Annotated in this window: 53 protein-coding genes and 1 tRNA gene (2 of these 54 only partly in view); 23 read left to right on the top strand and 31 right to left on the bottom strand. The window is 66.1% G+C overall.

The features are described 5' to 3' along the window. From BLT27_RS09215 to BLT27_RS09205, 3 genes are all read right to left on the bottom strand, one after another. Positions 1-3,724, bottom strand: the 5' portion of a protein-coding gene (locus tag BLT27_RS09215) for a vWA domain-containing protein (RefSeq protein ID WP_089733122.1). It extends 110 nt beyond the left edge of the window; only the first 3,724 of its 3,834 coding nucleotides appear in the window; it begins with the start codon at positions 3,722-3,724; the stop codon falls past the left edge of the window. A 296-nt stretch (positions 3,725-4,020) separates the two neighbouring features. Further along, positions 4,021-5,013: a glutathione S-transferase family protein gene (locus BLT27_RS09210; RefSeq protein ID WP_089733120.1), complete on the bottom strand. Its 993-nt coding sequence runs from the start codon at positions 5,011-5,013 to the stop codon at positions 4,021-4,023. Positions 5,014-5,085: 72 nt separating this feature from the next. After that, a complete protein-coding gene (locus BLT27_RS09205; protein WP_089733118.1) occupies positions 5,086-6,330 on the bottom strand; it encodes a hypothetical protein in 1,245 nt (414 codons plus the stop codon). Positions 6,331-6,610: 280 nt separating this feature from the next. On the opposite strand from BLT27_RS09205, the gene BLT27_RS09200 reads away from it, so the two are divergent. Then, positions 6,611-10,006 carry a methyl-accepting chemotaxis protein gene (locus BLT27_RS09200; RefSeq protein ID WP_217639115.1) on the top strand — a complete coding sequence of 1,132 codons (3,396 nt, stop codon included), beginning with the start codon at positions 6,611-6,613 and terminating at the stop codon, positions 10,004-10,006. Positions 10,007-10,182: 176 nt separating this feature from the next. Here BLT27_RS09200 and BLT27_RS09195 read toward each other — a convergent pair whose 3' ends face one another. From BLT27_RS09195 to BLT27_RS09155, 9 genes are all read right to left on the bottom strand, one after another. After that, positions 10,183-10,986 (bottom strand): CheR family methyltransferase, encoded by an 804-nt coding sequence (locus BLT27_RS09195; protein WP_089733116.1) that lies wholly within the window; start codon positions 10,984-10,986, stop codon positions 10,183-10,185. Then, positions 10,983-11,504 carry a chemotaxis protein CheD gene (locus BLT27_RS09190; protein ID WP_089733114.1) on the bottom strand — a complete coding sequence of 174 codons (522 nt, stop codon included), beginning with the start codon at positions 11,502-11,504 and terminating at the stop codon, positions 10,983-10,985. Before BLT27_RS09190 ends, BLT27_RS09195 begins: the two co-directional genes overlap by 4 nt. Then, positions 11,501-12,745 (bottom strand): chemotaxis protein CheC, encoded by a 1,245-nt coding sequence (locus tag BLT27_RS09185; RefSeq protein WP_089733112.1) that lies wholly within the window; start codon positions 12,743-12,745, stop codon positions 11,501-11,503. The genes BLT27_RS09190 and BLT27_RS09185 overlap by 4 nt, the downstream gene beginning before the upstream one ends. Then, positions 12,742-13,347 carry a chemotaxis protein CheC gene (locus BLT27_RS09180; protein WP_089733111.1) on the bottom strand — a complete coding sequence of 202 codons (606 nt, stop codon included), beginning with the start codon at positions 13,345-13,347 and terminating at the stop codon, positions 12,742-12,744. The genes BLT27_RS09185 and BLT27_RS09180 overlap by 4 nt, the downstream gene beginning before the upstream one ends. Before the next feature lie 25 nt (positions 13,348-13,372). After that, complete coding sequence (locus tag BLT27_RS09175) at positions 13,373-16,888, bottom strand: ATP-binding protein (protein ID WP_089733109.1); 3,516 nt, start codon at positions 16,886-16,888, stop codon at positions 13,373-13,375. Further along, entirely contained in the window at positions 16,881-17,954 is a 1,074-nt protein-coding gene (cheB, locus tag BLT27_RS09170) for a chemotaxis-specific protein-glutamate methyltransferase CheB (RefSeq protein WP_089733106.1), read from the bottom strand. The genes BLT27_RS09175 and cheB overlap by 8 nt, the downstream gene beginning before the upstream one ends. Continuing rightward, complete coding sequence (gene cheY / locus BLT27_RS09165) at positions 17,951-18,313, bottom strand: chemotaxis protein CheY (RefSeq protein ID WP_089733104.1); 363 nt, start codon at positions 18,311-18,313, stop codon at positions 17,951-17,953. Before cheY ends, cheB begins: the two co-directional genes overlap by 4 nt. A 125-nt stretch (positions 18,314-18,438) precedes the next feature. Next, on the bottom strand, positions 18,439-19,026 hold the full coding sequence (locus BLT27_RS09160) for a chemotaxis protein CheW (RefSeq protein ID WP_089733102.1): 588 nt from the start codon (positions 19,024-19,026) through the stop codon (positions 18,439-18,441). 4 nt (positions 19,027-19,030) lie between these two features. Then, entirely contained in the window at positions 19,031-19,930 is a 900-nt protein-coding gene (locus tag BLT27_RS09155) for a prenyltransferase (protein WP_089733167.1), read from the bottom strand. Positions 19,931-20,078: 148 nt separating this feature from the next. Here BLT27_RS09155 and BLT27_RS09150 point away from each other — a divergent pair, with 148 nt between their 5' ends. The 4 genes from BLT27_RS09150 to queC all read left to right on the top strand — a co-directional run bounded on the left by BLT27_RS09150 (position 20,079) and on the right by queC (position 22,524). Continuing rightward, entirely contained in the window at positions 20,079-20,438 is a 360-nt protein-coding gene (locus BLT27_RS09150) for an ArsR/SmtB family transcription factor (RefSeq protein ID WP_089733100.1), read from the top strand. Positions 20,439-20,526: 88 nt separating this feature from the next. Continuing rightward, complete coding sequence (locus BLT27_RS09145; RefSeq protein ID WP_089733098.1) at positions 20,527-20,988, top strand: 6-pyruvoyl trahydropterin synthase family protein; 462 nt, start codon at positions 20,527-20,529, stop codon at positions 20,986-20,988. A gap of 1 nt (position 20,989) precedes the next feature. Next, entirely contained in the window at positions 20,990-21,754 is a 765-nt protein-coding gene (locus BLT27_RS09140) for a 7-carboxy-7-deazaguanine synthase QueE (RefSeq protein ID WP_089733096.1), read from the top strand. 17 nt (positions 21,755-21,771) lie between these two features. Beyond that, complete coding sequence (gene queC / locus BLT27_RS09135; RefSeq protein ID WP_089733164.1) at positions 21,772-22,524, top strand: 7-cyano-7-deazaguanine synthase QueC; 753 nt, start codon at positions 21,772-21,774, stop codon at positions 22,522-22,524. A gap of 28 nt (positions 22,525-22,552) precedes the next feature. On the opposite strand, the gene BLT27_RS19730 is transcribed toward queC, so the two are convergent. The 7 genes from BLT27_RS19730 to BLT27_RS09105 all read right to left on the bottom strand — a co-directional run bounded on the left by BLT27_RS19730 (position 22,553) and on the right by BLT27_RS09105 (position 28,338). Beyond that, positions 22,553-22,705 carry a hypothetical protein gene (locus tag BLT27_RS19730; RefSeq protein WP_175526422.1) on the bottom strand — a complete coding sequence of 51 codons (153 nt, stop codon included), beginning with the start codon at positions 22,703-22,705 and terminating at the stop codon, positions 22,553-22,555. 48 nt (positions 22,706-22,753) lie between these two features. Beyond that, the gene (locus tag BLT27_RS09130) at positions 22,754-23,677 is read right to left on the bottom strand and encodes a DMT family transporter (RefSeq protein WP_245707693.1); all 924 of its coding nucleotides are present in this window, start codon (positions 23,675-23,677) and stop codon (positions 22,754-22,756) included. Positions 23,678-23,759: 82 nt separating this feature from the next. Next, on the bottom strand, positions 23,760-24,320 hold the full coding sequence (locus BLT27_RS09125; RefSeq protein WP_089733094.1) for an FAD-dependent oxidoreductase: 561 nt from the start codon (positions 24,318-24,320) through the stop codon (positions 23,760-23,762). A gap of 64 nt (positions 24,321-24,384) precedes the next feature. After that, positions 24,385-24,867, bottom strand: coding sequence for an SRPBCC family protein (locus BLT27_RS09120; protein ID WP_089733092.1), 483 nt, complete (start codon positions 24,865-24,867; stop codon positions 24,385-24,387). Positions 24,868-24,956: 89 nt separating this feature from the next. Continuing rightward, positions 24,957-25,385, bottom strand: coding sequence for an HTH-type transcriptional regulator LrpA1 (gene lrpA1, locus BLT27_RS09115; RefSeq protein ID WP_089733090.1), 429 nt, complete (start codon positions 25,383-25,385; stop codon positions 24,957-24,959). A 103-nt stretch (positions 25,386-25,488) separates the two neighbouring features. After that, positions 25,489-26,424 (bottom strand): thiamine pyrophosphate-dependent enzyme, encoded by a 936-nt coding sequence (locus tag BLT27_RS09110; RefSeq protein ID WP_089733088.1) that lies wholly within the window; start codon positions 26,422-26,424, stop codon positions 25,489-25,491. A 3-nt stretch (positions 26,425-26,427) separates the two neighbouring features. Further along, positions 26,428-28,338: a 2-oxoacid:acceptor oxidoreductase subunit alpha gene (locus BLT27_RS09105; protein ID WP_089733086.1), complete on the bottom strand. Its 1,911-nt coding sequence runs from the start codon at positions 28,336-28,338 to the stop codon at positions 26,428-26,430. Positions 28,339-28,517: 179 nt separating this feature from the next. Between BLT27_RS09105 and BLT27_RS09100 the strand changes: the two genes are divergently transcribed. Continuing rightward, the gene (locus BLT27_RS09100; protein ID WP_089733084.1) at positions 28,518-28,724 is read left to right on the top strand and encodes a DUF8149 family protein; all 207 of its coding nucleotides are present in this window, start codon (positions 28,518-28,520) and stop codon (positions 28,722-28,724) included. 26 nt (positions 28,725-28,750) lie between these two features. Here the strand turns inward: BLT27_RS09100 and aroC are convergent, their stop codons facing one another. From aroC to aroA, 3 genes are all read right to left on the bottom strand, one after another. Next, a complete protein-coding gene (gene aroC, locus BLT27_RS09095; protein WP_089733082.1) occupies positions 28,751-29,896 on the bottom strand; it encodes a chorismate synthase in 1,146 nt (381 codons plus the stop codon). A gap of 183 nt (positions 29,897-30,079) precedes the next feature. Then, positions 30,080-31,318: an alkaline phosphatase family protein gene (locus BLT27_RS09090; protein WP_089733080.1), complete on the bottom strand. Its 1,239-nt coding sequence runs from the start codon at positions 31,316-31,318 to the stop codon at positions 30,080-30,082. Positions 31,319-31,365: 47 nt separating this feature from the next. Continuing rightward, the gene (gene aroA, locus BLT27_RS09085; RefSeq protein ID WP_089733078.1) at positions 31,366-32,652 is read right to left on the bottom strand and encodes a 3-phosphoshikimate 1-carboxyvinyltransferase; all 1,287 of its coding nucleotides are present in this window, start codon (positions 32,650-32,652) and stop codon (positions 31,366-31,368) included. A gap of 95 nt (positions 32,653-32,747) precedes the next feature. On the opposite strand from aroA, the gene BLT27_RS09080 reads away from it, so the two are divergent. The 8 genes from BLT27_RS09080 to BLT27_RS09045 all read left to right on the top strand — a co-directional run bounded on the left by BLT27_RS09080 (position 32,748) and on the right by BLT27_RS09045 (position 39,603). Then, positions 32,748-33,170: a DUF8009 family protein gene (locus BLT27_RS09080; protein ID WP_089733161.1), complete on the top strand. Its 423-nt coding sequence runs from the start codon at positions 32,748-32,750 to the stop codon at positions 33,168-33,170. Between the two features lie 76 nt (positions 33,171-33,246). Then, positions 33,247-34,422 (top strand): M24 family metallopeptidase, encoded by a 1,176-nt coding sequence (locus tag BLT27_RS09075; RefSeq protein ID WP_089733076.1) that lies wholly within the window; start codon positions 33,247-33,249, stop codon positions 34,420-34,422. A 209-nt stretch (positions 34,423-34,631) separates the two neighbouring features. Then, entirely contained in the window at positions 34,632-35,390 is a 759-nt protein-coding gene (locus tag BLT27_RS09070) for a prephenate dehydrogenase/arogenate dehydrogenase family protein (protein WP_089733074.1), read from the top strand. A 2-nt stretch (positions 35,391-35,392) separates the two neighbouring features. After that, a complete protein-coding gene (locus tag BLT27_RS09065) occupies positions 35,393-36,856 on the top strand; it encodes a small ribosomal subunit Rsm22 family protein (protein ID WP_089733072.1) in 1,464 nt (487 codons plus the stop codon). Between the two features lie 98 nt (positions 36,857-36,954). Continuing rightward, positions 36,955-37,218: an Htur_1727 family rSAM-partnered candidate RiPP gene (locus BLT27_RS09060; protein ID WP_089733070.1), complete on the top strand. Its 264-nt coding sequence runs from the start codon at positions 36,955-36,957 to the stop codon at positions 37,216-37,218. A 10-nt stretch (positions 37,219-37,228) separates the two neighbouring features. Next, positions 37,229-38,443: a TIGR04347 family pseudo-SAM/SPASM protein gene (locus BLT27_RS09055; RefSeq protein ID WP_089733068.1), complete on the top strand. Its 1,215-nt coding sequence runs from the start codon at positions 37,229-37,231 to the stop codon at positions 38,441-38,443. An 80-nt stretch (positions 38,444-38,523) separates the two neighbouring features. Beyond that, positions 38,524-39,321 carry a 5'/3'-nucleotidase SurE gene (gene surE / locus BLT27_RS09050; protein ID WP_089733066.1) on the top strand — a complete coding sequence of 266 codons (798 nt, stop codon included), beginning with the start codon at positions 38,524-38,526 and terminating at the stop codon, positions 39,319-39,321. Positions 39,322-39,372: 51 nt separating this feature from the next. Further along, positions 39,373-39,603, top strand: coding sequence for an Rdx family protein (locus tag BLT27_RS09045; protein ID WP_089733064.1), 231 nt, complete (start codon positions 39,373-39,375; stop codon positions 39,601-39,603). On the opposite strand, the gene BLT27_RS19085 is transcribed toward BLT27_RS09045, so the two are convergent. From BLT27_RS19085 to BLT27_RS09030, 3 genes are all read right to left on the bottom strand, one after another. After that, positions 39,604-40,122, bottom strand: a complete 519-nt coding sequence (locus BLT27_RS19085; protein ID WP_139172286.1) for a hypothetical protein — start codon at positions 40,120-40,122, stop codon at positions 39,604-39,606. A 415-nt stretch (positions 40,123-40,537) separates the two neighbouring features. Continuing rightward, positions 40,538-44,044: a PKD domain-containing protein gene (locus BLT27_RS09035; RefSeq protein ID WP_175526421.1), complete on the bottom strand. Its 3,507-nt coding sequence runs from the start codon at positions 44,042-44,044 to the stop codon at positions 40,538-40,540. 110 nt (positions 44,045-44,154) lie between these two features. Next, complete coding sequence (locus BLT27_RS09030) at positions 44,155-44,916, bottom strand: CehA/McbA family metallohydrolase (RefSeq protein ID WP_089733058.1); 762 nt, start codon at positions 44,914-44,916, stop codon at positions 44,155-44,157. 180 nt (positions 44,917-45,096) lie between these two features. Between BLT27_RS09030 and BLT27_RS19725 the strand changes: the two genes are divergently transcribed. Then, entirely contained in the window at positions 45,097-45,252 is a 156-nt protein-coding gene (locus BLT27_RS19725) for a hypothetical protein (RefSeq protein ID WP_175526420.1), read from the top strand. A gap of 38 nt (positions 45,253-45,290) precedes the next feature. On the opposite strand, the gene BLT27_RS09025 is transcribed toward BLT27_RS19725, so the two are convergent. Then, the gene (locus BLT27_RS09025) at positions 45,291-46,352 is read right to left on the bottom strand and encodes a sensor histidine kinase (RefSeq protein ID WP_175526419.1); all 1,062 of its coding nucleotides are present in this window, start codon (positions 46,350-46,352) and stop codon (positions 45,291-45,293) included. Between the two features lie 313 nt (positions 46,353-46,665). Then, positions 46,666-46,737: transfer RNA gene (locus BLT27_RS09020), tRNA-Ala, on the bottom strand. A 258-nt stretch (positions 46,738-46,995) separates the two neighbouring features. Here BLT27_RS09020 and BLT27_RS09015 point away from each other — a divergent pair. The 4 genes from BLT27_RS09015 to BLT27_RS09000 are packed head-to-tail and all read left to right on the top strand — an operon-like array spanning position 46,996 to position 49,511. Beyond that, on the top strand, positions 46,996-47,460 hold the full coding sequence (locus BLT27_RS09015; protein WP_089733054.1) for a 30S ribosomal protein S15: 465 nt from the start codon (positions 46,996-46,998) through the stop codon (positions 47,458-47,460). A gap of 4 nt (positions 47,461-47,464) precedes the next feature. Further along, positions 47,465-48,628 carry a hypothetical protein gene (locus BLT27_RS09010; protein WP_089733052.1) on the top strand — a complete coding sequence of 388 codons (1,164 nt, stop codon included), beginning with the start codon at positions 47,465-47,467 and terminating at the stop codon, positions 48,626-48,628. Further along, positions 48,625-48,861 carry a KEOPS complex subunit Pcc1 gene (locus BLT27_RS09005; protein ID WP_089733050.1) on the top strand — a complete coding sequence of 79 codons (237 nt, stop codon included), beginning with the start codon at positions 48,625-48,627 and terminating at the stop codon, positions 48,859-48,861. Before BLT27_RS09010 ends, BLT27_RS09005 begins: the two co-directional genes overlap by 4 nt. Next, positions 48,858-49,511, top strand: coding sequence for a 30S ribosomal protein S3ae (locus tag BLT27_RS09000; RefSeq protein WP_089733047.1), 654 nt, complete (start codon positions 48,858-48,860; stop codon positions 49,509-49,511). Before BLT27_RS09005 ends, BLT27_RS09000 begins: the two co-directional genes overlap by 4 nt. A gap of 12 nt (positions 49,512-49,523) precedes the next feature. Here BLT27_RS09000 and BLT27_RS08995 read toward each other — a convergent pair whose 3' ends face one another. The 3 genes from BLT27_RS08995 to BLT27_RS08985 all read right to left on the bottom strand — a co-directional run bounded on the left by BLT27_RS08995 (position 49,524) and on the right by BLT27_RS08985 (position 51,475). Next, entirely contained in the window at positions 49,524-49,955 is a 432-nt protein-coding gene (locus tag BLT27_RS08995) for a plastocyanin/azurin family copper-binding protein (RefSeq protein WP_089733045.1), read from the bottom strand. Positions 49,956-50,027: 72 nt separating this feature from the next. Next, positions 50,028-51,062 (bottom strand): methylmalonyl Co-A mutase-associated GTPase MeaB, encoded by a 1,035-nt coding sequence (gene meaB, locus BLT27_RS08990; protein WP_089733043.1) that lies wholly within the window; start codon positions 51,060-51,062, stop codon positions 50,028-50,030. Continuing rightward, the gene (locus BLT27_RS08985) at positions 51,059-51,475 is read right to left on the bottom strand and encodes a cobalamin B12-binding domain-containing protein (protein ID WP_089733041.1); all 417 of its coding nucleotides are present in this window, start codon (positions 51,473-51,475) and stop codon (positions 51,059-51,061) included. Before BLT27_RS08985 ends, meaB begins: the two co-directional genes overlap by 4 nt. Before the next feature lie 159 nt (positions 51,476-51,634). Here BLT27_RS08985 and BLT27_RS08980 point away from each other — a divergent pair, with 159 nt between their 5' ends. The 4 genes from BLT27_RS08980 (at position 51,635) to BLT27_RS08965 (ending at position 55,408) form a co-directional block, all read left to right on the top strand. Beyond that, complete coding sequence (locus BLT27_RS08980; RefSeq protein ID WP_089733040.1) at positions 51,635-52,237, top strand: DUF420 domain-containing protein; 603 nt, start codon at positions 51,635-51,637, stop codon at positions 52,235-52,237. 85 nt (positions 52,238-52,322) lie between these two features. Next, a complete protein-coding gene (locus BLT27_RS08975) occupies positions 52,323-52,868 on the top strand; it encodes a TlpA family protein disulfide reductase (protein WP_089733038.1) in 546 nt (181 codons plus the stop codon). Then, entirely contained in the window at positions 52,862-53,575 is a 714-nt protein-coding gene (locus tag BLT27_RS08970; protein ID WP_089733037.1) for a cytochrome c biogenesis CcdA family protein, read from the top strand. Before BLT27_RS08975 ends, BLT27_RS08970 begins: the two co-directional genes overlap by 7 nt. Before the next feature lie 132 nt (positions 53,576-53,707). Further along, a complete protein-coding gene (locus BLT27_RS08965; protein ID WP_089733034.1) occupies positions 53,708-55,408 on the top strand; it encodes a methylmalonyl-CoA mutase family protein in 1,701 nt (566 codons plus the stop codon). Here BLT27_RS08965 and BLT27_RS08960 read toward each other — a convergent pair whose 3' ends face one another. Then, positions 55,409-56,263: the 3' portion of a UDP-N-acetyl glucosamine 2-epimerase gene (locus BLT27_RS08960; protein ID WP_089733032.1), read on the bottom strand. 537 nt of this gene lie beyond the right edge of the window; the window shows 855 of its 1,392 coding nt (coding positions 538-1,392); its start codon lies beyond the right edge, outside the window — the gene reads right to left on this strand; it ends in the stop codon at positions 55,409-55,411.

Here is a 56,263-nt window from a genome sequence, read left to right as displayed (position 1 = left end):
CCGGGAGCGCGACGATGCTGGCCGACTCGTTGCCGAGCTCGACGTTGCTCTGGTCGATGTCGATGACGTAGCTGTTGTCGTCTGTCGGGTCCGGGATGGAGCTGTCGTCGCCGACGACCTGGCTGCTCCCGTCGTCGCTCCCGTTGACCACCCACGGCCCCTCGTTCCACGCCTCGAAGTGGAGCACGACGTAGTCGGTGTCGCTGTTCGAACTGTTCGTGCGGACGACGATGACCGCGTCGTTCTCGCCGAGACTGAACTCGTCGGCGGTCGAGTCACCGTCCGTGTCCGCGATGAGGCTGCTGTCGTAGTCGTTGATGACCTGCCGGAAGCTCTCGTCCTTGAACCAGCCCGTGTCGAACTCGGAGGCGTCCGGGATGGACTCCCCGTCGACGTAGATCTCGTGGTCCGACTTCGAACTGTTGTTGATCTGGTCGAACGTTCCCGCTTCCCGACTCTCACAGGTCACCTCGTCGTACGTCGTCCCGTCGTGGCTCTGCGTGTCACCGGTCTCGGAGACGTTGTCGCAGGCGTAGGTCGTCGCCTCCGCAGAGAGGAGCGTACCGACGTACTGGTCCACCTGCTCCTCGTCGAAGCCGAGCGTGTCGGCGATGTTGATCGTTCTCGACGGACGCGACGTGGCCGTGGGGTCGTTCGCGTTGCCCGAGAGCGTGACCGTCTCGTCGTCGATGCTGATCTCGACCGTCGTGTCCTTGTACTCGATGACGTTGTACTGCTGCTCGGTGACCTGACCGGCGATTTGGCGGAACGTCTCGTTGAGTTGTTCCGAGTCGCCGACCTGGGAGTAGTTCCCGCCGGTCTCGTCAGCGATATCCTGGAGGAGTGAAGTGTTCGTGTTGCCACCGAGGCCGACAGTCTGAATCTGGATGTTGTCGTTCACATCGTCGGCCGCACCAATGACCCCTCCAGGGGTACCGTCCGGCCTGCCGTCGGTCAGCAAGATCATGACCTTGTTATCGTTGTCCCCGTCTTGGAGTTCAGCTGCACCGCCCCTGATCGCTTCCTCCATCGGCGTTCCGCCCTCGGAATTGAGTGACAGGCTAGAGTTGGCTCCGTCGAAGTCGTTACCGTTCTCGATTTGCCACACGGTCTCCGTGTCGTACCAACCGTTCGTCGTGAACTCGATCGCACCGACCCGGTCGCCATTCGAAGCGTTCAGCATACCGATGAACGTACGCATCGCGTCGGCACGTTCGTCAGTAGGATCGTTTCCGAGTCCGTACATCCGCACGTAGTTCCAGTTGGCAGTATCGATAGTCTGCCCCTCGTAGACCCACTGCGTGGACCCAGTACCGGCATCTCCTTCATCAGCGTACGGGTTGTTGGATACGAGCCATATCTGACCGTCCGGGATGGTCACGTCGCCGCCACTGTCGTCGACGCGTCTGATTTCTGCGACACCGTCGTTGTCACCCGAGTTGTCCTTCTCCAGGTCAGCTCGTTCATCTTCAGTGAGGTACTCCGTCTCCTGGCCCATGGCTCCGGGTTCCAGGTATCTGACCTCCCAGACCGTATCCTCCGGGACCCAGGCCCACCCGTATTCGTGGTCGTCGGGGTCCACGTAGGACGCCTCTTCCGGAGTTTCCCAGGCAGTCCAGCCACCGTCGAGTTCTATGGCTCCATCCGTAATCTCGTTCACCTCGGGGTTCCCCATCGACCCGGAGTCGTCGATGACGAACACGACGTCCAGCGGCTCGCGCTCACCGACTTCGCGCGTCTGGGTCCGGTTGTCGGCGACCATCGAACCGACGACGGTCAGTTTGGCGTGCGACTGGTTCACGATGAGGGCGTTCGCAGTCTCGTCCTCGTTCACGGGCTGGCAGCCGTTGACGCCCATCGCCTCTATGTCGGGGCACTCGTCGTACTTCTCGGGGACGCCGCCACTGCTCCCCTCCTCGCTGTCGGGCGTACCGTCACCGTTGCGGTCGAACTCCGCGGTCTGAACGCTGGTGTCGAAGTGGAGCTCTGCGCGCGTGTTACCCTCGCCGTTGTTTCCGGCCGTGGTGTCGATGCGGTCCACTGCGAGCGCGCCAAACACCTCCGATTCTTTCCCTATTCCGAACACGCCACCGGCGTCACCGGGACCGTAGACGACGCCGGTGAACCGGCTACCGTCGAGGAACTCCCCGCTGCAGCCGGACTTGCAGTAGAACCAGAGGCCGTCGGACCGGTTCGTGTACTGGCTCCCGTTGTGGACACCGACCCGTGAGCTGTCGAGACTGAGTTGGTTGCCGGACTCCCCGCCGACGAACATCCGTGCTTGCCCGTCGCCCTGTACCCGGATTTCGGCCCCGGGTGCGACCTCGACCTTCTCCTCAACCGCGAGCACGACGTCGCCGCTGCTCGTATCGAGAACGAGGGTTGCGTCCTGGGGCACGTTCAGGGAGTCGAGGTAGAAGACGCCCGGCGATTCGAGCGTCGCGGTCTCACCCGTCGAGAGCGTCGTCACGTTGTTCTGGATGACGTCCGTGCGATTGTTGTGGTTCGCGTCGGCAGTCGTGTTCAGCGCCGCCTCGATACGGTCGTCGACGGCTGGCAGCGGCGGGATATGCGTGCCGTTGTCGGTCTCACCGGTGATGGTTCCGCCACCGCTAGCGGATAGGTCCGAACCGGTCGAGTTGTTGAAATACACGTCGCCGTTGACCAGATAGCTCTCTTTGAGCTCGACTCCGGAACCGGAGTAGATGCTTCCGTTGACATCGCTGTTCTTGATGGCCACACGACTGTTCGTGTATATGTTCCCCTCTCCCCAGTTCTCGGGCTGAGATGCATACGTACCCTGGCTGCCGTCGTAGCTATCGAGAAGTCCATTCTGTTTCAGGTTGATCTCCCCCGCAGCCGACCCGGAGTAGAACCCACCGAGAATCGGGGCGTCGTCGATCGTGAACTCGTCGGGCGAGAGGTCCTGACCGAGGGGGACGGTGTATCTGAGGGTCTGGTTCGCGTCGTCGACCTCTTTGTGGGGTTCTCGGAGCGGTATCTCGTCGCCGAACTCGTCGTCGAGGTACCGTTCCCAGGCCTCGTAGTACGTGTTGTTCGAGACTGTAATCGTCATCGACCGAACCCGGTCGATGGTCGAGTTCTCCGAGACGGGGAGACAGAGCTGCTGTTCCATGTTCGGGCCGCCGGGATTATCGACCTGCCTGGCGGTCACTTCTCCCGAGGCCGAGTTGAGGTCACCCTGCACGTTGACGACCGGGAAGTCGACGCTCCGGACGGTCCGGTTGTCGACCTGCTCCGTCTGGTAGGTCAGGCCCGGCGGGGAGACGAGGCTGACACCGTCGCCGTCGTCACGCCACACGCCGCCGGCCTGATACGCGACCGACTGGCCCTCGTCGTTCCGGTAGACGATCGAGCCGAGCTCCATCCGGGCCGTACAGGCCCCCTCCCCGTTCAACTGGAACGTCAGGTTTCCGTTCGATTCGATCCGTACGTCGTCCGAGCTCCGACCGGCCAGGTCGAACGAGGCCACGTCGTCGTCGTCCTGGTACGAGAGCGTCTGGAGTCGAACGCTCGCCTCCTGCAGCGACAGCTCGGCGTTGTCGAGCTCGTTCTGCTGCTGTACCTGTTCGGTCGCAGACATGCTCGCCATCAAGATGAGACCCGCTCCGACCATCACCATCCCGAAGAGAAGGACCAGTCCGACGATCGCGGAGGCTGCACGGCGCTCAGACGGACCGAGAGGGGGGAGTATCGAGGACATGGGTGGCGCTACTGAACTGCATGATAACAGCGGTGCTCGCTGTATAAGTGTATCGGGCGAATCATTTATATTATTGCCCGATTCCGCCCAGTTATTTTCACATTTCTAGCCACGAAAGGCGCAGCAGTGGCGGACCCTCGGGAAATAGCGGCCACAAACTATTAATACCAATTCGGGGTTCGTTCGCAGCGCAGCGTCGATGAACTAACGACTGGAGCACTAATCCAACGCGAAGTCGAACGGAACTACGGCCGGGCCGCCGCCAAAGTGACATATGCTCTATACAAGTTCGGGGGTCAGTCTCGGAGCGCGGCCGGGGCAGTCCCCGGCAGCTCGTCCCTGTCGTGGGGCGCGTCGAACGCCGGACCGGAGCCGACGGGGACGAGCCCCTTCGGGTTGAGGTCGGTGTGGGTCGTGTAGTAGTGCTCCTTGATGTGGTCCATGTTCACTGTCTCTGCGACGCCGGGGAGCTGGAACAGTTCCCGGGTGTGTCCCCAGAGGTGCTCGTAGTCGACGAGGCGGCGGACGTTACATTTGAAGTGGGTGTGATACACCTCGTCGAACCTGACGAGCGTCGTGAACAGACAGACGTCCGCGAGGGTCAACTGGTCGCCCACCAGATACCGCTGGTCGGCGAGCACGTCGTTCCAGTGGTCCAGTGCGTCGAACAGGTCGGCGACAGCGTCCTCGTGCGCAGCCTGGGCGTCGGCGAAGCCAGCCCGGTAGACGCCGTTGTTGATGGGGTCGTATATCTCGTCGATGACACGGTCGACCTCGTCGCGCAGGGCCGTCGGGTAGAGGTCGACGTCGTGTCGGCCACGGTCGGCGAAGGCGTCGGCGAACATCTTGATGATGTCCTCCGACTCGTTGTTCACGATGCTCTCCGTCTCGCGGTCCCAGAGGACCGGGACCGTGACCCGGCCGGTGAACTCGGGGTCGGAAGCGGTGTACACCTGGTGGAGGTACTCAGCTCCGTTGACCGTATCCGCCGTGCAGCCGTCCTTGGTGGGGGTGAACTGCCAGCCGTCTGCCTCGCGGTACGGGTCCACCACGTCCATGCTGACGACGTCCTCAAGTCCGAGCAGGCGGCGCACGACGACCGTCCGGTGCGCCCACGGACATGCTCGCGACTGGTAGAGGTGGTAGCGGCCGGCCTCGGGGCGGAACTCCGCAGCGGGCTCGTCGCGGATCCAGTCGCGGAACGTCGTCTCCTGCCGGTCGAACTCCCCGTCCTCGTTGGTGCTCTCGTAGGTATCTGTCCGCCACTCGCCGTCGACGAGCATGTGCATACACTTCCTTGTACACGGCCGGGGAAAACGGCTCCGTCCCGTGTGTATCCGACCGCTTTCTCTCGATGCGGGTCATCGCGGCTTCCAGTCGCCCTGGAACATCACCCGCAGTCCGGCCTCCCTGGCGAGGGTCTCGATGCGGCCCCGCCGTTCAGCGAGCGCCCCCGCGGTCCAGAGGTACGGCCCCGAGTCGAGCGTCACGTACTCCTCCATCGGCTCACCGCTCGGGTGGCGCGGAACGCGGTTCAGTACCGCCCTCCCACCGTCGTTCGGGACGTACGGGAGCGACAGGCCCGCGTCGAGGTGCTGTTGTTCGAGCAGGTAGTCGGCGGTCGCCTTCATCGTCTCCGCGACCGACGAGCCGCCGACAGCCCCGATGGAGCTTCGACCTTTGAACAGGCGAGCGACGTACTCGCCATCGTCGGTCATCGGCGCGTGGGTCGCGCCATCGACGTCGTGGTCGTCGCCGCCGTGTGTTCCGGGGTCGTCCGCGTGACCGTCGGTCCGTGTGCTCGCCGGCTCCCTGCCCGCCTGGGTCGCCGCCCCGCTGGTCGCCGATTCGATAGACGGTGTCCCCGACGGCGAGTCGTCGGCACCGCCGTCGTCGGCTGCAGACGCCGACTGCTCGCGCCGCCCGCCCGAACCGGATGCGCCCCCCGAGGGTACCACCGACTGGTCCGGTGCAATGGTCTCGACGACGTCGTCGACGAACGACGCCGTGGCCGTCCTGACCGGCGCGTCGGGCACGGCAGCAGCCTCGTCACCGGCGGCCGAACGCAGTTCCGCCACGAGGGCATCCACGAGTTCCGTCCGACGCGCGGCGATGCTCTCCGCCGCGGCCAGCCGTCGTTCGCGGCTCTGCACGTACTCGGCGGCTCGTTCGGGTGTGAACTGCTCGAGGTCGGCGGCGTGGGACGGGAGCTCACCCAGCGAACAGCTGAAGCCGTCCTCGCCGTCCTCCCGACGAGCCACGAAGGCGAACCGCCGACCGTTGGTCAGAATCCCCCACTCGACGTCCGCGGCGTCCATCGCGGACAGCAACGTCTCGACGTCCGCGGCGTCCAGTGCGGACTCACAGGCCAACGTGTCGACGAACACCGCCGGAACCCCGTCGACGAGCAAGGCGTAGTCGACGACTGCGTCGGTGCCGTCGACGGCGAACGCGGCCTCGACGGACGGCGAACGGACGTCCCAGCCGAGGCACTCGAGAAACGGCTCGACGAGCCGCAGCTGGGTGTTCCGCAGGCCCAGCTCCGCGGCGCCCGGGTCCGCGCTCCCGGCCCGCTCGACGTACGACGCCAGCTCGTCGGCCCTCATCGTCCCCGCGTACGACGGTCATCGGCATGTATGTTACCCCTGAAAGATCTCCAACACGACAGCGGTTCTGTATTTTTATTCAGCCTGTGGAACGGCCACCAATTTAAAGACAGGTTACTCACCCTTCCGCTGTCTTGTGTTTTCACGTGTGATAATCTCCGGTAGCGTTTTATATTCTAGTACCTACCGTATCGCACATATGCTGGGCCCACTCCGTCGACTCGTACCAAAATTTATCCGCAAGAGCTACGCGTTGAAGTTCGGTATTGCGCTCCTTATCATGGGTCTGGCAGTCGGGGCGGTGGGGTTCGTCGCGACCGGTCAGATTACAGAGGAGGTGCAGACCAGCGTCAACGACAGGTTGGGCGACCAGGCGCAGCAGGAGGCACGGAACCTCCAGTCCTGGGACGAGCGTAACCTGGTGATCACACAGACGACAGCGACTGAACTCGAAGAGCCGGTGGGGAACAACGACCGGTCGGCCGTCGAGTCGGTCCTGAAGGAACGGACGACAGAACTGCAGTTCCAGCGAGGAATCCGCGACATGCACTGGGTGAGTCTCCAGAACAACAACGTGCTCGCGACCTCGCACAACCCGTACAACGGGTCCTCGCTCACCGATATCCAGACTGCGTGGGCGAGCGAACTGGACGGTGGCAGCATGGGTACCGTGCCCGAGAACGGCGCGTTCTACACCGTCTACCAGAACCACGACGACCGGACCGTCGTCGCCTACGCCTACCCGGTGAAGGGGACCAGCGGCTCGCAGGTCATCATCACGTCGGTCTCGGTGGCTGACTACGGCCGCACCATCCAGAACGACGAGGGGCAGGCGACGATGATCCTGACCGGGAACAACGACGTGGCGTTCGCGAACGATACCCGCGTCGACTCGGCCGGCTTCATCGGGAGCCCGTTCGGCAGCGACGACGACGTCGCCGCACTGGCACAGGGAGGCTCCGGCACGTTCACGATGTCACAGCCGCCGGAAGCCGTCGCGACGATGGTCGGAAGCGAGTACAGCGGCGACGAGTACGCCGTCAGCTACGCGGAGGTCCCCAACCGGGACATGGTCGTGACCATCAGCTCGCCGACGAACGAGGTGTACGGGTTCGTCAACACGGTGAGCGACTACGGCCTGTACGCGACCATCGGCGGGATGGCCATCATCGTCGTGTTCGGGACCGTCATCGGTCGGAACACCGCGGCATCCATCGACCGCCTGACCACGAAGACCGAGCAGATGGAGGAGGGGACGCTCAACGTCGACTTCGAGACGCACCGCATCGACAACATCGGGCGGCTGTACGACGGGTTCGCGTCGATGCGTGACGCCCTCCGCGAGCAGATCCAAGAGGCCCGGGACGCCCGCGAGGAGGCCGAGCTCGCACGCGCCGAGGCCGAGCAGATGAACCGGCACCTGGAGCGGAAGGCCGACGAGTACAGCGGCGTCATGCAGGACGTGTCCGCGGGCGATATGACCCAGCGGATGAACTCCGAGTCCGAGTCCGAGGCGATGGCCGACATCGCGACCGAGTTCAACGAGATGATCGGCGAAATCGAGGAGACCGTCGGGCAGCTCAAGAACTTCGCGAACGAGGTCGCCACCTCCTCCGAGGAGGTCACGGCCTCCAGCGAGGAGGTTCGCTCCGCGTCCGAGCAGGTCACGGAGTCCATCCAGGAGATTTCCGACGGTGCGGACCGGCAGAACGACAGCCTCCAGCGCGTCAGCCAGGAGATGTCCGGGCTGTCGACCACCATCGAGGAGATCGCGTCCTCGTCCAACGAGGTCGCCGACCTGGCCGAGCGGACCGCCGAGACCGGTCGTGACGGTCGCGAGGCCGCACAGGACGCCATCGAGCGGATGGCCCAGCTGGAGCGCGAGAGCGAGCAGGTCACCGAGCAGATAGAGCAGCTCGAGACGGAGATGGAGCAGATCGACGAACTCATCGACTTCATTTCCGAGATCGCAGAGCAGACGAACATGCTCGCGCTGAACGCGAACATCGAGGCGGCGCGCTCCGGCTCCTCCGGCGAAGGGTTCTCCGTCGTCGCACAGGAGGTCAAGGACCTGGCCGAGGAGACCAAGGACGCGGCCGAGGACATCGAGCAGCGCCTCGAGCGCATCCAGTCGACCACCCAGCAGACGGTCGAGGGTGTCGAGGGTGCGTCCCAGCAGATCTCCGCGACCACCGACGCCGTCGAGGACACGGTGGACGCACTCGACGAGATTGCGGGCTACGCGGAGGACACCAACACCGGCGTGCAGGAGATCTCGGCGGCGACCGAGGAACAGGCGGCCTCCACCGAGGAGGTCGTCGCGATGGTCGACGACGCGGCGATTATCTCCGAGGAGACCACCAGCGAGGCGGAGACGGTCGCGGCGGCCGCCGAGCAGCAGACCACGGCACTCACCGAAGTGTCGAAGAGTGCGAGCGACCTCGCGAGCCAGGCGTCCCGCCTGAGCGAGGCCCTCGACCGCTTCGACACCGACGTGGATACCGCGTCGAAGTTCGAGGACGGGAGCGCCCTGCTCGCAGACGTGGAGGCGGAGCCAGAGTCCGAGGAACCGGCCGTCGCCGGCGACTCCGACGCCGCGGAGGCCGTCATGGAGCTCTCGGACGAGGACGACTTCGACACCACGGTGGACGACGAGGACGCAGCCGACGGTCTGGGTGCACCAGCGACGTTCGAGGACGAGGCACAGCCGTCCGACGACGCCGGGTCGGACGCCTTCGACGACACGGGTACCTTCGGTGACGACGACGCTCTCGCCGTCGACGAGGACGTCGACGCGGACGGACTGGAGCTCGACGACGCCGTGCCGGCCGAGGAGTCGGCTGCCGACACGGCCACAGCAGCCGACGCGGAGGCCGAGCCCGGCGACGCCGACGCCATCGCCGAGGACGTGGTCGACTCGACGGCAGACGCCGAAGACGAGGAGCCGTCGTCACCGGCGACAGAAGTCGACGCGCCAGACGCCGCGGAGACCGAGAACGACATCCAGGAGTTCGACCCCGACATCGAGTTCGGTGACGGCGAGCCCAACGAGACGGGCATCGACGATGCCACGTTCGACACGAGCGCCACCGCATCCGAGACGGACGAGCCGGGGGACGAAGCTGCCGAGGCGGACACGTCGGCGGAAGAGGCCGACGTGGAGCCGACCGACGATATCGGCCCCGCCGGCGGTGACGTCGAGACCGAGTCGGCCGCCGACGAGGCGGCGGAAAGCGACGACGGGGTCGCCGTGGACGCGGAGCCGGCGGACGATGTCGACGTGACCGCGGACGCGGAGTCGACCGTCGGGACCGAGGATATCGACAGGCAACTCGACGAGGCACTCGGCTTCGACGAGGGCTCGTTCGACGACCTCGAGGAGGAGACCGAGCCCGAGACGGAGACCAAGGAGGTCCCCGGAGTGGAGAACATCGACTTCGGGAGCGAAACGACCGAGACGCCGGCAGCCGAACCGGAGCCGGACAGTGCAGACGCGACTGACGGTGACGACGCAGACGACGCGAGCGACGTGGACGACGTGAGCGACGTGGACGAGGACGAGGACGACGACGCGGACGACGCGAGCGACGGAGACGACGTGAGCGACGTGGACGAGGACGACGACGCGGACGACATGTTCTCGTTCGCCCAGACCGAGCCCGAGGACGACGAGTAAGCCGACGACCGCGGTCGGCGGTTCCTTCTTTCCCGCGCTGCATCCGTGAGTGACGATGCCGGTTGCTGCCCCCCGGTATCCAGACGGGCGGAACGGCCGTCACAGCTCCCGCGGTGACCCACCGGGGCTCGTGGCCGTCGCTACGGGTTGGTGAACGGGACGGAAGAGCGATGTGCTCACTCGCGCTGGTAGATGCGCAGCCGCCCGTCGAGCACGTCGAACGCCGACTTGAGCTGCGGCGGGATGGTCTCGGCCTTGCCGATGACGAGGTAGCCTTCCGGCCGGATCGACTGTGCGATAGTCCGGAGGATGGGTCGCTTGTACTCGTTGTCGATGTAGATGAACAGGTTGCGACAGACGACGAGGTCGAAGCCGGACTTCGGACCGTCGTTGATGAGGTCGTGCCGGGCGAAGGTGACCAGCCGCTTGACCCGGTCGGTCACCTCGAAGCGGTTGTCGTCCCGGTCGATGTACGCGTGGAAGTTCGAGAGGAAGCCGAGCTGCTCCTCGATGTCGATGGTGCGGGTGCTGTGGTAAACACCCTCCTGTGCGGTCGCGAGCGCTTCCTCGTTGATGTCGGTACCGTACACCCGGAACTTCGACTCGTCGATGCGTGGGTCGTCGAGGATGAGCATCGAGAGCGAGTACGGCTCGCGGCCGTCGGCACAGGCCGCCGACCAGACGTGGACCCGGTTCTGTTCGGACGACAGCGTCCGCAGCACCGACCGGATGCCCTCCCAGACGTCCGGGTTGCGGAAGAAGCCGGTGACGTTGATAGAGAGCGCATCGAGGAGCTCCTGTGCCTCCTCCGGGTTGTCGACGAGCAACTCGTAGTACTCGCCGTAGTCCGCCGTGTCCGTGCGTCGCATCCGCGAGGAGAGCCGCCGCTTGAGGTAGCTGTCGTTGTAATGACTCGTCGCGAACCCGATCTCGTCCTCGATGTACTGTGCGACCCGACTGAAGTCGGAGTCGTCGGTCACAGCTCCGTCACTCCACGGTCGCCGTCGGCGGTACGGATCTGGAGCGTTCCAGTCCCGACGTCGAACTCGACGGTCCGACCCCGCTGCCCGCCGACGTCCTCGCCGATGATGGGGACGCCGAGTTTCCCGAGTTCCTCCTTCGCCGCGGCGACGTTTCGGTTACCCACGCCGTCGCCGAACGATTCGAACTCGAACATGTCGCTGCCGCCCGCGATCTTCGCCTCGACGGAGGTGTAGGCGGCACCCTTCTCGACCATCCGACGGAGCATCGCCCGGATGGCCGTATCGGCGTACTTGCCGGGCTGCGTGTCCGCCCCGTCTGCTGCATCACCGTCGGGCAGCATCACGTGCGCCAGCCCTCCGATACCGGAGTCGGGGTCGTACAGCGCGATGGCGAGACACGAGCCCAGCCCGTAGGACTTCAGCGTCTCCGTCGACTCTTTACCCCTGACCACGAACTCCGAGATACCGACCTGGACCGGCTCGGGTGCACCCGGTTCACTGCCGTACGTCTTCATGCGTTTTCAACTTCGTCTATCGGGAAATCGGCCGTGGTCTGTGCGTCCTCGATCCTCTCGATGTCGAGGTTGTTCAGTGCACGCTCCAGGTCGGCCTCGTCGGGGATGGCGTAGATGGAGCAGTCGAACTCGCGGTCCTCGGCCTTGATGACGGTGTCGAAGACGAACGCGAAGTCCTGGTTCTCGCCGAGCCCGATGATGACCGGGTCGATGACCGCCGCGCCGTAGTCGTGGATGTACTCCGGCGGCGAGTGGTCGATCGTCGTGTCGAGCACGTTCGCCCAGCCGTCGATGAACCCCGACGCCATGATGTTCCCGAGCTCCTTGATGGCGCTCTTGCCGAGGTCGCCGAACTCGTCGTCCGGCGGGTTCGGGATGGTCGCCTCGACGACCTCCCGGGCGGAGGCCTCGTCGAAGAGGAACAGCAGGTAGCCCGAGGGCGTGCCGTCCAGCTCGTGGGCGACGCCGACGAGCATCTCGTCGTCGATCTCCTGCGGGATAGCCGCCAGCGAGGCGAACTTCAGCCGCCGGATCTTCACGCTCGTGTCGATGCCGGTGAGCGTCGTGATGTTCGAGGCGACCTCCCGTGCGCCCTGCTGGGCCATCTCGTCGAAGCCCGCGAGCTTGTCGTACTCGATGCCCTGGCTGTCTGGGTCGGTGTGCTTGTCGAGGATGTCGGCCATCGACTCCTGCTCGGGGAACAGGTAGTGCTTGAACCCGATCTCGGTGTCGACCGCCTCGATCTGGCTCTGGAACAGCAGCGCGAGGTCGTCGTCGGTCGGGGCCTCCTCGAGGTCGCCCAGGAACGGCTCGGCGGTCTCGCCCTCGATGAACTCCGGCGTGGAGACGTCGATTGCGGTCCCGAGCACGTCGGCCCAGCCGTCGATGAAGCCCGCGTTCATTATCTGGCCGACCTCGGTCGCGGCCGACCGGCTCATGTCGTCGAACTCGTCGGCCGACGCTTCCTCGACGAGCGCGCTCACGACGCGCAGGGCGGCGTCGCGCTCGAACAGGATGAGCGAGTGGCCGTCGAGCCCGCCGGAGAGCTCGACGCGGACGCCCACCTTCGGGATGCCGTCCTCGAACTCCGTCCGTATCTCGGAGCCACGCATGAAGTTGAGCTTCGTGATCCCCACGCGAGTCTCTACGTCGGTCATCCGGGTGAGCCGACCCGCCGCGAGTCCGGCACCCTCCCGCGCCATGTCGTAGAAGGTACCGAGCGCGGTGATGTCGAGTTTCATGTGGGCCTGGCTTCGATCCCGTTGACCATCTCCACGAACTCTTCGAGGTTCGGGAAGGCGTATATCTCGGCGTCGATATCGTAGCTCGGGACGGTCAGATTGGAGTCGAAGAACAGCGCGAGGTCCTCGCCGCCGAGGCCCGCGGTCCGTTCGACGATCTCACCGGCCGGTGCGTACACGAGCTGCGGTGTCGCGATGTCGATGGTCCGACCGAGCACGTCGGCCCAGCCGTCGATGAAGCCCGAGGCCATCATGTTGCCGAGCTCCTCGACGGCCGAGCGCGCCATCTCGCCGGACACCTCGGACATATCGTCGACCATGTCCGAGAGCATGAGCGCCGTTATCTTGCGGGCGCTCGCCTCCGGGAACAGGATGAGGATGTGTCCGTGCGGGGGCTCCATCAGGCGGACCCTGACCCCGACGCGCTTGCCGGCGTCCATCTGGGTCTTGATGTCCTGGATGTCGATGAAGTTCGTCTTCGTCACCTCCATCTTGGCATCCTCGCCTGTCAGTTTGCTCATGTTGTCGGCGACCCCGTTGGTGCCGACCTTGGCCATCTCGTTGATGAAACTCAGCTTCCGAATGTCGACCATCAGACTCATAGCTTCCTCCAGTGTTTTCGTCCGTTCATAGTGTCTTCACGTCAAGGATGTTGACTACCTCACCTTCGCCCAGTACTGTCGCACCGCTCAGCCCGGGGATACCTCCGAGGACACCCTCGAAGGGCTTCACGACGACCTCCTGCTGGCCGCGAACCTGGTCGCAGTGGACCGCCACGGGGCGGACCTCGTCACGGATGCGAAGCAGCATGCCGTCGCCGTTTCTCGCTCTGCCCGGCGTCTCGAGCGCCTCGTTCAGCCGGACGAGCGGATACGTGCGGTCGCCGTCGCGGACGACCTCCTGGCCGTCCTCGACGGTGATATCGGCGGCGTCCCCGATGTCCTGGATGTCCTTGACCGGGACACCGAACTCCTCGTCGCCGGAGGTGACGAACATCACGTCGGCGATGGCGACCGTGACCGGAAGCAGCATCCGGATCGTCGTCCCCTCGCCGGGGGTGCTCTCGACCGAGACGGAGCCGTCGAGGTCGTTGACCGTGCTCTTGACGACGTCCATCCCGACACCACGGCCGGAGACGTCGGTCACCTCGGAGGCCGTCGAGAGGCCGGGGTGGAAGATCAGTTCGTAGGCCTCCTCGTCCGACAGGGCGGTCGCCTCGTCCTCGGTGAGCACGTCGGCCGCAACGGCCGCGTCGCGGAGCCTGTCCGGGTCGAGGCCGCGGCCGTCGTCCGTGACCTCGATGGCGACCTGGTCGCGCGCACGCTCGACGTCGAGCGTGACGTTCCCGGTACGGGGTTTGTCCGCGGCCTCCCGCTCGTCGGGGGCTTCGATGCCGTGGTCCACCGCGTTCCGGACGATGTGGACCAGCGGGTCGCCGATGCGGTCCAGAATGGACCGGTCGACCTCGACGCCCTCGCCGTGCATCTCGAACTCGACCTCCTTGTCCTGTTCCCGGGAGATGTCGCGCACGATGCGCGGCAGGCGGTTCGCGACCATCTGGACGGGCACGAGGCGCACGTCCATGACGGTGTCCTGCAGCTCGCCGGTCAGGTCCTCCAGTTCGTCGAGTTCGGTGTCGAGTTCCGCGGGGTCGGCGCCCTCCTCGACGGTCCGACGGAGCCGGACGCGACTGGTGACCAGCCCCTCGACGAGGTTGAGCAGGCGGTCGACCTGCTCGACGTCGACCCGGATGGACTGTATCTCGTCGTCCGTCTCGGCCTCGCCGTCCTCGTCCGCGAGCGTCTGTATGCCCACGTCGACGTCGAGCGCCGACACCTCGGCACCGTCGTCCGCGGCGGACGTGGACTCGCCGGTCTCGGGCTCCGGAGCCGGGTCGAAGCCGTCCGCGCTGTCGAGGTCGGCCCCGCCGAAGTCGCCGTAGCTCTCTGCGCTCGGCTGGCTCACCGTCGCCGAATCGTCTGCGTCGGCCTCGAAGTCACCGGTCTCGACCTCGGTGGTTCCCCCGGCTTCCGTGCCGGGGTCGTCCAGTTCGAACTGCTGGACCTCGACGCGGTCGAGGTCCTCGTCGTCCACCGACGTGCCCGCACCGAGATCGTCCCCCGCGTCGTCGGCGGGTTCGTCGAAGCCGTCGTCGGCGCTCCCGGCGTCCGCGAACCCGTCGTCGAACGAGCCCTCCTCGAACGAGTCTTCCCCGAACGAGTCCTCCTCGAGGGGGTCCGCGGACGCGTCGTCGATGCCCGACGAGCCGGCGGGCTCTGCGGCGTCGAGCTCGAACCCGTCGCCGCCGAAGTCGTCGTCGAACTCGTCGGCATCGTCGAACCCGGTCTCCGTGTCGTCGAGCGCATCGGTCCCGAAGTCGTCGGCCGGCCTCGACTCGAAGTCAGAGCCGATGTCGTCGCCGAACTCGTCGACCGCCGTCGTGGCGTCGGCATCGGCTGCCGCATCCGTCGCCGCGGCAGTGTCTGTCTCCGGTTCGTCGACGGCGTCGGTGGCAGGTCCATCGGCGTCGGCACCGGTAGCAGTCGTCTCGGTCCCGGCAGTCGGCTCGGACCCCCCTGCGTCGGGAGTGTCGGCGTCGGCCGCGACCGCGTCCGTATCGGTGTCGGCGTCGGCCGCGACCGCGTCTGCACCATCGGCCGTCACCGCGTCCGTGTCCGCTTCTTCGTCGGACGTCACTCCGTCCGTATCGACCGCCTCGACCGGGTCGTCCGGTTCGACCGGCGTTTCGGCCTCGCTCTCCTCGAAGCCCGCGACGTCGTCGTCGCTGACGAGGTCCTCGACGGAGACCTCGTCCTGGTCGGTCCCGACGGCGGCCTCGGTGTCGGCCCCGAAGAAGTCGTCCTCCGACTCCTCGAAGTCATCGCCGAGGAGTTCGTCGAAGCCGACCTCCTCCTCGTCCGCGTACTCGTCGAACTCGAGCTCGTCGAGTTCGTCCTGCAGTTCGTCGAAGCCCACGGGGTCGACCTCCTGTTTGAGCTCCGCGAACGTCGCGGCCGCGTCGTCTACCTCCTCGTCGGGGTCCTCGACTGGCTCGGCTGGCTCGGCGTCGGCCGCCGGCTCCCCGGTGTCCTCGTCGAAGGAGACATCGAGGTCGTCCTCGAGGTCACCCCCGAACTCGTCGTCGAGGGGGTCCTCGGCCGGCTGGTCGCGGGGGTCGAGGCCGTCGCCGAGGTCGAGGTCGTCGAACGAGCCGGCGTCGCCGAGGTCGTCGAAGCCGGAGACGTCGTCCATCTCCTCGACCATCGCGTCGAGGTCGTCGTACTCGTTGAACTCAGAGAGGAGGTCGTCGACGCTCATGTCCTGTGCGGCGTCGGGGTCGATCTCGCTCCCGGGGTCGTCCTCGAACAGGTCGTCGAACTCGTCGTCGCCGACCTCGGCCGGCTCCGGTTCGGCCCGCGACGACTCGTAGGCCGTCGTGACCTCGTTGATGCGGGCCTGTGCGACCGGCTCGACGGGGTCGAGCGCCGCCGAGATGGCGGCCTCGCCGACGGCGCTGCCGAAGACGGCGTCGAAGGTGCCGTCGTACTCGCCGGCAGCGATGGTCTCCCGGTCGGGGACCGTCCCGAGAAGGTCGAACGCGTCCGCGAGCGCGTCCACGACCGCACTCCCGTGTGCCACGGAGCCGGACTCGTCGACCGCGAGGCGGACGTGGAACACGTCGTGGTCCTCGTCGGCGAGGTCGTCGGCCACCGCGACGGCGTCCTCGATGGCCTCGTCGTCCGGTTCACCGATAGTAGGGACGCCCGTGGCCGCCTCCTGGACCTCGCGGATGGTCTCGATGGTCTCGCTCGGGTCGGTCCGTATCTCGCCGTAGGCGCGGACCTCGTCGACCATGGTCTCGAGTTCGTCGACGCCCGCGAAGATCTCGTCCATCAGGTCGGCTGTGACATCGATCTGGCCGGACCGAACGACCTCGAGGAGGTCCTCGATGGCGTGGGCCAGGTTCGAGGCGCGCTCGAAACCCATCGCACCGCTGTTGCCCTTCAGGGTGTGCGCCATCCGGAAGATGCGGTCCATCGCCGCGTCGTCCGTGGGATCGCGCTCCAGTTCGAGCAGTGCGTTGTTCAGCTCGGTGATGTTCTCTTCGCTCTCCTGAACGAAGTCTCTCTGGTACTCATCCATGCGTCTGACCCTCCTGGGTGAACGTCGAACAGATGCCGGCCGGAATCTCCTCGGCCGGCAGCACCTGATCGACGCACCCCGTCTCTATCGCCTGTTTGGGGATGCCGAACACGGGGCTCGTCTCCTCGTCCTGGGCGATGGTCGTGCCCCCGGCAGCCTTGATGGCTTCGATGCCGGCCGCACCGTCTTTGCCCATCCCGGTCAACGCGACCCCACAGAGCGGGTCCGTCACCCGGTCCGCTGCGGTCTCCATCGTCACGTCTATCGAGGGGCGAACGCCGTGGCGGCGCTCGTCCTCGGTCAGTCTGATTCGCAGTCTGCCCGCGACGTTCGAGGTGACCTCCATGTGGAAGCCCCCTTTGCCGATGACGATATCGCCGTCGTCGACGGCCTCGCCGTCGCTCGCTTCGCGCACCTCGTAGGGCGTGAAGCGGTCGAGGCGAGCCGCGAGGCGCTCCGTGAACGACACCGGCATGTGCTGGATTATCAGCACCTTCGCGTCGAGTGCGAGCGGGAGCTCCCGCACGATGCGCTCGACGAGCTTCGGCCCGCCAGTCGAGGCTCCGATGACGACCGTGGGGTGGTCGACGTACTGCCGTGTCGGCTCCGCCTCGGCCGCGACCGACCCGCCCGCATCGGCAACTGCGGTCCGCTCGGCCGTCGCCACCGAGGAGATGTCGGCGCGCTCGACGGCCTCGCACTTCTCGACGAGTCGATCCGAGAGGCTGGCGATGTCCGGTGACACCTCGCCGCTCGGCTTCGTGAGGAAGTCGACGGCGCCCTCCGCCAGCGCGTCCAGCGTCGCGTCCGCACCGCTGTCGGTGTGGGCGCTGAGCATCAGAATCGGTGTCGGGTTCGTCGACATGATCTCACTGACTGCTTCGATTCCGTTCATCCCGGGCATCTGCACGTCCATGGTTACGATGTCCGGCTGGTGCTCTTCGACGGCCTTCACCGCCGCTTTCCCGTCGCTGGCGCTTTCGACCTCGTACCCGTTGTCGGCGAGGATGTTGCCGATGACCGTCCGCATGAACTGCGAGTCGTCGACAACGAGCACGCTCGTCATGCAGGTACGACGTCTTTGAGCGCCTTCCGCACGCTCGGTTCCTCGAACGGCTTCGTGACGTATCCGTCAGCGCCGGCTTTCACCGCGAGCTTCATCTTCTCGCGTTGGCCGACGGACGTACACATGATGACCCTGGAACTCGGGTCCAGCTTCTTGATGGCCGCTGTGGCTTTGATACCGTTGCATTTCGGCATCACGATGTCCATCATCACGATGTCCGGATTTTCCTCTTTGTACAGTTTGACCGCCTCTGCCCCGTTGGACGCCTCTCCGACGATGTCATACTCGTCCTCCAATATCTGACGGAGGAGGTTCCGCATAAAATGAGAGTCGTCCACGATGAGCACCCCTGTCGACATTCAGTTAGTACACCAAGCCAGGTTAGACATAGCGCGAATATAAATGCTGTTGCCCGGTTATCAGTGTCGAGAACACGGGGTAAACACGACCTTACCGCCAGTAATCGGCCGTTTAGGCCGCCGAGTCACGCCGTGGCGTCCTGCCCCGACGCCTTGATGAGCCCTTTGATGTCCAGCAGACCGATACGTTCGGTCACGTCGCCATCGTCCATCCGACGGATGACCGCGTTCACGAGGGGGTGGGAGGCGTCAGCGGCCTCGACGTGGTCGTCCGGAACGATCTGTCGGAGCGGGAACACCTCGACGCCATCGACTCCGTCGACACGGATGCCGACGCCCTGCTTGTCGGCGGTTCGGTCGAAGACGATGATACGCTGTCGCTCGAAGGGTGCGGGGTCCGCATCGATGCGGAAGTGGACGCGCGGCTCGATGACCGCCGTGATCTCGCCACGGAGGTCCATGATGCCGTCGATAGCTGGGGACGTCCGGGGGACACGCGTCCGCTCGGACACCTTGACGATGCTCTTGACGGCGTCGACACTGACCGCGAAGGACTTCTCGCCGAGGCGGAAGATAACGAACCGTTCCGTCTCCTCGTCCTCCTGCTCGCGGGCTGTGTCGTCGGGGCGCTCGGTGGTCGCGTCGGGGTCGAGGGCCTCGGCGTCGGCCTCGACCTCGACGTCCACGAGTTCGTCGGGCAGGTCCGCAGACATGATTCTATACGCCTAATACCGCCGGTGGGTAAAAACGTTGACCCCCGCGAGCGAGGACCACCAGCGCCCACGCGAGGAGCTGGACAACGGCCAGGCCGACCATCGTCGCGACGCTGGGGAACGGTGACGTGGCCCGGGTGAACCGGCGGCTCGCGACCGCCCCGGCCGGTGCGAGCAGGAGACAGGCCCAGCCGACGAGTCGCGGCAGCAGGTCGGCGAGCGGGAACAGCCCGAACATCGCGAAGGCCGTCCCGGTCGTCAGCCAGTGCGCCCAGCGCAGCCGTGTCGTCGACCAGCGGGTCGGTAGGGTCCGTTTACCGGTCCCTTCGTCCGCCCGACGGTCGGGCCACTGCGTCGCGAGGAGGTTCGCGAACACGTAGACGGTGAACGGGAGGAACGCGAGTACGGCCGCCGCGTCGAGTGGACCGCGCGCGACAGCGACACCGAAGAGCGGGAGGACGAGCCCGCCGAGCAGTGCGTTCGTGACCTCTCCCAGTCCGCGGGCGACGAGCCGCGGCCCGACGGAGTACGCCCAGCCGAGGACCACGACGATAGCGAGGAGCCCAGTCCCGCGGGCGGTCACAGCGCCCACCGAGCTGGCACCCCAGGTTGCCACCGTGCCGACCGCGAGTGCGATCACGGCCGCACGGAGCGCGGTCTCGGCGGGCAACCCGGTACGCACGAGCGCACCGCTTCCGCCGGAGAACCGCGTCCGTTCCGTGATGGCGTCCGTCTCGACATCGGCGTACTCGTTGACGTAGTGGACGCTGGCGGCGAGGGGGACGAGCGCGACTGCGCCGAGTGTGGTCCGGGTGAGGTGTAGCGACCCACCGCGACTGGTGCCCGCGACCACGCCGACCGCGTAGACGAGGAGGATGAGGAGAAGCTGTGATGGGCGTGACATCTTCCACCACGCGAACAGTCGTTCGCGCCCCGGTAATCGCACCATAGCCCCGTGTTGGTTCGTGTGACCGTAATCCTGCTGGTCACGAGGAGACTAACGATTCACTACCACAAGATTCAATCTTGATAATGAGACTATACTGTTGCAGATGTCTACTGGACGATGGGCCACCCAGGGCACTGGGGTCGACGAGCAGGACCTGCTCGAGACACTCGGCAACAAGTACAGCGCGGAGATACTCTGTGCGGCGCAGTCCCCCGCGTCGGCACAGGAACTGAGCGACGAGATGGGAATCCCGATAGCGACCTGTTACCGTCGGATCGAGGAGCTCGTGGAGGCGGGGCTGCTCGAGTGCGAGGGCCGACAGCTCTCCGAGGAGGGTCGACGCACAAACGTCTACCGACGTACCCTGGACGAACTCGCCGTGGACTTCTCCGAGACGGTCCCCTCGTTCTCCTGTAAGGAACGCTCCGAGGCCAAGAACCGCATCCAGGACCAGATGGAGTGAGCCACCGCTTGCAGTCCGTCCTCCTGCCTCTCAGTGCCGACTAGGGGCAGTCCGGCAGATTCAAGTATTCCTCCAGGAATATCTCGGTATGACTGGAGTACCCCTCGAACGCGACCGAGGGGGCGTCGAGCTCGACGACACCGAGCGAACGCTCTACGTCGGTCGCGACCGGCCCATCCGGCTCAGCGCCGGGCATCGGATTCGACACCACGACGGGAAATGCTCGCGACCGCACGGCCACAACTACGAGGTGACCGTCCGACTGACCGGGACGCTCACCGACGAGGGGTGGGTCGTCGACAAGGGCGACGTGACGGACGTGCTCGAGGCGTTCGACCACCGGTTCCTCCTCGAGGCGGGCGACCCCCTCGTCGAGGCGTTCGAGGCCGCGGGCGATGGCGACGGCGTCGTCGTCCTCGAACACCCGCCGACGGCCGAGGTGATGAGCGCGTACTTCGAGGCCGAACTGGAATCACAGCTCCCGGACACCGTGACCGACGTGGCGGTCCAGGTCGCCGAGACGGCGGAGCTGTGCGGTGGCGGCTTCTGAGATGCCCGTCAGCAGCGACGTCACGCGGCCCGACGACGGTGACGGCGGCCTCCCGGTCAACGAACTGTTCTACTCCCTGCAGGGCGAGGGGAGCCTCGGCGGCGTCCCGAGCGTGTTCGTCCGGACGAGCGGCTGCAACCTCCGCTGCTGGTTCTGTGACTCCTACCACACCTCGTGGGAGCCGACCCACGCCTGGATGGACGTCGCGGACGTCGTCGATGCCGTCGTCGACTACGACCGCGCGGACCACGTCGTCGTCACCGGTGGCGAACCCCTGCTCCACGAGCCGGTCGTCGACCTCCTGCACGAGCTCGGCGAACGTGGGTACCACACCACCGTCGAGACGAACGGCACCATCCACCGGGACGCCCCGATCGACCTCCTCTCCGTCTCGCCGAAGCTGGCGAACAGTACGCCGACCCCCGAGCGCGACCCGACCGGCCGGGGAGAGTGGGCGGACCGCCACGAGCGGGCCCGCATCGACCTCGAGACGCTCTCCGAGCTCGTCGCGGACTACGACCACCAGCTGAAGTTCGTCGTCACGGACGAGTCCGACGTGGACGAGGTCGAGGCGCTGCTCCAGCGGCTCCGCGATGTCGCCTGGGTGCCCATCCACGACGAGACCGTGCTCCTGATGCCGGAGGGTGCGACCCGCGAGCGCCTCGCGGAGACCCGTGACCGCGTCGCGGAGCTGGCGATGGCACACGGCTACCGCTACACGCCGCGACTGCACGTCGACCTCTGGAACGACGCCCCCGAAACGTGACCCCCTTCACCGTACACATGACCGACGACACCAGCGCAACGAGCGACCAGCACGACTCCGACGAACCGACCGACAGCCGTCGCGCCGTCGTCCTCGCCTCCGGCGGGATGGACTCAGCGACCGCGGCGTACCTCGCCGCCGAGCGTGGCTACGAGGTCTGCCTGCTGCACACCAGCTACGGGCAGAACACCGCGGACCGCGAGTTCGAGTGCGCCGAGGCACTCTCGAACGAACTCGACGCGGTCGTCGACTTCCTCCACGTCGAGACCGGTCACCTGCAGGCGGTCGGCGGCTCCTCACTGACTGACGAGGGGATTGCCGTCGCGGACGCCGACCTCGACGCCGGCGAGATACCGTCGTCGTACGTCCCGTTCCGCAACGCGAACCTGCTCTCGATGGCGGTCTCATACGCCGAGGCGGCGGGCTGCGACGCGCTCTTCATCGGTGCCCACAGCGAGGACTTCTCGGGCTACCCCGACTGCCGTCCCTCCTTCTTCGACGCCTTCCAGACCGTCGTCGACGTGGGGACGAAGCCGGAGACCGACATCGCCATCGAGGCCCCGTTCGTCGAGTGGTCGAAGACCGACATCGCCGAACGGGGGCTCGAACTCGGGGTGCCCTACGAGCACACCTGGTCGTGCTACCGCGAGGAGGCACCCGCCTGTGGCACCTGTGACGCCTGCGCGTTCCGACTCCAGGCGTTCCAGCGGCTCGACGAGCGAGACCCGATCTCGTACGAGGAGCGGCCGAGTTACGTGGAGGAGGCCTGATACCGGCGTTCCCTGGCCGGACGGGCGTTCAGGCCTCGCCGGGGACGGGGACGTCGACGGTCCGGTCGACCGCGAACAGCGCGAACAGCGCGAACAGCCCGTACAGCGCCGGTTCGTTGGTGAACACTCCGAACACGCCCAGTATGCCGAGCGCCCCGAGCTTCCGTACATTCACTTGCATCACATGTAGTCGTGGGGTGTGTGGACCGAAAACGTCCGGGGGAGGTTCTCAGTCCCTCGGAACGTCGTCCCCCGCCTCGTCCCGCTCCCGGTTCCAGACCGTGATGGCGATGCCGACCAGCGCTATCGCCCCACCGACGACCGTCAGAACGCCGGGGACCTCCGCGAACAGCGCCAGCGCGAGCACGGCGCTCCCCAGCGGTTCGCCCAGCAGCGAGACGCTCACGACCGCGGACTCGACCCGGTCCAGCAGCCAGTTGATGACGGTGTGCCCGAAGATGCCCGGGCCGACCGCCATCGCCAGGAACAGCGCGTACTCCCGCGGCGGATAGTCGAGCAGGGCGTGGCCCTCCGCGACGACCGTCGCGAACAGCACGACCGTGCAGGCCCCGTAGACGACGGTGACGTACGGGAACAGCCGGATGCGCTGCCGGAGCGACCGTCCGGCGAGCACGTAGCCCGCCGCCATCGCGGCGGCGACGACCGCGAGCACGTTCCCGAGGAGGGGGTCGGTCGCGGTCGCACTCGCCCCCGCGTCGAGGCCGATGAGTGCGGCTCCGACCACGGCGACGACGATGCCCGCGACCGTCCGCCGGGTGACGCGGTCGCGCAGGAACAGCCACGCGCCGACCGCGACGAACAGCGGCTGGGTCTGGACGAGCGTCGCGCTCGCCGCGATGGTCGTCAGGTCGATGCTCGCGAACCAGAGCGCGAAGTGCGCGGCGAGGGCGACGCCCGCGACGACCGCGAGGCCCATGTCCCGGCCCGTGATGCGCCGGAAGTCACCCGGGGACCGCCGGAGCGCGACCGGCGCGACGAGGCAGGTCATGAACAGCACCCGGTAGAACGCCTTCACCGAGCTCGGGGCCGCCGACAGCTCGACGAGCGGCGCGCTGGTGCTGACGGCGGCGACGGCGACGGCGAGCCCGACCACCGGGCGGGAGCCGACGTACTCGCGGACGGCGACTGACACGTCAGGCCATCCGGGGAGCCGCGTCAAGGAGATTCCGGTAGCGGCGACCCGAGCGAGCCCAGCCGTGCCCTGCCGGCTGGCGCTACTCCGCGTCGGCCGGCGTGTCGAAGTCGTGGAAGTGCTCGCCCTTCTCCTTCGAGAGGACGTTCAACGCGGCCGCTGCCCCGTCACCCGCGGAGATGATCGCCTGCCACTCCTCGGCGCGCACCATCGCACCCGTGGCGTAGCAGTCCGCGACAGTCGTCTCCATCGTCACGTCCACGTCGACCACGTCGTCGTCGGTGAACGCACAGCCGAGGTCCTCGGCGAGGCTCCGGTTCGCGCCGGTCGCGAGGACGACGTAGTCCGCGTCGACCGAGTCGTTCGCATCCGTCTCGACGGTGAACCCGTCGTCGCTCGTCTCCACGCCGGTCACCTCGACACCCTGGTGGCGTTCGACGCCGAACTCGTCGACCTGTGCGCGGGCGTCCTCGACGAACGCGGAGCCGTCCTCCGACTCGATGCCGAGGTAGTTGAACAGATGGGCCTTGTGGAGCCAGGTGCCGTCCGTGTCGTAGACGGTGGTCTCGAGCCCGTTCTTCGCGGTGAACAGTGCGGCTGACAGGCCGGCGGCTCCGCCGCCGACAACGACGACATGTGTCATACGATATCAAAGGACGCCCGCGTCCCGGTTAAAGCTACGCGAGGCGGCCAGCTGGGTGGGTCTGTCAGCGTTCCAGCAGCTCCTTCGTCCGGCGGTGTCGGTACCGGAACATCGGCTCGAAGCCCACCCACGCGAACGGGCCGCCGAGGTCGCCAAGCCCGCCGAGCGGGAGCCGGTACTCGACGCGGTCGTCGACCACGGTGCGGTCGCCGGCGGCGTAGAAGCTGTGGGTGTGCTCCCACTGTCGGAACGGGCCGTCACGCATCTCGTCACGGAACAGCGCCGCACCGGCGTCCTCCGTCCGTTCCGTGATGACCGATGTCCAGCGCTGGGCCGGACCCACGCCGAGCGGCCGCATCGCCATCTCGATCTCCGAACCGGTCTCCAGCACATCGGGCTCCGGTTCGTCGTCCGGCCCGTGGACCGCCTCGACCTCGAGGTTCGCGAAGCCGGGGGTGAGCGCCTCGAGACCGGCGACGTTGGAGTGGAAGTCCCAGACCGTCTGGAACGGAGCGTCGACGATGGTGCGACGCGAGTAGACAGGCATGCGTACGTGTAGGGAATCCGAGTGCAAAAGGAGCCCGGTGGCGGCACCGACGGCCTGCGTCCGGCCCGACGGCTCCCGTCCGTCGGGCGTTACTTCAGGCGTTCCTGGAGGAACGACGGGTGTGCAGCGGTGACTCCCTCGATGGAGAGCACCGCGTCGTGGATGACGTCGCCGAGCTCGTCGCCGTCCGCGGCCCGGACCTCGGCCATCAGCATGTGGTCACCGCTGGAGGTGTACAGCGACTCGACGGCGTCCAGCTCTTTGAGTGCGCGGGTGGCCTCGACGTAGCGCTCCGATGCCACGTCGATGCCCACCAGTGCGATCGACTGGCTGGAGAGCTTCTTCGGGTCGACGTCGGCCGAGTAGCCGACGATGACACCCTCCTCCTCGAGCTGACTGATGTACTTCCGGACGGTGGGTTTCGACACCTCGGCGCGTTCAGCGATTTCCGCATAGGAGGCCTGTGCGTCTTCCTCCAGCACAGAGAGGATACGGTCGGCCGTCGATTCGGTGCTCATACAGTAGAGTTTGCGTCGGCAGAAAAATAAGTTATGAATCCGAAAACGGTGGGAATGGTTCGCAAAACGTCCCGGGCGGGCGCGGCGAAACCGAGCGACGGCGCTACTTGTGACGGTCGAGCAGGTCGTAGCTGCGCTCCCACTCGTAGTCGTCGTCGAAGTAGCGCTCGACGAGCGGCTCATCCGGCATCTCGCCGATGGCCTGCTTCTCCTGCTGGTAGGAGGGGCTCTCGTCGTCGACGTAGTAGCGACCGGTGAGCACCTCGCCCTCGTAGAGCTTGTTCTCCGTCTCGAACATCATCTGCGACGCCTCGGTCCGGTCGTGGATGTCGTGGTCGTAGTCGTCGGAGTCCTGGATGTCGACGTACGGCACGTACTGCTTCGCGTCCTTGTTCCAGGTCGGGCACTGGGTGAGGAAGTCGATGTGCGCGAAGCCGTCGTACTCGATGGCCTCCTTGATTATCTCCTTGGCCTGGTTCGGGTTGACAGCCGCGGTGCGGGCGATGTAGCCCGCGCCGGCGTTGAGCGACTGCGACAGCGGCCGGATGGGCGTCTTCGCGCTCCCCGACGGCTGGGTCTTGGACTTGTGGCCCTTCGGGGAGGTAGGCGAGGTCTGGCCCTTCGTCAGGCCGAAGACCTCGTTGTTGAACACGATGTAGGTCATGTCGTGGTTCTCCCGGGCGGTGTGGATGAAGTGGTTCCCGCCGATGCCGTAGCCGTCACCGTCGCCGCCGGCGGCGACGACCTCGAGCTCCGGGTTGGCCAGCTTCGCGGCCCGGGCAACGGGCAGCGAGCGGCCGTGGATAGTGTGGAAGCCGTAGCTGTCGAGGTAGCTGTTCAGCTTGCCCGAGCAGCCGATGCCGGTGACGGTCAGGACCTCCTCCGGGTTACGGCCGACCTCGGGCAGGGCCTGCTTCAGCGCCTTCAGGACGCCGAAGTCGCCACAGCCCGGACACCACGTCGGCTGGGGCTCGTTACCGGGGGTGAACTCGTCCCGGTCGATCTCTCGTTCCTCTCCGATCGCGTTGAATGCACTCATGGTCTAATCACCTGCTGCTGGTTCGAATCGCACCTGTGCTGTCGGCTCGGCCGAGTCGCCACCGAGGCGGATCTGGAAGCCCTCGACGATCTCGCCGGGCTCGAACGGGTTCCCGTTGTACTTGAGCATCGAGGTGAGCTTCGGCCCGAACCGGCCCAGCTCCTTCTGGAGCAGGCCGCGGAACTGCGCGGAGGCGTTCATCTCCACGACGAGCGCCTCGTCGACGCTCTCCAGGAACTCGGTCAGCTCGGCATCGGGGAACGGCATCATGTCGGAGACGCCGATGCCCTTGACGGCGTGGCCGGCGTCGTTGAGGCGTTCGACGGCCTCCTCGACGGTGCCCTGCTGGGAGCCCCAGGTGATGATTCCGAGGTCCGCGGACTCGTCGCCGAAGTACGTCTGCTGGGAGTCGTGCTCCTCGTCGAGCTCCTCGCGGATGGAGTCGAGCTTGCGCGTCCGGCGGTCCATCTGGAGGACGCGGTTGTCCGGGTCCTCGGCGATGTGGCCGGACGGCCAGTGCTCGTTGCCCGACGCGAGGTAGCGACCGCCCTTCTGTCCCGGCAGGGAGCGGGGGCTGACGCCGTTCTCGGTCTCGTCGGGGTCGGACTGGAAGCGCATGAACTTGCCCGACGCCTCGTGGGCGGCCTCCTGCAGCTCCTCCTCGGTGAGCGTCGAGCCGAGCGTCGGGTTGGGCTCGCGGTCGAAGAAGCTCTCGTCGACGTTCTTGTTCTCGCCGGAGAGCTTCTGGTCGTAGATGAGGATGGCCGGAATCTGGTACTCGTAGGCGATGTGGAACGCCATCCGGGTCTGGTCGTACGCCTCCTCGATGTTCCCGGGCGCGAAGACGACGCGCTGGGAGTCACCCTGGGAGGTGTAGAGGACGTGCTCGAGGTCCGCCTGCTCGGGCTTCGTTGGCATGCCGGTCGACGGGCCGGCTCGCATGGACTCGACGAGCACGAGCGGCGTCTCGGTCATCTCCGCGAGACCGAGCGGCTCGGACATCAGCGCGAAGCCACCGCCGGACGACCCGGACATGGCCTTCACGCCGGCGTGGCTCGCACCGACGGCGAGCGCGGCCGCGGCGATCTCGTCCTCGACCTGCTCGGAGATGCCGCCCATCTTCGGCAGGTTCTGTGTCATGATGGTGAACACGTCGGTCCACGGCGTCATCGGGTAGCCCGCGATGAAGCGACAGCCCTCGTCGATGGCACCGTAGGCGATGGCGTTCGAGCCGGAGACGAGGACCTGCTCCTCGTCGTGCTCGCCCGAGGGGGCGCGCACGTCGTGCTCGAACTCGTACTCCGCCTGGGCCATCTCGTAGGCATCGCGCAGGATGGAGAGGTTCGCCTCGAGGACGTCCCCGGACATCGCGTCCGTCATCAGGTCCTCGATGTGGTCGAGGTCCATCTCCAGCAGCGCGGCGGTGACGCCGACGCCGGCCGTGTTCCGCATGACCTCGCGGCCGTGCTCCTTGGCCATGCCGCGGAGGTCGATGGGGAAGACGTGCCAGTCGTTCTCCTCGGCGCGTTCCTCGAGGTTCAGCTCTGCCACGTCGTCGTCCTCCAGGAGCCCGGAGTCGTAGACGATGACCCCACCTTCGCGGAGCTCGTCGAGGTTCTCCGAGAGCGGTTTGATCTCCTCGTCGCCGTAGACGGCCTCCTCCTTCGGGTTCCGGGCGAACGAGTCGCCCAGCGCGAGCAGGAAGTTGTAGCCGTCACCGCGGGACTGTACCTCGTGCCCTGCTGCTCGGATCTCCACGTACGTGTGGCCACCACGGATTCGAGATGGGTAGTGGCGGTGTGTGAAGATATCGAGCCCCGACCGCATCAGGGCCTTCGCGAAGTTCTGGCTCGTCGAGTCGATCCCGTCTCCGGAACCGCCTGCGATCCGCCAGATAAGTTCGTCATCAGTCATGCTCAGTAATCACGGCCCCCTGTAAGGCCAGTGTAGTAGGGATTTGGATGGAGTCGGACTAAAGCCTTTGCTATACATTAGCATGGAATAATCGTTATAGACCGACGGCGCGGCCGTCGACGGACCGAACGCCGGGGCGAACCGCACGAACTTTAATCCGGAACCGGCTCGGTTCGAGCATGACCAGCGACGACGAACTGCCCGAGATTCCGGTCGTCTGTGCAGACTGCGACACACGGACCGCCGTCCCCTTCAGCGAGGTCGAAGACGCGGTCGCCCGGCACAACGAACAGCTCCACGACGGAGAACCGGGCGCACGGGTCGACCCCGACGTGCTCGACCAGCTGAACGACCTCGTCGCGGAGGACATGGGCCTCCTCGACTGAGTCACCACCAACCGGCTGACGCCGGGCTATTCGGGCTGACTCGGGTGGTAGTCGGTGTCGTACTCGCCGGGCTGGCCGTCCAGCCGGTCCGGGTTGATGCGCCCGCCGAGCAGCATGAAGTCAAGCAGCGTGCAGGCGAGCATCGCCTCCACGACCGGAACCGCACGCGGTGGCAGCACCGGGTCGTGGCGGCCGATGACCTGCGCCTCCTTCTCCTCGCCCGTCTCCCAGTCGACCGTCGTCTGCTCCTTCGGAATCGACGTGGGCGCGTGCCAGGTTATCTCGCCGTAGATCGGCTCGCCCGTCGTGATGCCGCCCTGCAAGCCGCCGTGGTCGTTGCCGACCGGGACGGGGTCGCCGTCCGCATCGAACTCCCAGTCCTCGTTCCGGTCGATACCGGCGACCTCTCGCGCGCCACGGCCGAGGCCGAACTCGAACGCCGTCGTCGCCGGGATGGACATGAACGCCTGCCCGAGCCGCGACGGAACGCCGTCGAACCGTGGCGCGCCGAGCCCACGGGGTACCCCGCGCGTCTCGAAGTAGACGCTCCCGCCGATGGAGTCGCCCGCCTCCTGGTACTCGTCGATCAGATCGCGCATCTCCTCCGCGGTCTCGGGGTGCGCACAGCGAACCTCGTTCTCCTCGGTGTGCTCGCCCAGGTCCTCCCAGGAGACCGGCGGGGCCTCGATGTCGCCGATCTGGTTGACGTGCGCCCGCACCTCGACGCCCTCGGTGGCGAGAATCTTCTTGGCGATGGCGCCCGCTGCGACCCAGTTCACCGTCTCCCGGGCCGACGAGCGGCCGCCGCCACCCCAGTTCCGCGTCCCGAACTTCGCGGAGTAGGTGAAGTCGCCGTGGCTCGGCCGGGGGGCCGTGATGAACGGCTCGTACTTGCCCGACCGGGCGTCCTTGTTCTCGATGACCATCCCGATGGGCGTCCCGGTGGTGTACCCGTCCTGCACGCCGGACTTGATGGCGACCGCGTCCGGTTCGCCGCGGCTTGTCGTGATGTGTGACTGCCCCGGCTTGCGTCGGTCCAACTCCGCCTGTACGTCCGCCTCGTCGAGTTCCAGACCGGCGGGACAGCCGGAGACTGTCACGCCCATCGCCTCCCCGTGGCTCTCCCCGAACGTGGTCAGCTGGAACAGACGACCGAAGCGATTGCCGTTCATGTCCCCGTCTCGGTGACGTGGGGATTTAGGTGTTCTAGACTGCGCCAGAACTGACCGTTGAAGTACGATGCCGGGCGCAGGGCCGGCGTGACCTGACCGAGACCCCTGCGCGCCCCGTGGTTGTGCGACGCAGCGTGCGGGGACCCCTGCGAGCGTCGCCTGTCAGCCCCGAAAGGAAGCCCCTCAGAACAGCTCGGAGAGCCGGACGGCCGCGACCGCGGTCAACATCTCCTCGGGATGTAACCCTCCGTGCATCCCGACCAGCGCCAGCTCCTCGGGCTCGTGGTCGCCCCACCACGTCCCGAGGTCGCGGTGGGTCAGCACCAGGTCACCGAGTCGACGCAGGAACCGTTCCGACGGTTCGACATCGCCGAACAGCTCGCGCTCCAGCGCCAGCGACTGCGTGAGCACACGGGCGTCGAGTGAAGCCGCCAGCCGGTCGGCCGTCGGTCCCACACGCCCCCGTTGCAAGTGAAGCTGGACGTTGCGTGGGCTGCCCGCGAAGCGGATCGGCTCGCCGTCGGGGCCCTCCGCCAGCGCGTCGACGAGCTCGGCGTCCGCGTCCAGGTCGACGTTGTGCGCGGGGTCGGTGTCGACGTGCCCGTGGTCGGCGGTCACCAGCAACAGCGTCTCCTCGCGCGTCTCGTCGTCGAGCCCGGCGAGCGCGCGCTCTACGGCCTCGAACACCTCGCCGACGGTCTCGCGATACGCGTCCGAACGCGTTCCCGTCCTGTGTCCTTCGTGGTCGACGTGCGGGACGTAGCAGAAGCAGTACGACCGACCGTCGGCGGCGTCGACCGCCGCCCGAAGCTGCCCGGGCAGCTCGTCGAGCGAGCCGTAGGTGTGCGCCGTCGCCCCCTCGTAGGTCTCCTCGAACGGGACGGCGTGGTGGGCCTCGACGCCCTGCTCGGCCAGCGATGGGTAGATGGCGTCCGCGTCGAACACGTCGTCCGGTCCGAGGCCGTTCGGCTCCTCGCCGGCTTTCGTCAGGAACGGGAGCGCCTCGAACGTCTCACCGGACGCGGGGTCGTGGACGTTCCAGCCGACGACGCCGTGCTTCGCCGGGAGTGCTCCCGTGTGGAACGTCGTGATGGCGGCCGCCGTCTCGCTCGGGTAGATGGAGGTGAGCGGCGTCACCCGCGCCGCCGCGGAGAGCCGGTCGAGGAACCCGTGGTGCGTGCGCTCCCGACGCCACTGCGTCCAGCCGAAGCCGTCGACGAGCACGACGAGCACCGTCTCGATGTCGTCGGTGTCGACCCCGCCGAAGGTGTCCGCCGGCAGGGACCGGCCGGCGTCCGCGCCGAGGAGCGACGCGACCGACCCCGGCACGTTAGCGAAACAGTAGCCGTCGTAGTCGGGGAACAGGAAGCCGTCGTCCTCGAACCGGTCCCGTAGCGACGCCGCCACGTCCGTCCGGAGCATACCCAGACGAACGACCACCAGTCAAAAAGAGCCCCTGGTCGTGTGGGTCAGCGGCGCACGGTCGTTCCGAGATCGGCGAGCACGTCGAAGAAGTCCGGGAAGGAGACGTCGACGTGCTCGTTGCCCTCGACGGTCGTCCCACCGGCGGCGACGAGCCCCGCCACCGACAGCGCCATCACGATACGATGGTCCTTGCGGCCGTCGACACGTGCCCCGACCAGGTCGCTCTCGTCGCCGTGGACGACCAGTTCGTCCTCGTGTTCGGTGACGGTCGCGCCGAGTTTCGCGAGCTCCTCCGCCATCGCGCTCACGCGGTCCGTCTCCTTGTAGCGGACGTGCTCGACGTTCTCGATTCGCGTCTCGCCGTCTGCGACGGCCCCGAGCGCGGCGATGGTCGGCAGGAGATCCGGCGTATCGCCCACGTCGACCGTGACTCCGGAGAGCGGCGACTGCGAGACGTGGATGGTGCCTGCCTCGCGGTCCCAGTCGACCGTCGCGCCCATGCGCTCGACGATGTCGACGATGGCGGTGTCCCCCTGCGCGCTCGGCACTGCTCCTTCGAGCGTGAGCCCGTCGGGGGCCGCGATGGCCCCGGCCGCAAGCAGGTACGAGAGCGAGGAGAAGTCTCCGGGGACCGCGTACTCGCCGCCCGCGTCGTACCGCTGACCGCCCTCGACCGCGAAGCCGTCGGCCGTCCGCTCGGCCTCGACGCCGAACGCGTCCAGCACGTCCAGCGTGATGTCGACGTACGGAGCGGACTTCAGCTCGGTCTCGAGGTCGACCCGGATGCCCCCGTCGGTGTTCGCCCCGGCCATGAGCAGGGCGGTGACGTACTGCGAGGAGACGTCGCCGGGGATTGCGACGGTGCCGCCGGCGATGGGGCCGGTGACGACGAGCGGAGCCTGCCCGTTCCGGCGCGTGCTCTCGCCCCGCCCACCGAGGTCGGCGATGGCGTCGAGCAGTGGGCCCTGCGGCCGGGACCGGAGCGACTCGTCCCCGGTGAGGACCGTCGTCCCGTCCACCAGGCCGGCAGCGGCCGCGACGAGTCGCATCGTCGTCCCGCTGTTCGCACAGTCGACCACGTCAGCGGGCACTGCCGGGGACCCGTCGAAGCCGTCGACCTCCAGACGGCTCTCGTCGGCAGCTATCTCGACCGTCCCCCCGAACGCCTCGACGGCGCGGGCCGTCGCTCGCGTGTCGGCGCTGAGCAGCGGGTCCGTCACGACGGCTCCCTCGGCGTACCCCGCCGCGAGGATAGCCCGGTGGGTGTAGCTCTTGGAGGGTGGTGCCCTGGCGGTTCCGTCGACCGTCGAAGGCGAGATGGAGACGTCCATACCCGGTCGTGGGGCGGTCGTGGTATGAGCGTACCGACAGCGGTGAGATTACCGTCGGCGAACTACTCAAGTTCGACGCCACCCAGTGTGCGGACGTGAGCGAGGACGACGACCCGACGGCGATCCGGTCGCTCGCGATCCACGCCAGCGACGTACTCGCCGCCCTGGAGGCATGCGAGCAGGGGACCGAGACTGTGCTCCGGGTCACGCCGCCGTTCAACGGCCGGATGCGCGCCCGAATCCACCGTATCGGCGCGGACGGGACCACGGAGGGCCGCGACGAGGGGACCGGTGCGTTCCACGTCCCGCCGTCCCGGCTGGTCGACGACGACGCCCCGCCCTATCCGCGGGCGGTCGACACGGAGCCCGAAGGCGAGTACGACGTCGAGACGCACCACGAGCGGCACGTGACGGCTGTCGAGGAGTGGCGCGAGGCTGTCACGAGACACCTCGTGAACGAGGTTTCGCTGTCGACGCCGGCGGGGGAACACCGGGTCGACGTGGCGGTACTCGGGTAGGCCGGACCGATGGCCCTCCCGTCCGTCCAGTTCCCCAACCGGACGGTTTTTACTCGCTGCGGGGGACTGTCGCGGTATGGACCGCTCCGAACTGGACGACTTCCTCGACGAGCAGGAGCTCGACGGCTACGCCTTCTACGACGACGAGTCGAACTCGGACTGCTACTACCTGACCGGCTTCGGCGCGCCCGATCCGTTCTTCGCGGTGTACACACCCGACGAGACGGCGGCGCTCGTCTCGTCGCTGGAGTACGGCCGGGCCAAGAAGGAGGGCCGGCTCGACCGGGTCGCACGGCTCACCGACTACGGACTGCAGGAGAAACGACGCGAGCACAGCGCCGAGAAGGCGACCGAGCTCGTCCAGGCCGAGTTCCTCGCGGACCTCGGCTGTGAGTCGGTGGCCGTCGGTCGGGACTTCCCCGTGGGGGCGGCGGACGGGCTCCGGAACCAGGGCGTCTCCGTCGTCCCCGACGACGAGGGTATCGTCGGCGACATCCGCGCGGTGAAGACCGACGAGGAGGTCGACAACGTCCGGTCGGCCCAGCGCGCGAACGAGGCCGCGATGGCCCGGGCAGAGGAGCTCGTCGCCGAGGCGAGCGTCGACGAGGACGGCGTCCTCCACCGGCCCGACGGCGAGGTGCTCACCTGCGAGTTCGTGAAACAGGAGATCGAGATCAGCCTGCTGCGCAACGACTGCGCGCTGGACGAGACCATCGTCGCCTGCGGGGAGGACGCCGCCGACCCGCACGACCGCGGCAGCGGTCCAATCCACGCGAACGAGTTCGTCATCGTCGACATCTTCCCGAAGGACAAGGCGTCGAAGTACCACTCGGACATGACCCGGACGTTCCTGAAGGGCGAGCCGTCCGAGACGCAGCGCGAGTGGTACGAGGTGACAGACGAGGCCCGGCGGGCGGCACTCGACGTCGTCGAGGCGGGCGCGACGGGCGACGCGGTGAACCAGGCGGTCGTCGACGTCTACCGGGACGCCGGCTACCCGACCATCTTCACAGACCCCGGCACCGAGACCGGCTTCATCCACTCGACCGGCCACGGCGTCGGGCTCGACGTCCACGAGGGACCGTCCGTCTCCCGTGACGGCGAGGAGCTGCAGGCTGGCCACATCATCACCATCGAGCCCGGCCTGTACGACCCCGCGGTGGGTGGCGTCCGCATCGAGGACATCGTCGTCGTCACCGAGGACGGCTACGAGAACCTCGTCGACTACCCGGTCGAGCTCGTCGTCGACTAGCCCGGCGACCCCGGATAAACAGTTTTAAAACCTCGCTTGGGGAAATCCGGAACATGAACCTCTCCGCCATGAGCCCCGAGGGCGCGTTCAACTGGCTGATGATAAGCATCGGTTTGCTCGTCGTGCTGACCATCGGCCTGTTCTACTACGCGGGCTTCTTCTGAGGCCGACCGAACCCCTTTTGCCCGCCGGTTCGCTACCCGGTAGCGATGCGAACACTCGTCGTCGGAGCCGGCTCGATGGGCCGCTGGCTGGCCGACGCACTCGACGGAACGGTCGCCTTCGCCGATACGGACCCGGCTGCCGCGCGGGCGGCGGCGGCAGCCGTCGGCGACACGACCACCGCTCTCGACGACACCGACACCTACGACGTGGTCTGCTTCGCCGTGCCGATGCCCGTCGTGGCCGAGGTGATCGCCGCACAGGCCGACCGCGCCGAACACGCGCTGGTCGACGTGACCGGTGAGATGACGGCCCCGCTGTCCGCGATGCGAGACCACGGCGCCGCGCTGGAACGGATGAGTCTCCATCCCCTGTTCGCGCCGTCGAGCGCGCCGGGGCGAATCGCGGCCGTCACCGACGAACCCGGGCCGCGGGTCGACGCTGTCCGTTCTGCGCTCGCCGATGCGGGCAACGACATCTTCGAGACGACCGCCGACGAACACGACGAGGCGATGGAGACCGTCCAGGCGAGCACCCACGCAGCGGTGCTCGCGTACGGGCTCGCCGCCGAGCCCGTGGACGAGCGGTTCCACACGCCGGTCTCGGCCGACCTCCAGGCGCTCGTCGAGCGGGTGACTGACGGCGACGGCCACGTCTACGCCGACATCCAGTCGCGGTTCGACGGCGCGGCGGCGGTCGCGGCGACCGCTGACCGACTCGCCGACGCGGACCGAGCCGAGTTCGAAGGGCTGTACGAACGGCTACAGGCCGACGCGACCGACCAGGACGGTCAGGGAGGTGCCTGACGATGGTCGACAGGGAGGCCGTCGTCTCGAACGCGAAGTACCTCCGGAACGTCCGTCCGATCGACCCCGAAGAGATCTGCGAGTACGTCACCGGTCAGCCCCATCCAGCCGTCGTCCGACAGGTGCTCCGCGAGGAGGCCGTCGCGCTGGGGCTCGTCGAGTGCGACGACGGCACCTTCGTCCCCGTCTCCGACCGGCCCGTCGAGGCACCCGTCGAGGTCGTCGAGGCACTCCCCGACACCTACGCCGACGCGCTCGACGAGCTGCTGATGGAGCGCTACGGCTACGAGTGGGCGACCGGCGACTCGGGCGACCAGCTGCGGGGAACCATCAGACGGTTCAAAGACGACTACTACCAGCGACGGAACGTCCAGTACGACGCGGACGTCGCACTCGGCTACGCCATCTACCACCTGCCGGACTTCTACGCGGCGGTCCAGTACGTCCTGAACGACCTCGTCGCGAAGCGCCTCCTGCCCCGGAAGCTCCGCGTCCTCGACGTCGGAGCCGGCGTCGGCGGCCCCGCGCTGGGCATCCACGACTACCTGCCCGACGACGCACTCGTGGACTACCACGCCGTCGAACCCAGTGCCGCGACCGAGGTGCTCGAGGCACTGCTCGACGAAACCGGCCCGAACTTCCACACTACCGTCCACGGAACGACCGCCGAGGCGGTCGCCCCCGAGGGCAAGTACGACATCGTACTGTTCGCGAACGTGCTCAACGAGCTCGACGACCCCGAGTCGGTCCTCCGACGCTACCTCGACCACGTCGCCGACGACGGCTCGCTCCTCGCGCTCGCCCCCGCCGACCGGAACACGAGCATCGGGCTCCGGGAGCTGGAGCGGGCCGTTGCAGACGGTGTGGCGGCCGGCGGCGGTGCCGAGGACGACGCTCCCACGGTGTACTCCCCGACGGTCCGTCTCTGGCCGAGCGAGAGCCCGACCGACCGCGGCTGGTCGTTCGACGTGCGGCCGGACGTTGCCGTCCCCGCGTTCCAGCGTCGGCTCGACGCCACACGGGGTGCCGACGCAGGCGCCGACAGCGAGCCCGCCGACGGCGAGTTCGTCAACGTCGACGTCCAGTTCTCCTACAGCATCCTCCGGCACGACGGGGAACGCCTCCTCGACGTGACCCCGTCGGCGAACACCTACGCGAAGATGGCCGATATGGACGACCACGTGTCGAACCGCATCGACCTCCTCGCGGCGAAGCTCTCCCACGACCTCTCGCCCGACGACCGCGATGCCAACCCGCTGTTCAAGATCAGCGACGGCTCCGAGGACGACGACAACTACGCCGTCCTCGTGCGCGAAACGGCCGGGAACGTAGCCCTCGCGACCGCCGACTACGGCGACCTCCTGGCGTTCGACGGCGTGCTCGCCCTCCGGAACGACGACGAGGACGCCTACAACCTCGTCGTCGACGAGGAGACCGTCGTCGACCGGATTCCGAAACCGGTCTGAGGCTGTCGGACCACCGTCCAACCGAACACGTCCACCACCATTCCCACGTGCTGAAAATCTGCGAGGCTGGCTTTTAAGTCGACGTCCAAGCGGTGGGTATGCCAGTGGAGGACCGACGACGCGTCAGCGACGCACCGCGCGCGACCGACGGCTCGGAGTGGGAGGTCTTCGTCCGGGAGGCCAGTACCGACCCGATGCGACACGTCGGGAGTGTCACGGCGGAGACCTGGGACCTCGCCTACGAGCAGGCAGCTACGCTGTTCTCGTTCACCGCCGACGATATCTGGCTCTGCCCTGCCGACGCGGTGCACCGCTTCACCCCGACGACGCTGGACGAAGCCGCGAGCGCCGCGGGCGACTGACCACCGAACCATGATATCCGTCTCGAAGCTCCTGTGCGGGCTCGACGCCGAGGGCGACGGCCTCCGGTACGACGCCGCCAACGAATCGGACACGGAACAGATCTCCGAGGAGAAACAGCGTCGGCCGGTCGTCGTCTGGAACACGACGCGCGGGTGCAACCTCTACTGCGAGCACTGCTACGCGAGTGCCTGCGACAGCGGGGCCGACGGCGAGTTCTCGACCCGAGAGGGGAAACGGCTGCTCGACGACCTCGCGGACTACGGCGTGCCAGTCGTCCTGTTCTCCGGTGGGGAACCTCTCGTCAGACCCGACCTCGTCGAGCTCGTCGACTACGCCGCCGACGTGGGGCTCCGCCCCGTCCTCTCGACGAACGGGACGCTCATCACCGCGGAACGCGCCCAGCAGCTCGCCGACGCCGGTCTCGCCTACGCCGGCATCTCCGTCGACGGGATGGCCGAGACGAACGACCACTTCCGCGGGCAGGACGGCGCGTTCGACGCCGCCGTTCGCGGCATCGAGCACTGCCTCGATGCCGGGCTGAAGACCGGCCTCCGGTACACCATCACGCAGCATAACCGCGACGACCTGCGCGACATCGTCGACCTGCTCGCCGACACCGGGCTCGACCGCTTCTGCTTCTACCACCTCGCCTACGGCGGCCGAGGCGCCGACATCTCGGACACAGACCTCTCGACTGCGGAGCGACGAGAAGCGGTCCGCGAGGTCTGTGACCTCACCCGGGCATACCACGAGGACGGCCACGAGATAGAGACGCTCCTCGTCGGGAACTACGCCGACGCCGGCTACATCACGGAGTACGCCCGCCGCGAGATGAGCGAGGAACGCGCCCGGACTGTCCGCCGGTATCTCGAGACCAACGGCGGGGACCCCGCCGGCGAGCGCGTCGCCGACATCGACTACCAGGGCAACGTCCACCTCAACCAGTTCTGGCAGTCCTACAGCCTCGGCAACGTTCGCGACCGTTCCTTCGGTGCCATCTGGGAGGACGACTCGAACCCGCTCGTGAACGCGCTCCGGACCCGCGACGACAGACTCCAGGGACGCTGCACCGACTGCCAGTACGCCGACATCTGCAAGGGTGGCTCGCCGCTCCGGTCGCTCGCGGTCCACGACGACCCCTTCGCACCCGACCCGCAGTGCTACCTCACGTCGGCGGAGCGAGCGCCCGATACCGGCGGGCTGCACCCGACGAACGCGGACTGACCCCCACCCAGCGCCGCCAACACCGCCCTCGTAGTTCCCCGAACGGTGGCCTTTTGGCCGCCCACTCCGAGCCACCTCGCATGGACGACGACCTCGACATCCTCCTCACCAACGACGACGGCATCGAGAGTCCGGGGTTCAAGACCCTCTACGACTCCCTCTCGGAACTCGGCGACGTCACTGCCGTCGCGCCCGCGACCGACCAGAGCGCCGTCGGTCGCGCCATCTCGAGCACCGTCGATATCGCCGAGCACGAACTCGGCTACGCCATCGAAGGCACTCCCGCGGACTGCGTCGTCGCCGGCCTCCAGTCCATCTGTCCCGACCCCGACCTGGTCGTCTCCGGCTGCAACAAGGGCGCGAACCTCGGCCACTACGTCCTCGGCCGCTCCGGCACCGTCAGTGCCGCCGTCGAAGCCGCCTTCTTCGGCGTGCCCGCCATCGCAGCCTCCCTGTACGTCCCCATCGACCCCGACGAGGACCGCGAGTGGACCGACGTCGACGTCCCCGAGTCGAAGTACGACGAGGCGACCCGCGCCACAACGTACCTCGTTGAACACGCCCTCGGCGCTGGCGTGTTCGACAACGCCGACTACCTCAACCTCAACGCACCGGTCCCCGACTACTGCACCGGTGACATCGAGATCACGCGGCCGTCGCACATGTACGACATGGACGCGACGGTCGACAACGGCATCGCCTCCCTCCACGACCGCGTCTGGGAACGCATGGCCGCGGGCGAGATCCCCGACCCGGAGGGCACTGACCGCCGCGCCGTGGTCGATGGGCACATCAGCGTCTCCCCGCTCACCGCACCACACACAACCGAACACCACGACGCACTCGATGCGCTCGCGGAGACCTACGGCTCCGACTGAGTACTCCCGCACACCCCGTCGCTTTTCCACCGGCGGTTCGAAGCGTCCTCCATGACCGACGTCGAAATCGAGTACTGCGTTCCGTGTGGCTTCCTCAACCGCGCCGAAGACGTCCAGCACGTCCTCCTCTCGAGCTTCGGCGACCAGCTCGACAGCGTCACACTCCGAACTGGCGACCACGGCGTCTTCACCGTCAGCGTCGACGGGCAGACCATCTTCGACAAGAGCGAGGACGAGTACGACGTCGACGAGATCGCCCGGCTCGTCCGGAAACAGCTCTGACTACCGACGCCGCGAGAGCAGCGACACCACGAGCAGGATACCGACCAGCATCACACCCGCCACTGCCGCAACCGGCTTCAGCCGCTCACGCCAGATCTCGTCGTTCTTCGCCTTCACCGTCGCGTTCCGGTACTGATACTCCTCCACGTCCCGGTTCGCGTAATCGATCTGGATCGGCTCGAACTCGCGGTCCCACACCTCCGTCTCGCCGTCGACCGTCCCCTCGAACTCGACCTGATCCGAGATTCGGGACTCGTTGTGAACCCACCCCGTGTACAGCCTGACCTCGCCAGCGACAACCATCTCGGGCTCTTCGTCGAGGGGAACGAGAACCGTGCGTCGGTTCTCCTCGATCGGGACTCGACCACTAGTTGGGCGGAAATTGGTTTCGAGTGTCGTGACTCGAATGTCAGTCAGGTACTGAACGTTGGCTTCGTTTCTGACTGTGATTCTGAGTGCTGTCGTCTCCTCGCCGTCAAGCGTGGCCCTCGTAACTTCAACGTTCTCGATCTTGGGCAAGGGTATACCACTGAGTGAGTTTGGGTTCAACTCGAACTCATACGTGGTTAAATCACCCACGGTCCCGACCCGAAGCCGGTGCTGGTCTTGATTGGCTGTCACTGAACTCGATAGGTTATAGGACATGTTTTTAGTTCCATGTCCAGATATGTTGAACTCTCCATTCCTAACCGTCGTTCTGTCAATTTCGATATCAAGCCAAGAGCTGACAGAATCTTCATTTGGATTGTGAGCAGAGATATTTAATACCAGGCTACTTGGATTGAAACCAACTGTGTATGTAACTCCCTTATCTGATTCAAGTGTACGATCAGAAACAGGATTGGCAGTTGTAAATGAGCCATTATCGCTTCCTGAAGCTACGAATCCGGAATTGATTATTAGCGAAAGTACAGCGATTACGAGAAGTAGTCTCTTAATTCTCACAGAACTCACCTTCTGAGCAATCTGATTCCTGATTTTTTGCGGCCTCAACTAAGTAGTATATGTCAACATTACCTTCCCGTCTAATCTCTTCTCGGAACGTACCAACAGTCATGATTTCAGTCTCTCCTGAAACTGGATTAAATCTTCTTTCTTTTATTTCTCCAGTAACAAAAGCAACGGTCTCTACAACGTTGGACGAATCTTCATACTCCGAGACAACCTCGGTCGTCGAACCGTTTGACGCGACCACCCACGACTGCTGCTGATTCACCTCACCAATTCTGATTCCCTCCTGCTTAGCGAGCTTCCGGGCCTCCACTTGATCCTCGACGGTTCGAAGTTGCTCCCACCCTTCGGTGGTTTCAGACTGGCTCCGAACCGCAAAAAACGTCTCTCTAGTGACTTGTTCACGGGCTTGGATAGCAAATTGGTACTGCACTATCTGCCGTGACTCTTGTACGACGACCTGCCTCGTGCGGCCAGTGGTCGAGTCACCGGCGGAGTGGGCGTGCGTACTCCAGTACGTCGACTGCTCCCACGAGACTTCTTCTCGGGTCGTCGTGACATTACGATACTGGGTGATTGTTTCAGTAATCCTATCCCTGACGGTAGACTCGTAACACCCGACTATTCGATTGCACTGGGTGACCGTTCGTTCGACGGTCCTCTCTATCGTTCTTTGGTAAGGCTTACGGACCGTTTCGGTGACTGTTTGAGTCCGACGGACTTGTGTTGCATACTCTCGAAGGGTGCGTGTCTGGGCAGGAACTGTATGTTGTCTGATCTCACCGGTGAACGTACCACTACCGGACCGATGGTTTCGCCAAAGATAATCAGTCCGCGTCTGCATGGTAGTCTGAACTCGTGAGCCAGCAGCACGCGCGTCCTGATTATTGCGGATATAATTCGCCCGTTCCTCTGCAGACCCGAACGAAATGCGAGAAGCCTGTTCCTCTTGGCCTTCAATTCTATATTCGAGCACCACACCCGTTGTTTGTCTATTCTGCTCGATAATCTCATATCCATCTCTGAGATACACCTGCAACTCGTCCTGGTTCGAGACTACGGTTTGCCTAGTTCCATTCTCTCTAGTTACCACGTAGGCAATGCTATCGATACTGACGTTGTCTCGGAACTGTTCAGTCGCTGTTTGGTTGTTTACCTGAACTTTCGGGAGGGAAACGTTGTATTGAATCCGCTCAGGATGGTCTTCGTTGTATATTGCTACCGTTGGCTGTGGAGTATCTTTTGACAGAGCGGCCGCCTGTACTTCGATAACGGCACGCTGGAACTCCTGGCGTTGCTCCGAGCCACTTGCCCCAGTATCATAACCTTGCGATACTCGTTGGTCCTCTAATACACTGACATACCTCGAATCTGAACCGAAAGATAGTCCAACATCATAGCTATTCAATGTCTTCGCGAAGGCCCAATCATCCGTTTGGACCTCGAATCTGACGGTATCCGTGGCGTTGAATGGGCCCTCATCCAGTTGTTTGACTGATTCGATCTGCGGTGCGAAGTATTCTAGGAAGCAACACTTGCGAGCACTAAAACCACCGTTCTGGTCGTCCACCTCCAAATCACCCAACTCTATTGACCTAAACTGCCCAACTTTGGAAGAATCCCCGACTGTTTCTACCCCGCCAGTCCAATCATAATCTAGAACTGTGTGGTCAGGATCGAATGATTGTGATGCATCAACAACAAAGCCCCAGTTATTGGTTCGTGGTTCTGTCCCAGCTGTCCGGGTTGTCAGAACTAATACAGGGTCACTCGGTTCTACTGTAAAGTGTGAATCTCCCTCTATTAGACCTGTTGAGCCTGGCAATACGTCATAGGATACACGATAATCATTTGGACTACTTGCAGCCCAGTATGAGTGAATAGAGAGGTGACTACGACCATCTCGCTGGCTAATTTGTCTTGTTTGAACTTCTGGGGAAAGTCTCTCAATTCCCGGACTTACGTTATAATCTGCCTGAATCGAGCCGGGGTTATTACCATTCAACCGCACCTCGATAACGTGATGTGCCGTGTACCGCTCGGGGTCGAGCTGTTCGTGGTACGAGTCGACGGGAGTGTTCACGAAGCCCGCTCTCACGACCTCGATTTCGCCGGACGATACGGCCTCGCGCCGTAGCGTCGCGGTCTGTCCACGGCCGTCGGTCGCCCGAACGACGACCTCGTGTGTCGAGTTCGGCTCGATGTCGGTACGCTCGAACGCCGACTCGACGCGGGAACCGAGCGTCGGCCGGCTCCCAGCACGGCTGGCGTGGCGCTCGTAGACGGTCTGGCCGTCGACCTCGACGACGACGTCGACGAGGTTGCCGTAGTCGTCGCCGGCGGTGAACGTTCCGCTGATGCTGCCGGCGGCAGTGAGGTCGGAGAGCGCGAGCGAAGGCTGTGGGTCGGCGACGACGCGGGTTCGGTCGTTCGGGAAGGTCACGACATCACTCGAACCGTCGGCGTAGTCGACGATGGCGAACAGCCGGTGGTCACCGGGCGACCAGTCGAGGTTGGTCGAGTCGCCACTGTCGAACCGTCCGGCGCCGCGGAACCAGACGACGCGCTGGAGCGCAGTCGCCGGTGGGGCGTCTCCGATCCGGTACGATGCGTGGAGCGGTTGGGACCCGGTCACCACCTGTGGACCACGGACCGCAGGTTCGTACTGGTCGGCGAGGGTGGTGACGTTTCCAGTGCCGTTTCCGGGGCCGCCAGGGGTCCCGGGTCCGCCGGGGTTACTCGGACCACCGGGGTTACTCGGCCCGCCGGGGTTTCCGGGGGCGGGGAGCACTGGCAGGCTGCCGTTCGGCGTGGTTCCGTTCGGCGGAGTCCCGTTCCCTGGCGGTGAGACGCCGGTGACCGAGACTGGTCGCGTGTCCGAGCCGCTTCGATTGGAGGCGTCGAACACATGTGCCGAGACGGTGTAGGCACCGGGACTGGGGAAGGTCCCTTCCAGGGTCGCGTTCTCGGCTGTGCCGTCGAGGTCACTGGTCGCGACGACGGTGCCGTCGACGCGCCACTCGATGCGGTCGAGCTCGGTACTCCCGGCCCGGGCGTCGGCGACGAATTCGGCCCCAGCGCCGGTCGTGGTGGTCGTCGGTCCGGAGAGCGACACCGCCGGGCCGGTACCGGTCGTCACCTCGACGAACATCGAGTCCGAGGTACTGGCGCCGTCGTCGTCGGTGACGGTCAGCCGGACCTCGTACGTACCGGTTTCGTTCGGTTCGAAGGTGGTGCGTGGGCACGTCGCGCAGTCGGGCACCAACTGTGAGCCGTCCGGGGTGGTGATCGTCCACTCGTAGTCGGTGACGGTCCCGTCGGGGTCGCGTGACCCGCGTCCGTCGAGGAGCACGGTTCGACCGAGGGGGACGCGCTGGTCCAGTCCGGCCTCCGCAAGCGGCGCTTCGTTCGGCGTCGAGAGGGAGGGTGTCGGCCCGTCGTTCGCGGCGACGACCGCACCGGGCAGGACGGCCTGTGTCAGGAGCAGCACGGCGACAGCATAAATTTTCATACTAGCTATCTAAAATTTATCCCTATTTAGTTATAAATCTTGGCGGTGGCTGCCGGGGTTCGCCAGTGGCAACGGAACTCCGGTCGCGCTCAGTTTTCGGCCATGAACTCGGCGACTGCGCGGGGTCGCGGTCGAACGTACGGGAGACGGGACGTGATTAAGTAGGCCGCTTTCCGGCTCGCTCCGACGCCGTACTGGATGGTGCTCCGGTGGACCGGCGTCCGCATGCCGTGGACGCGTGTTCGGCCCGCACGAAGGGCGTCGACGACCTGTTCGGTGGCGACGTCACTGACCCGGCCGGCGTGGTCCTCGAGGTCCACGACAGTCACCGCTCGGCCGACGTTCATGAGGTGGTGGGCGTCGCTCCCGCCGACCTCCGCGTAGCCGCGTGCCCTGGCGAACCGTCGCGCGCGACGGTTCTGGTACCCCGTGAACAGCATCGAGTTGTACGTCTCGATTGCGTCGCAGTCCGTGACGTTGCGCTTCCGGACGCCGTGGCGCGTCCGCTGGAACGGGTGTGGAACGACGGCCGCGCCACCGAGCTCGCGGATGCGGTGGACGGTTTCGCCGAAGGGCTTCCCGGCTGGCGGGCGTTCATCGACGCCGATGGCGAGGACGTGACCGTGTTCGGTGGACACCTCGACCCCCGGGATGCCGACGAGGCCGAACTCCGGCGCCAGTTCCGCGGCTTGGCGTGACGCCCCGATGCGGTCGTGGTCCGTGATGACGACACCGTCGAGTCCGATGTCGGCCGCGTGCTCGAGAACGAGTTCGACGGGTTCGTGACCGTCGTAGGACGCCTCGCTGTGGACGTGGAGGTCCAGCGCGATCCGGTCAGTGGTCCCGCCCATACTTCGAAAGGCGTGTCCGGGCGGAGTATACTTTTCGCCTACCTGTCGAATGTCCCGTGATATTGGTAAACATACTCGCCGACCCGGCGGCGCGCTCCGGTCGTCGTTCGACCACGGCACGCGACGAAACCTGCAGTTGGTCGTCGAGACCGAAAGCGCATCAAGCACCCGTTCTAAGCCATGAGCAAAGTCGACATCACACTTCGGAGTGAGAAAGCCGACCGCTGGAACGAAGCGACGGACGAACTGGATGACCGGCTCGGGTATCGTCCTTCCCAGCCAGAGGCCCTCGGAATCATTCTGGCGTCGTGGGATGACGAGCACGGTGGTCTCTGAACGGCTGAGGGTGTCAGAACCTGTTTCGTAGCGAACGGCTATCCCGTGATCGGGACTCCGTCTTCGAGCCGGCTAATCGGCTTCTGATCGGTCTTCTCTCCGAGTTTGAACGACAGGGTCACCGTCGTCCCATCGTCGGTGTCGAACTCGATATCGCCGTTCGACTTCTCGACGACCCAGTTCGAGAACCAGAGACCGAGGCCGCTGGCGTGGGTGAGCTGTGTTTCCTCGCCGGACTCGATGATTTCGAGCTCGTGTTCCGGGATGCCTGGACCGTCATCCGCAATCTCGACCACGCCACGGTCAGCAGTCCGGAAGAGACTGATTTCTACGTCCCCGCTGCCGTGCTTACAGGCGTTCTCGATGAGTTCGGCGAGTGCGTCGCTCACTCCGTCAATTGCAGTGACGCTGAGTTCCGATTCGGCAATGTCTATGGTGAAACGGTCGCAGGAGGTTGTTGCCCTGACTTCAGCGATAGCTTCCTGAAGATCGTTGGTCAGGTCTCTCTCGCCGGTCTCACCTGCTTCGATATTTTCCTGCGCGTTTCTCGCGAGTTCGGCGGTGGTTTCGAGGCGATTGAGCGCCTTGATTGCGGTCCGGAGTTCATCGGTCCCCGATTCTGGGAGTTCCTCGGAGAGCAGCTCTAAGTTGCCTTGTGCGATGTTGAGTTCGTTTCGAATGTTGTGGCGAAGTACCCGGTTCAGGACTTCTAACCGTTGCCGGTGGGATTGCTCTTCCTTGCGATGAATCTTTCCTCGACCGTACAGGTGACCGACTACCAGTCCGAACAGCCCGCCGCCTGTTGTGGATGTGAGGATGATGATTCTCGGTGTGGCAAGCTGGACACCCTGAGTTTCCTGTCCCCAGATGATGAGAACGCTACTGAGGAGGAAGATGGACCCGAACAGGAGCGCACCGAGTACGGCTGTTTTGAAGAGTTCCGACGCATGTGGGTCCCGAACGTATCTGAAGACGTAAAGCAAGGCAAGGAGGAGAATTCCAATCGGGTGGAGCACCCCGCTGAGTCCTGGAATCGTGGTTAAATCGGGAGTAGAGTTGACGACGAAGAAGACGGTTGCCATCGAACCGGTGAAGAACATTGAAACGATGGCGAGACCTCGTCGTAAACTGGGACTGGGCATAGAGTAATCCTCTCCTAACCTTCCGGCAGGAGGGTCAATAGTGTTCCCCCGGTCGTTTCCGGACTGATTAGAAGAACCCAACCGAGTCTCACAGCAGACGGGTCGAGCGGCAGTTCCCCGAAGCCGTCGCGGGAGCGCGTGGATGCGCGCCTGGATGTGAGTTTCCCCGAGCTCCCTGAAACGGCGGTGAAAACGGGAATTCGTACGATTTCGACAGGTAGAGTGGCGCTACCGCTGTCGGATTTTACCAACCATGCCGGTAAAATTTGGATGGACTCGCCGGGATTTGAACCCGGGGCCTCTCCCATGCCAAGGGAGTGATCTACCACTGATCTACGAGCCCTCGAACGCAGTAAAACCTACATCGCGAGGTATTGATAAACCCCTCGAATCTCCGTCGGGGAGTGGGGGTCACACGCGGGACGAGTAGCAATCCTTTTACTCGCGACGCCGAAACGGACTCTCGGGAACAGCACGGCCGCAAATCTGACTCGCCATCGACTTCGATGGCTTGGGATTGCGGAGGTGCTCCCGGGCGCCAGTGCCGACAGACTGGCGGCTGGATTCGTCTCGCGCGGTCTGTTGTTCCTATCCTCAGACTATGGCACGAATGCATACCCGCCGTCGTGGGCAGTCCGGTTCGGACAAACCCGTGACGGACGAGCCGCCGGAGTGGAGCGACGTCGACGCCGAGGATATCGAATCCCGCGTCGTCGAACTGGCAGAACAGGGCTACGAGCCGTCCCAGATCGGTATGAAGCTGCGTGACGAGGGCGTCACCGGCACACCGATCCCGGACGTGAAGCTGGCCACGGGCAAGAAGGTCACCGAGATCCTCGACGAGCACGACGCTGGCTCGGAGCTGCCCGAGGACCTGTACAACCTGATGGAGCGAGCCGTGCGCCTCCGCGAGCACATGGAGGAGCATCCGCTCGACCACCAGAACAAGCGCGCCCTGCAGAACACCGAGTCGAAGGTCCGTCGCCTGGTTTCGTACTACCGTGGCGACGAGCTCGACGAGGACTTCAAGTACTCCTACGACGTGGCCGTCGAACTCCTCGAGTAACTGAATGTCGCACACGGGTCGCACAGCGGACGGGGACGCAGGGTCGGCGAGCGACGTCGCCGCCGCCCTCGCAGGTGCCCCGTTCGTCCACGTCGTGGCACGCGCCGACGGCGACAGCCTCGCAGCGGCGGGGCTGGTCGCACGGGCGCTGGCCGACGACGGAACGCCGTTCCAGGTGAGCGTGGGGCGGACCGTCGCCGAGCGCACCGAGCGCGCGGGGACGGGCGACGACCGCGACGGGCGCACGCTCGTCGTCGGCGAGTCCGATGCCGACGCCGTCCACCTCGACCCGGCCGACGAGCCGGCGAGCGTGGCGGCCTGGCGACTGGCGAACGACCTCGGCGGCGCACCAGACGCAGTGCTGGCGCTGGCAGGCGCTGTCGCGGCCGGTGCGACGCCGGGCGCGGGCGCGACGGAACGGTTGGTCGATGCCGCGGAGACGACGGGCCGCGTGGTCCGCCGTCCCGGTGTCGCCCTGCCGACCGACGACCCGGCGGACGTGGCCCACTCGACGTGGCTGCACGGGCCGTTCTCGGCGGGCGTCGACGCGGCGTCGGCGCTGACCGGGGCGGCCGACGACCTCGTCGACGCCGACGAGTCGGCCCACCGCCGGTTCGCGTCGCTGGCCGCGGTCGAGACCGTCACGGACGACGACGCGACCGACCGCGCCGGCACCGCCGTCGAGCGCGGGCTCAGGCCGTACGCGACGCCCGATTCGGCGACCGCGTCGGTCGCCGGGCTCGCCGACCTGCTCTCGTGTACGGCCGTGACCGCACCCGGGACCGGCGTCGCGCTGGCGCTCGGGCACGACGTGGCCGATGCGGCCGTCGAAGCGTGGCGGGAGACCGCCGCACACGCCCACCAGGCGCTGGCGACGGCGACGACGGGGCGGTACGACGGACTGTTCGTCGCGCGCGTCGACGACGACGCGCCCGCCCCGGTGGTGGCGCGACTGCTCCGGGACTTCCGGTCGCCGGAGCCGGTCGCGCTGGCGCTCGCCGACGACGCCGCGGCCGCAGCGGCGGTCGAGAACCGGGACATCGCCGGTGCGATGGGCCGGACGGTCACGCGCACCGGGGGCAGCTACGACGGCACCGCCACGACGGGCTACGCGACCTACGAGTGCGAGACGAAGGAGTTCATCCACGCGTTCAGGGAGGTACTATGAGACGAGCGACGGTCCGGACGGAGCACGCAGACCCGCAGCTGATCGCGGCAGCGCTTTGCCCGGACAACACCGACGAGATGCGGACGACGGTCGAGGGAGACGCGGTGGTCACGCACATCGAGCGCGAGACGACCGGCGGCCTCCAGTCGACCGTCGACGACTACGTCGTGAACGTCGACGTCGCGGACAGAGTGGTACAGCACGCAGACCGACACAGCAAATCCAAATCATGAGCGAACGATCCGTTTCCCGCAAGAAACAAGAGAAGCGGTGGTACACCGTGCACGCCCCGGAGCAGTTCGACCGGGCCGAACTCGGTGACACACCCGCAGACGAACCGGAGAAGGTGCTCGACCGCACCATCGAGACCACGCTGGGCGACCTGACCGACAACGCCAGCGAGAACAACACCAAGCTGAAGTTCAAGATCACGGACGTCGGCTCCGACGCCGCGTACACCGAGTTCGTGAAGCACGAGCTCACCCGTGACTACCTGCGCAGCCTGGTCCGCCGCGGCGCGTCGAAGATCGACGCCTACGTGACCGTGCTGACGACGGACGACTACCGCGTCCAGATCCAGCCCGTCGCGTTCACGACCAAGAAGGCGGACCACAGCCAGGAGCGCGCCATCCGCGAGACGATGGTCGACATCGTCGAGGAGGCCGCCGCAGAGCGCACCTTCGAGGAGCTCATCGACTCCGTCGTCGAAGGGCGTCTCTCCTCCGCCATCTACGGCGAGGCGAAGACCATCTACCCGCTACGCCGCGTCGAGATCAAGAAGGCGACCCTCGAGGCCCGTCCCGAGGAAGTCGCCGCAGAGGAAGAGGCCGCGGTCGACGTCGACGACGAGGACGTCGACGTCGAGGCCGACGACGAAGCGTAATCGGTCGACGGACTACTCCGTCACGACGATTTTTCCGGTCATGCCGCCGCGCTCGTGAGGGATACAGACGTAGTTGTGCTCGCCGGCCACCTCGAAGGTGTGTTCGTAGGTCTCGCCGACGGGAATCGCGCCGCCCCGGCTGTCGAACCAGGCGTCGCGAGCGGCGTCCTCGCCGTCGAACTCGCCCGAGGCGAAGTAGGCGGCGTCCTCGGGGATGGCCGCCTCGTAGGCGGTGACGGTGTGGGCCTTGCTGGAGGTGTTCTTCCAGACGACGGTGTCGCCGACGGTGACCTCGAACTCGGCCGGGCGGAAGGCGTTCGCCGACATACCGATGTCGCAGGCCTCGCCGCAGTTGGTTCGGGAATTCGAGGAGAGCGCGAGGCAGCCCGAGAGCCCGACTGCGGTGGCGGTGCCGACCGACGCGAGGAGTGTCCGACGGTCCATAGCCGCGGCTAGGGAAGAGCCGGACATAGGCGTCACGGTTCCTCCAGCGAGGTGAGAACTGGCGGAGACGGGCTACTGGTCCTCGACGCAGTCGCGGATGGGTGCCATCACGTCGTCGGCGATGGTGTACGGGTCGGTGTCGCCTGACATCACGCCGTCGACGAACGCGCCGACTCCACCGCTGTCTTCGAGCTCGTCCGCGACCAGTCCCGCCGCGTCGTCGCGCAGGAGGGTCCGAATCTCCTCGGCGACGCGCTGGCGGCGGCGGCGGGTGAGTTCGCCGGACGACTCGAGGAACGCACGGTGCTCGGCGAACGTCTCGACGAGGTCGACGACACCCTCGCCGTCGGTGGCGACGGTCTCCACGATGGGTGGCTTCCACGGGTCGGTGTCCGCCGGCATCTCGAGGTCCATCTCGACCTCGTCGAAGCCGTGGTGCCCGGCGTCGACCGTCGTCGAGCCCTGGCCGAGGTGGACCATCTCGGTGAGCTCCTGGACCGTCCTGTCCGCGCCGTCCATGTCCGCCTTGTTGACGACGAAGATGTCGGCTATCTCGAGGATGCCGGCCTTGAGCATCTGGACGTTGTCGCCCGCGCCGGGCGGGACGAGGACGGTGACGGTGTCTGCCGCACCGACGATGTCGATCTCGTTCTGGCCCGCGCCGACGGTCTCGATGATGACCTTGTCCTTGCCGAAGGCGTCCATCGCTTTGACGGCGTCCGCGGTCGCGGTCGACAGCCCGCCGAGGTTGCCGCGGGCGGACATCGACCGGAAGAACACGTCCATGTCGCCGACGTTCGAGGCCATGCGGATGCGGTCGCCGAGCACCGCGCCCCCGGTGTACGGCGACGAGGGGTCGATGGCGACGACGCCGACGGTCTCGCCCTGCTCGCGGTAGTGCTCGGCCAGCTTGTCGACCAGCGTCGACTTGCCCGCGCCGGGGCTCCCCGTGATGCCGATGACCTCGGCGTTGCCGGTGTGCTCGTAGAGCCCGGAGACGAGCTCGCGGTAGCCGGGGTCGCGGTTCTCTATCTTCGTGATGACCCGGGCCAGCGCGCGGTGTTTCCCCGCGAGCAGGTCGTCCAGCAGTGCCGCCGACTCGCTCATCGTTCCGGCGCGTTCTGGCGGACGTACTCGACCGTCTCCTCCATCGGCGTGCCGGGACCGAACACCTCGGCGACGCCCAGCGCCTTCAGCTCGGCCTTGTCGTCGTCGGGGATGACCCCGCCGACGAGGATGAGCGTGTCCTCGAACGCGTCGTACTCTTTCAGGCCCTCGATGATCTTCGGGACGAGCGTGTTGTGGGCACCCGAGAGGATGGAGATGCCCAGGACGTTCACGTCCTCCTGGACCGCCGCCTGGACGATCTCGTCGGGGGCCTTGTGCAGTCCGGAGTAGATGACCTCGAAGCCGGCGTCGCGGAACGCCCGTGCGATGACGTGTGCGCCGCGGTCGTGGCCGTCCAGCCCGACCTTGGCCACGAGACACCGAATCGACCGCTGCGACTGGTCGGTACTCATACGTCCACCTTCCGGTCGCCCGCGTTTTACTTTAACGGAACCGACGACGCCTCCGCCGCCCGTTTTTCAACTATAGCTGTAGTAAATCAACGAGAGTGGCGGTTCGGTCGGCCCGCCGGAAGCGCAAGGACGATGACACCCGACTCCTAACCCCCGACAATGGCCACCTCAGACGTACGCGGGACGGTCCGGGAGAACGTACTGACCACGACGGTCGTCCTCTCCGCCCTCGGCTACGCGCTCGTCCTCGGCACGTTCGCCGGGCTCTTCCCCATCTACCCCGAGCTCGGCAGGGAGACGACGGACCTGCTCTCGCACGCTATCGCGGTCGTCAACACCATCGCGACGATATCGCTCGCGCTCGGCTGGTACTGGATCCGCAACGGGGAGGTCGACAAGCACCGGGCCGCGATGACGACCTCGTTCAGCCTCATCCTCGTGTTCCTGGTGCTCTACCTCACGAAGGTCGGCGGCGGCGGCGAGAAGGCGATGGTCGGAGCGCCCGACCTCGTCTACGGCGCGTACCTCGTCATGCTCGCCATCCACATCGTGCTCTCCGTGGTGTCCGTGCCGGTGGTGCTGTACGCGCTGGTGCTCGGGCTGACGCACTCGCCCGCGGAGCTCCGGAACACGGCCCACAAGCGCATCGGGCGCATCGCCGCGGGTTCGTGGATCCTCTCGCTGACACTCGGCGTCGTCACCTACGTCATGCTGAACCACGTCTACAGCGCGGAGATGCGGCTCGTGAGCCTCCTCGTCTGAACGACTCGCCCTCTCCCCTGCCGGTCGTGCGTGACTCGCACACGAGAGACGCGTCGTTATGTCACATCCATCGCCAGTACCCGACATGAGCGACTTCTCCCGTCGGGACGCCCTCCGCCTCGCCGGCCTCGGTGCGACAGCCAGCCTGGCGGGCTGTACGAGCAGCCTCGGCCTCGGTGGGGGCGGAGACTGTACGACAGAGGACGGCGCGTGGCGCTCGACCGAACTGACGGACGTACTCACCGACGAGACGTTCACCATCGACGCCTTCGAGAAGCCGGTCCTCGTCGAGACGTTCGCCGTCTGGTGTTCGAACTGCAAGCGCCAGCAGGACGAACTCATCGCGTTCCACGAGGCGGTCGGTGACGATGTCGTCAGCGTCGCCCTCGACACCGACCCGAACGAGGACGCCGAGGCGGTCCGACGGCACGCCCGGGAGCACGGCTACGACTGGCGCTACGCGGTCTCCCCGTCGGACGTGACCGACTCGCTGGTGAGCCAGTTCGGCGTGTCGATGACGAACCCGCCACAGGTACCGATGCTGCTGCGCTGTGCCGACGGCTGCACCCGCCGGCTGAAGGACGGTCACAAGTCCGCCTCGTTCCTCCGCGAACAGGTCGATGGATGCTAGAGCGGTTCGTCGAGGTGTTCCTCATCGGGGTCGCGACGCCGCTCACCGCGGCCTGTGCGCTGCCCCTGTACCCCGGGTTTCTCGCGTACCTCTCCGCGCAGGCGGAGGACGGACCCGTCCCGAGCGCGGGCCTCGCCGGGCTGGTCGTCCTCGGCGTCGTCGCGTTCATGGCCAGCGTCGGCGTCGTGTTCTCCTTCCTGCTGGAGGTGTCGCTCACGCTCGTCGTCGAGGTCGTCTCGCCCGTCGCCTTCGGTGTGCTCGCCGCCGTCAGCCTCGGGCTGCTGGCCGACCGCGACGTCGTGAGCTGGCTGCCAACGACGGAGCCACCGCAGTCCCGCCATCCCGTCGTCACCGCGTTCGCGTACGGGTTCTTCTTCGGGGCCATCGTGCTGCCCTGCAACCCGGGGCTGCTCGCGCTCTTCTTCGCTCGCGCCTCGGGGCTGTTCGCGACCCCGCTCGCGGGCTTCGTGGGCTTCCTCTCCTTCGGCTTCGGCATGGGCCTGCCCCTGCTCGTCTTCGGTATCGTCTCACAGTCCAGCGGCGAACGGGCGACCCGGTGGCTCGCACAGCGAAGCAGCGCCATCAACCGGCTCACCGGGGCGGTCATGCTCCCCGTCGCGCTCTACTACCTGCTCGTCGTGTTCGACGTGGCCGGCATCGCACCGCTCGTCGAACCGTACTTCGAGACCGTCTTCGGCGGGTTCTGACGCGCGAGTCGGACCGAGCTGTCGGCGGCAGGTGGTGCCCGATTGGCGAGGCCGACCGCGGGCAGCAGGGCCACTGGCCGCCCGGTGACCGGTACCGAACCATTATTGCCCGGTCCGGCAATACTTACGCGCATGTACGACGACGACGACCTCGCCGAGATTCGCGAGGGGCGCGAGGAGTGGGAGTCCGAGACGCTGGAGCCGGTACTGGACCGCTTCGGGGAGCGCAAGGACCGGTTCGCTACGGTGTCGAACATGGACGTGGACCGGCTGTACACGCCCGAGGACGTCGCCGACCTGGACTACGACGAGGACCTCGGCTTCCCGGGCGAGGAGCCGTACACGCGCGGGCCCTACCCGACCATGTACCGCGGTCGGACGTGGACGATGCGCCAGTTCGCCGGCTTCGGCACCGCCGAGGAGACCAACGAGCGGTTCCACTACCTCATCGACGAGGGCCAGACCGGGCTCTCGACCGCGTTCGACATGCCGAGCCTGATGGGCAAGGACTCGGACGACCCGCTGTCGGACGGCGAGGTCGGCAAGGAGGGCGTCGCGGTCGACACGCTGCGGGACATGGAGATCCTGTTCGACGGCATCGACCTGAGCGAGATCTCGACCTCCTTCACCATCAACCCGTCCGCGCCGGTCATCTTCGCCATGTACGTCGCCCTGGCCGACCAGCGTGGCGTCCCGCGCGACGAGATCAGTGGGACCATGCAGAACGACATGCTGAAGGAGTTCATCGCACAGAAGGAGTGGGTCATCCCACCGGAGCCGAGCCTCGACCTGGTCACCGACACCGTCGAGTTCGCCACCGAGGAGACTCCCCGCATCCACCCTATCTCCATCTCGGGGTACCACATCCGCGAGGCCGGCTCGACGGCGGTACAGGAGCTGGCCTTCACCCTCGCCGACGGCTTCGCGTACGTCGAGGACGCAATGGACCGCGGACTCGACATCGACGAGTTCGCCCCGCGGCTCTCCTTCTTCTTCAACTCCCACAACTCCATCTTCGAGGAGATCGCGAAGTTCCGCGCCGCACGGCGCATCTACGCCCGGGTGATGGACGAGTGGTACGACGCCGAGAAGCCCGAATCCAAGCGCCTGAAGTTCCACACGCAGACCGCCGGCCAGAGCCTCACCGCACAGCAGCCCCTGAACAACGTCGTTCGCGTCACCATCCAGGCGCTCGCGGGCGTCATGGGCGGCACCCAGTCGCTGCACACGAACAGCTTCGACGAGGCGCTCGCGCTGCCCTCCGAGCGTGCGGTCCGGGTCGCGCTGCGCACCCAGCAGATCATCGCCGAGGAGTCGGGGGCGGCAGACATCGTCGACCCGATGGGCGGGAGCTACGCCATCGAGGCGCTGACCGACCAGGTCGAACAGCAGGCGATGGCGTACATCGACGAGATAAGGGAGATGGGCGAGGGGTCCGTGCGCGACGGCGTGCTCGAGGGCATCGACCAGGGCTTCTTCCTCCGCGAGATCCAGGAGGCATCCTACGAGTACCAGGAGCGCGTCGAAGCAGACGAGGAGATCGTCGTCGGCGTGAACAAGTACACCATCGAGGAGGACACCGAGCCCGAGATACTGAAGGTCGACGAGGAGACCCAGGAGCGCCAGCTCGACCGGCTCGAGCAGGTGAAGTCAGAGCGTGACGACGAGGCCGTCGCGGCCGCACTCGAGGACCTCGAAGCCGCCATCGACGCCGGGGAGAACGTGATGCCGTCCATCGTCGAGGCGGTCAAGGAGTACGCGACGATGGGCGAGATCATGAAGGTGTTCGAGGCGGAGTACGGCGCGTACTCCGAGCAGATCGGGCTGGCCTGATTACAGGTAGTCCATCCCGGTCGTCTCGCCGAGATCGAAGCCGGCGCGCTCGTGGGACCACTCCACGGGCTCGTCGCGGTGCTCGTCCATGAACGAGACGAGCTCCCGCCCGACGTTCTCACCGTAGAGGGCCGGTCCGTCCCGCATCGTCGCCAGCAGCGCGTCGTCCTCGCAGACCCGGCGGACCGCCGTCGCCACGAACTCGCCGGAGATGGGCGGCACGAGCAGGTTCGTGTTCGCCTCGAACACCGTCTCCGGGCGGTCGGTGTTGAACCGCGCAGTGAGGCACGCCGCCTCGTCGATGTGGTTCAGCTCCTCCTGCATGCTGCCGGAGTCCGTGAACTCCGCCATGCACTGTCCCGATTCGAGGAACTCGTAGACGTGGGCGTGCTTCTTCCAGAGTCCGGTGAAGAGGAAGTTCGCCCGCGTCTCGTCGAGTTCGAGCAGCCTCTCGCGCAGCCCCGTCGCCTCGAGGGCGTTCCGGGTCGCCGTGAGCTCGACGAAGTTGACGTTGTAGCCGTCCTCGACGAGGGAGATCACGCCCTCGACGATGGCGCGGAACCGGCCGGGGAGCAGGTTCGCGCGTCGGTGGATGTCGACGCGGAGCCAGTCGTCGCGTTCCTCGAGCACGGGGTAGACGTCGAAGACGCTCTCGTCCAGGTCGGCCTCGCGCTTGGCCGCGATGGCGTCGACGACGCTGTTGCCGACGACGGGCACTCGCTCCTCCGGGTAGCCCTCGCGGCGGAGGTGCTCGCGGTTCAGCTCGACGGGGGCGAAGTGGTACAGCGACGCCGCAGAACCGACGAACGTGTCGTACTGCTCGGGGAACGGCTCGGAGCGGTCGACGTGCCAGTC

The organism is Haloarchaeobius iranensis, assembly GCF_900103505.1.
Classification (GTDB): domain Archaea; phylum Halobacteriota; class Halobacteria; order Halobacteriales; family Natrialbaceae; genus Haloarchaeobius; species Haloarchaeobius iranensis.
Note: the sequence above shows the minus strand (reverse complement) of the source record. Positions and strands in the feature narration are given on the sequence as shown.

Excerpts from the sequence above, each read along its gene's own strand:
- BLT27_RS09210 (WP_089733120.1), bottom strand. The coding sequence starts at position 5,013 with ATGCACATGCTCGTCGACGGCGAGTGGCGGACAGATACCTACGAGAGC.
- BLT27_RS09205 (WP_089733118.1), bottom strand. The coding sequence starts at position 6,330 with ATGAGGGCCGACGAGCTGGCGTCGTACGTCGAGCGGGCCGGGAGCGCG.
- BLT27_RS09200 (WP_217639115.1), top strand. The coding sequence starts at position 6,611 with ATGGGTCTGGCAGTCGGGGCGGTGGGGTTCGTCGCGACCGGTCAGATT.
- BLT27_RS09190 (WP_089733114.1), bottom strand. The coding sequence starts at position 11,504 with ATGAAGACGTACGGCAGTGAACCGGGTGCACCCGAGCCGGTCCAGGTC.
- BLT27_RS09185 (WP_089733112.1), bottom strand. The coding sequence starts at position 12,745 with ATGAAACTCGACATCACCGCGCTCGGTACCTTCTACGACATGGCGCGG.
- BLT27_RS09180 (WP_089733111.1), bottom strand. The coding sequence starts at position 13,347 with ATGAGTCTGATGGTCGACATTCGGAAGCTGAGTTTCATCAACGAGATG.
- BLT27_RS09175 (WP_089733109.1), bottom strand. The coding sequence starts at position 16,888 with ATGGATGAGTACCAGAGAGACTTCGTTCAGGAGAGCGAAGAGAACATC.
- cheB (WP_089733106.1), bottom strand. The coding sequence starts at position 17,954 with ATGACGAGCGTGCTCGTTGTCGACGACTCGCAGTTCATGCGGACGGTC.
- cheY (WP_089733104.1), bottom strand. The coding sequence starts at position 18,313 with ATGTCGACAGGGGTGCTCATCGTGGACGACTCTCATTTTATGCGGAAC.
- BLT27_RS09160 (WP_089733102.1), bottom strand. The coding sequence starts at position 19,026 with ATGTCTGCGGACCTGCCCGACGAACTCGTGGACGTCGAGGTCGAGGCC.
- BLT27_RS09155 (WP_089733167.1), bottom strand. The coding sequence starts at position 19,930 with ATGTCACGCCCATCACAGCTTCTCCTCATCCTCCTCGTCTACGCGGTC.
- BLT27_RS09150 (WP_089733100.1), top strand. The coding sequence starts at position 20,079 with ATGTCTACTGGACGATGGGCCACCCAGGGCACTGGGGTCGACGAGCAG.
- BLT27_RS09145 (WP_089733098.1), top strand. The coding sequence starts at position 20,527 with ATGACTGGAGTACCCCTCGAACGCGACCGAGGGGGCGTCGAGCTCGAC.
- BLT27_RS09140 (WP_089733096.1), top strand. The coding sequence starts at position 20,990 with ATGCCCGTCAGCAGCGACGTCACGCGGCCCGACGACGGTGACGGCGGC.
- queC (WP_089733164.1), top strand. The coding sequence starts at position 21,772 with ATGACCGACGACACCAGCGCAACGAGCGACCAGCACGACTCCGACGAA.
- BLT27_RS19730 (WP_175526422.1), bottom strand. The coding sequence starts at position 22,705 with ATGCAAGTGAATGTACGGAAGCTCGGGGCGCTCGGCATACTGGGCGTG.
- BLT27_RS09125 (WP_089733094.1), bottom strand. The coding sequence starts at position 24,320 with ATGACACATGTCGTCGTTGTCGGCGGCGGAGCCGCCGGCCTGTCAGCC.
- BLT27_RS09120 (WP_089733092.1), bottom strand. The coding sequence starts at position 24,867 with ATGCCTGTCTACTCGCGTCGCACCATCGTCGACGCTCCGTTCCAGACG.
- lrpA1 (WP_089733090.1), bottom strand. The coding sequence starts at position 25,385 with ATGAGCACCGAATCGACGGCCGACCGTATCCTCTCTGTGCTGGAGGAA.
- BLT27_RS09110 (WP_089733088.1), bottom strand. The coding sequence starts at position 26,424 with ATGAGTGCATTCAACGCGATCGGAGAGGAACGAGAGATCGACCGGGAC.
- BLT27_RS09105 (WP_089733086.1), bottom strand. The coding sequence starts at position 28,338 with ATGACTGATGACGAACTTATCTGGCGGATCGCAGGCGGTTCCGGAGAC.
- BLT27_RS09100 (WP_089733084.1), top strand. The coding sequence starts at position 28,518 with ATGACCAGCGACGACGAACTGCCCGAGATTCCGGTCGTCTGTGCAGAC.
- aroC (WP_089733082.1), bottom strand. The coding sequence starts at position 29,896 with ATGAACGGCAATCGCTTCGGTCGTCTGTTCCAGCTGACCACGTTCGGG.
- BLT27_RS09090 (WP_089733080.1), bottom strand. The coding sequence starts at position 31,318 with ATGCTCCGGACGGACGTGGCGGCGTCGCTACGGGACCGGTTCGAGGAC.
- aroA (WP_089733078.1), bottom strand. The coding sequence starts at position 32,652 with ATGGACGTCTCCATCTCGCCTTCGACGGTCGACGGAACCGCCAGGGCA.
- BLT27_RS09075 (WP_089733076.1), top strand. The coding sequence starts at position 33,247 with ATGGACCGCTCCGAACTGGACGACTTCCTCGACGAGCAGGAGCTCGAC.
- BLT27_RS09070 (WP_089733074.1), top strand. The coding sequence starts at position 34,632 with ATGCGAACACTCGTCGTCGGAGCCGGCTCGATGGGCCGCTGGCTGGCC.
- BLT27_RS09065 (WP_089733072.1), top strand. The coding sequence starts at position 35,393 with ATGGTCGACAGGGAGGCCGTCGTCTCGAACGCGAAGTACCTCCGGAAC.
- BLT27_RS09060 (WP_089733070.1), top strand. The coding sequence starts at position 36,955 with ATGCCAGTGGAGGACCGACGACGCGTCAGCGACGCACCGCGCGCGACC.
- BLT27_RS09055 (WP_089733068.1), top strand. The coding sequence starts at position 37,229 with ATGATATCCGTCTCGAAGCTCCTGTGCGGGCTCGACGCCGAGGGCGAC.
- surE (WP_089733066.1), top strand. The coding sequence starts at position 38,524 with ATGGACGACGACCTCGACATCCTCCTCACCAACGACGACGGCATCGAG.
- BLT27_RS09045 (WP_089733064.1), top strand. The coding sequence starts at position 39,373 with ATGACCGACGTCGAAATCGAGTACTGCGTTCCGTGTGGCTTCCTCAAC.
- BLT27_RS09030 (WP_089733058.1), bottom strand. The coding sequence starts at position 44,916 with ATGGGCGGGACCACTGACCGGATCGCGCTGGACCTCCACGTCCACAGC.
- BLT27_RS19725 (WP_175526420.1), top strand. The coding sequence starts at position 45,097 with ATGAGCAAAGTCGACATCACACTTCGGAGTGAGAAAGCCGACCGCTGG.
- BLT27_RS09025 (WP_175526419.1), bottom strand. The coding sequence starts at position 46,352 with ATGTTCTTCACCGGTTCGATGGCAACCGTCTTCTTCGTCGTCAACTCT.
- BLT27_RS09015 (WP_089733054.1), top strand. The coding sequence starts at position 46,996 with ATGGCACGAATGCATACCCGCCGTCGTGGGCAGTCCGGTTCGGACAAA.
- BLT27_RS09010 (WP_089733052.1), top strand. The coding sequence starts at position 47,465 with ATGTCGCACACGGGTCGCACAGCGGACGGGGACGCAGGGTCGGCGAGC.
- BLT27_RS09005 (WP_089733050.1), top strand. The coding sequence starts at position 48,625 with ATGAGACGAGCGACGGTCCGGACGGAGCACGCAGACCCGCAGCTGATC.
- BLT27_RS09000 (WP_089733047.1), top strand. The coding sequence starts at position 48,858 with ATGAGCGAACGATCCGTTTCCCGCAAGAAACAAGAGAAGCGGTGGTAC.
- BLT27_RS08995 (WP_089733045.1), bottom strand. The coding sequence starts at position 49,955 with ATGGACCGTCGGACACTCCTCGCGTCGGTCGGCACCGCCACCGCAGTC.
- meaB (WP_089733043.1), bottom strand. The coding sequence starts at position 51,062 with ATGAGCGAGTCGGCGGCACTGCTGGACGACCTGCTCGCGGGGAAACAC.
- BLT27_RS08985 (WP_089733041.1), bottom strand. The coding sequence starts at position 51,475 with ATGAGTACCGACCAGTCGCAGCGGTCGATTCGGTGTCTCGTGGCCAAG.
- BLT27_RS08980 (WP_089733040.1), top strand. The coding sequence starts at position 51,635 with ATGGCCACCTCAGACGTACGCGGGACGGTCCGGGAGAACGTACTGACC.
- BLT27_RS08975 (WP_089733038.1), top strand. The coding sequence starts at position 52,323 with ATGAGCGACTTCTCCCGTCGGGACGCCCTCCGCCTCGCCGGCCTCGGT.
- BLT27_RS08970 (WP_089733037.1), top strand. The coding sequence starts at position 52,862 with ATGCTAGAGCGGTTCGTCGAGGTGTTCCTCATCGGGGTCGCGACGCCG.
- BLT27_RS08965 (WP_089733034.1), top strand. The coding sequence starts at position 53,708 with ATGTACGACGACGACGACCTCGCCGAGATTCGCGAGGGGCGCGAGGAG.